Below are 57,671 nucleotides of genomic sequence, written 5' to 3' on the forward strand. Positions count from 1 at the left end.
TCGTAAACAGGAAAAAACGCCGTTGCTTTCCGGAAGCCGCCACGGATTTTGTTATGGATTTTTTCTTTCCGGAAAAGAATTTATTGTCTTTCCACAGCGCAAAGGCACAGTCTTGGTTATCACAAAAGAAGCCTTTTTTGCCCTCATATACGGTTCCGCCGCAGCGGGGGCAGGTGCCGACAGCCTCACGCCCGTTTCTTTTTGCATCAGGGAACAGGCCGGCAAAGCGTTCCTCCGGGGCGGTATGTTCTTTTACCAACGTCCGGCTCATATCCGCAATCTGCCCCATAAAGGATTCTGCAGCCAGCTCGCCGCGTTCCACCTGCTTTAGCATGGATTCCCATTCTGCGGTGAGCGTAGGCGATTTAATATTATCCGGCAGCACCAGGATCAGGTTCGTGCCTTTCTCCGTAGGGATAAGCTGTTTCTTCTTCCGCTGCACAAAACCGGCAGCTACCAATTTTTCCAGTGTAGCGGCGCGGGTGGCCGGCGTACCTAATCCCTTGCGCTCGGCATCCTCCGGCATATCCCCGGTTCCGGCGGTCTCCATAGCTGCCAGAAGGGAATCCTCCGTATAATGCTTCGGCGGGGAGGTTCTGCCTTCCCGGACGCTGGCAGAGACCGTTTCAAATATCTGCCCCTCCTGCAGCACGGGGAGGGAGGCATCCGTGTTCCCGTCATCCTCCGGTTTGGATTCTTTCAATCCCATGCGGTAGAGGCGTTCCACTTCCTTCCACCCAGCCTGCAATACCGTCTTTCCCTTTGCTGTAAAGGAATTGCCCTGGCAGTCCAGAACCGCCGTCACCACCTCGAACCGGTGCGCTTGGGCCGTGGCAGAAAGCAGCCTTGCGGCGATCAGCGTCAGTACATCCCGTTCCCCGGAGGGAAGCTCCGATAAATCCGTCCGGGCAATCTCCACCGTAGGGATAATGGCATGGTGGTCGGTGACTTTGCTGCCATCCGTTACGCGGTCAATATCCGGTTCCCCGGTGTAGCCCTTTCCAAAAGGCATATGATCCCGCAGCCAGAGAACCAGGGAAGCGGCGGTTGCCTGCATATCCTCGGTCAGATACTGGCTGTCCGTCCGGGGATAGGTCGCCAGCTTTTTCTCATAGAGGGATTGCACATAGTCAAGGGTCTGCTGCGCCGTATAGCCATAGATACGGTTACATTCCCGCTGTAAAGTCGTCAGGTCATACAGGCGGGGCGGCTGTACGGTCTTGACCTGCTTTTCCACGGACAGCACAGAAACGTCCTGCCCGTCACAATCCATACGGATTTTTTCAGCTTCATGTTTCACGGACAGCTTTTCGCCAGAGGCAGTAAAGCCGCCGCAGGTGATCTCCGGCACATAAAAAGGCTTGCTCGTAAATGCCTGAATATCCGCCTCCCGCTGTACCAGAAGGGCCAGCGTGGGCGACATGACGCGCCCCACATTGAGCGTGACGCCATACAGGACAGAGAAAAGCCGGGTGGCGTTAATGCCGATCAGCCAGTCAGCCCCGGCCCGGCAGACCGCCGCGTCATAGAGATTATCGTAGTCGCTGCCAGGGCGCAGGTGTTCAAACCCGTCACGGATCGCCGCGTCCTCCATACTGGAAATCCAGAGGCGTTCCATCGGTTTCTTACATCCGGCGTGTTCATAGACCAGACGAAAGATCAGTTCGCCCTCACGCCCGGCGTCTGTTGGATAGTTGGAATAGGTGACTTAGAAAATATCCATTATTCAAGGGTTTCCAGTGCCCCTATGAACTTGTAATGGATAGTAAGTCGTTGAATTTTCTGCCCGTCAACTTCTACGGGTTCAGAAACAAGAATTTTTTCTATAAGTTGGTTGATTATCTTAAAATTGAGTTCCGTTATTCCTGCATAACCGCTTATCTGCTCTGCAAAATGCTCAATGGAAGATAACTGTTCTTTGTCCGCTATGGCACTTTTTTCAAGTTCCTTTATCTTGGCTGTCAGTTCTTCCTGCTCGCTGTCAAATCGTGCCGACAGCATTTGGAAACGCTTTTCTGTTATCAGTTCCCTTGTCAAGTCCTCATACAGTTTGGCATACAGGTTTTCTATTTCCGACACTCGCTGTTTACATTGCCTTAGTTCCTTTTTCTGCTGTTCCTTATCCGCTGACAGTTGGAGATTAAGACGCTCGGCAATCTCCGTTACCATAGCTTTCCTGTCCGCCAGTGCCTGTCCTGCGTGTTTCTGAATGTCTGCAAGCACAACTTCGTGAACCGTCCTCGCCTCAATGGTGTGTGATGAACAACCCTCTTTCCCAAACTTGCGGTACTTGGTACAGCAGTAGAAAGTCTTGTCCAGTACGTTGTTACGCTTTCTTTTCTGCTCGACTTTGGCAAGCATGGCACTCCCACAATCGGCGCATTTGATAACCCCTCGGAAAATGTTGTCATATCCGCTTGAACTTTCCCCGATAACGGGCGGTCTGCTCTCCAAAATCTTCTGTACGGTGTTCCAACGGCTCTGCTCGATAATCGGTTCATGTGTGCCATAGATAACTTCACGCTCCGCATACGGGATATACTGTCTTTTCTTGGAACGCATGGTCTTGGTCGGTCTTTCCGCTACGGTAAGGTTTCCTGCATAAACGGGGTCATGCAATATCTTGCTGACATAGGCGGTGTCCCAGTCATACATCTTTTCCTCATCAGTGTACCGCTCAAACATTTCTTTTTTGTAGAAACTCGGCTTTATGACCTTTGCCTTGCGCAAGCGGTTACAGATAGTGTGAAGCCCCACGCCCTCCTCGGCGATTGAGAAAATCAGTTCCACAATGGGGGCGGTCACTTCATCAATGACAAGGTGGTTATGGTCTTTCTCGTCTTTTTGATAACCGAATGGGGCGGTAGTAGCCATATACTTGCCCTGCATTTTCCTTGCGTGGAGTGCGCTCTTGATTTTCCTTGACGTGTCCTTTGCGTACATTTCATTGATGATGTTGCGGAACGGTGTAATGTCCATTTGTGCGTTGTCTATGGAGTCCACGCCGTCATTGATTGCAATATACCGCACGTTATGGTTGGGGAAAAACACCTCGATATAAGTACCTGTTTCAAGGTAATTCCTCCCCAAACGTGACAGGTCTTTTGTGATGAGCGTTGACACTTCCCCGTCCTGTATGTCCTCGATAAGCTGTCGGAATGCGGGGCGGTCGTAGTTTGTACCGCTGTAACCGTCATCAACATAGAACTGGCAGTTCAGAAAACCGTTGCGCTTTGCATAATCTTTCAGCATGGTTTTCTGTGTGCTGATGCTCATGCTCTCGTTGTTCGTGCCGTCGTCTTTGGAAAGCCTGCAATATAAAGCAGTGATTTTGTCGTTATTCAGTTTTGCCCTTTTCATTTTGTCCTCCTTGATGAAAAGGGACTTCCTCTCAACTCCTATTATACTATATTCCCTTTTCCGTTTCCAGTGCTAATTTACGCTGTTTTCCGCTATCTCCTTAACCCTTTTTGTTATCTGTTCCTCGGCTATCCGCTTGAATACCGTTTCCATTTTTTCAGTACCTACATAGTGCCTTTCCACGATAATTTTTGTGGGTGGGTGCTGTCGGGTGGCTCTATGCTGTGTATTGCTGTCTTTGCTCATAAATCTGCTCCTTTACAATAAAATAGAGCGCATAGATTTGTTTTCTATACGCTCTGACGCTGTGTTACTTATTCAGTTGTGATTGTGATAATGGTTGTTTAGAGAATATGAAATTTATCTCTCTGACATATATTTCTGTATTTCATCAGATGTTAGTTTTCTTACTTGCGTGTTTGCATATTCTTTGTATTTTTCAACAATGAAAATAGGTTTCATTTTATCACAAGTTTTTCCTTTGTTCTTTTTTAGATATAATAGCAAGTCCTCACTGTCCGCAAAGATTTTGTATGAAAGTCTGCCGTTTTCACTTTTTATCTCATAAATACCGCATGGTTTCTTCATACTGTAATCAGCAGTGCGCAAATATAATTTTGCAATCTCTAACGACTTAAAAGGGAAATTCCACCGTTGCAACCCACGCTTGGGGTCATGTTCAATACAAATGCACCGCCCACAAGTCCCACAAATGTATTGTGTATGATTTGCTAAGCAATCCAATGGATTTAATAGTGGTGTTATTCTATTTTCACTAATATAACATTCCATGCACATTTCAATTTCACTCCCTTTGCAACTTTTGATTTTTACCTCTAACAGAATACCATAATCACACTCATATTTCCATTAAATTTCTTCCTCCCTCCGTTTCGTTCTGCTCTGTTGCCTGTTATGCTGTCGGTTCTCGTTCTGAAGTTCCCTCTCAAGGTTCTTCCTGTTATAGCTGATTACCTCGGCATACGCTAATTCTGTGGCGGTCTTGGTCTGCTCTTTGCCGATACTGTCATATTCAGACTGCAAAGACTGTATCTCTGCTTTCCACTGTTTCGGCGTTATCTTCTCGCCGTTCTGTAAAAGGCTCTGCATACGCTCCTTTAATTCGGGGTACTTTGATAAGCTGTCCTTATGCTCCTTATCGTATTTCATTTTCGCAAATCCTTTGAGTGACTGGCTCTCCTTATAGGTGGCTTGGATTGGTGCATAGAGGGCATACATTTTTGACAGTTCCTTTAATCGGTTTAGTTTCTGCCCCTTTGACAAATGCACTGTTTCAAGCTGACTGTATTTCTGTTCCCTATCCGCTGTAAAGTTCACAAGGCTTTCAAAGCTGTCTATCTTCCTTGTCGTGATGAATTTCTCCGCATTGTCGGCTGACTGCAAGGCGGTTCTGTCGGCTATTTTTCTTAGATGTTTTCCGCTGACAATGGGCAAGTCTAATCTGCCTTTGCGCCCCCTCACTTTTGCAATCATCTCCATGACTTCATTCTTCACGCTGACCGCTGTATTTTTAATCTTTTCGTACTGTGCGCTGTGTACTTCCTGCTTGGCAAACATGAGCATTTCTTTCGCCTGTTCCAACAGCATATTGTTCCTGATGATTTCCCGATTGATGTTGCCCCTCTCGGTCTGTATGCCCTTGCGTTCTAAAGCGTTGGCAACCGCACCGATATGGATTGTCGGCTCTCTGTCAATCCCCTGTTCCTTAAAAGAGCGGTGTTCCCAATGTAGCGCAATCCCCAACTGCTCATTGGTGGCATTGATTGTGTCGGCTAAATCTTTTCGCCACATCTTGGCGTTTTCTTGGCTGTTCCAGTCTGTGCTGTCGGCGGTGTGGCATTTCCACTGTTTGCGGTTGCGCTTGTCAACTTTCTGCTGTCCTGTCTTTTTGTCAATGATGGGAATACGCTCCCCGTTTTCGTCAAGGTCATACACCTTTTTCTGTTTCGCTCCCCATTCCCCTTTTTCCGTAAGAGGGCGCAGGGTAAGCATTACATGGATATGGAGATTGCGCTGTCCTTTGTCGTTCTCGCTGTCATGGATTGCCCAGTCAGCACACATTCCTTTGTCAACAAAATTCCTCTGCACATAATCCCTCACGACTTCCTCCGCAAGTTCATAACTCCATTCGTTGGGGAGTGACGCTTTCAACATTCTCGCAAGCTGTGATTTCTGTCCTTTCTCTGCCAGTTCAACAGCGTTCCATAAGGTGGCTCGGTCTGCATATTCTTTGGGCGCATTGGGCGGGAGAGTGATTTCACTGTGGACTAAATCTTCATGGTATTTCGGGCGGTAGGTCTGCCCGTCAAACTCGCTGACAAGAATGCTCCTGCTGATGTATGATGCTTTCTCGACTGCCGACTGCCCCTTGCTCCGCCTGACAATGGAAAAACGTGTGCTTGCCTGTTTCGTAACATTAGCCATGCGCAACACCTACATTCTGCCGACAGGGTATAGGGGCGCACTCATAGACTTTGTGGGCAGATAAAGGCTGTTCTTTAGCCTTTATCTGAACGCAAAGTTCACTAAAGGGTAGCAAGCGCAGCTTGCGAAGGGGAATTGTCGTTTCCCCTTTTGGCTGCCGCAAGGCAGACAACACCCTCCGCAGGAGTCCATGCAAGTGAAACTTGCCCCTCGGAGAGCGCACATACCACTTCTGGTGGTATATCTGTGCGCACCCCGTAAACGGGGTGAATATGTTACCTCGGCTTTCCAGTGTCCTTGCCTTTGTCATTCCGTACCGCCCTCGCTTTCATTTTCGGCATTGGGGAGAGTGGATTGTGGGGGAGTGGTTTCTCGGCTTTCCGCTTTGATTTTAGAGATAATCTGCTGACACTCCCTTGTCTGCAATGCAACCGACAAGATACGGTTTAACTCGCCCTCGTCATAGCGGTAGCAGTCGGGGAAATACTTCACAATGATACCGCCCATGATGTACTTGTGGTGGTTCTCGGCTTTGCGTTTTTTCTCGTTCTGCTTTTTCTTCTCATTGGCTACACGCTGTTTCGCCTGTTCCAATGCCTGCAATGCTTTTTCTAAATTTCTGCTTGCGTCATTTTTGCTCTCAATCATCTTGATACCTCATTCTTTCTGTACTGTGTTGATTAGTTTTGGAAATAAAAAAGGTAGCTGATTGTCTGTTAAGATAATCGCTACCTAAAGGTAAACAATATTTAGTTTTCATATCATTTTTCTGTCTTGATTTTTCCCGACAAACTGGAATTTATTGAAATGTAATTCTCAAAAGACAAAAATCAAATCCTTGCCGTATGCTTTGCACAATTTCTACATAGACAGGTTTTTCAAAAACAATCTCAAATAATTTTTTGTTATATCCAGCAGTGCAGTGACACCATGTTAATGAATTTGAATTTTTTGCTTTTTCTAACATAGGACATTCACAAGTAAACATTTTTGTATACAGTTGATTATCTTTAATAAACCAACCGGCACCATTTTCGTTCAGAGCATTGACAAATCTATGCAAATCCTTATCCAAAGAGAGATAGAGTTGTTTCAAGTTATTTGCTGTATCTTCTAACCTACCATTTTCATTACAATAGCACTCTTGGCGAATGTTTTTTACCGTTTTTTTATCAAATCTATTTTCAAGAATAGCAGATAGCTTTTCTACCCACTCGGCTCGAATGTCTGGTGTTGAATTTATAGATAATGGAATTTCCTTTATTATGCTTTCTGCAACTTCCCTTGATACATTCTTTTCCAAACTATGTTTCAACCTCATTAACTCATCTATTTCTAATGTCGGAGAAACTTGCTCTGGCATAGAAAAATTTTTCATATTCTTTCTCCTTAAATTTCGATTTGTTAAATTGTTCAATGTCATTATCTTACCACAAACGCATACACAATTCCATTAAATTTTCTTTAATTTCCCTTTGCCTTGTTATTTGCAATCATCATCTGCCTTGCCCGTTCCCTCTGCTCTGTACTGAACGCCCTCGGCTTGCGGTAGCAGACGTATGACTTTGGAAAAGAATAGGTCTTAGATACCTCGTCCTGCCCTGTCAGCTTGTATGTGTCGGGGAAGTCGGCAACAAGCGTGTCAAGTTTCCGCATAACCGCTTTATCCCTTGTATAGAGGGTGGCGGTCTTTTCTCCTGCATTATAATTGACAATCGTTTCCTGTTCGTATCGGGAAAGTTTCATAGTGCCATATCCCCCTTTCCTTTGCTGTGGGTTCTGTGCTTTTTTCCCTCGGAAACTGTCGGCTGTTTTGCCTGTTCCTTTGCTCTGGCTAACCTTGTCCTTATGGAGTGGTCACGCTCGGTCAGTTTCCGTCTTTTGGTGGTGGCGGTCAGTTCCGCACACGTTTCTTCTGACAGGGAATTTAATTTCTTTAAGGTGCTACTTACTATCTGCTTTGTGTTATCGTCTTTTATCTGCGGAAGAATAGCAGACAGACTGGCGCACGTTTCCGCTTTTCCCTGTTCTCCAAACTGGTAAATCAGATTGATTTCATCAGCGTTAAAAGGTATCTGTATATTTGCGCCCTCACATAAACGCTCCACGCCCACGCACTTAGGGAGATTTTTTGTCAGTTCGTAATTATCCCTCGCTGTGATTGTTCCATGCCTGTCGGTCTGCCTTACCTCGACTTCACACTGGCTTTTCTGTTCCAACACAAGCCACTGGTATTTATCGTTTTCTTTCGTAAATACAGTCTGATGCGCATTGGAGTGTGTCTTGCTACGGATATATTTGTCGGCGGTACTGTAATAGTCCAAAATCTGTTGTTCCTGCTTTTTATTCATGGTCTTTGCCCTCCTGTGATATGGATTGATATGATTGATTGGTTTCGGTGTTGATATATGATTTTTTCTCGTTACTTGTTGGGAGATTTGATTGCGGAATACTGTTGTTGGGTATTTCTCCGCTTGGGGAATAGGAGTTCATTTCATACGGTAATTACCGCATGAAAAAAGACTATAACCGATACTGTCATAGCCTTTTAAGGATTGAGGAAGTCCCTTTTTTATTTGTATTTGTTTGTCGCCCCTCCGCACTATCCAACATCGGTAGCGCATACCACCGATTCCACCCGTTTGTCTTTCATCAGCCGGCACAGAAGGTCAAGCTGCTTTTTCTTGTCCTTCGGCACCTCGTATTTCCATTCTTCGGGCAGGATCGGCAGATCACCATAACGCCATTTGGCATATTGTTCCCCATAAGCCTCCGGCTGCGCCAGTTCCAGAAGGTGCCCCACGCACCAGCTCACCAGGTAGCCGCCGCCCTCCAGGTAGCCGTCTTTTTTTTCATTTGCGCCCAGGACCGCCGCCAGCGACATGGCGACAGAGGGCTTTTCCGCAATCACTAATTTCAATGTTCAGACCTCCTTTGCATATCTTCAAATTCTTTGTCCGCCTGCTTTCCTGTCTGTAAAAGACACATCAGCACAACGCCGGCAGACATCCCTCCGGTGAATGTAAGAAAGTGTGTAATCATGTTCCACATAAAAAATCCTCCTAAAAAAATAGGTAAAGAAAAACGCCCACCGGAAAGTGAGCGTATCATCAAGTATCAGTTATCCATTCTTTCATTTTCTTTTCGCTGCGGGTTGCCCTGGCAGAACAATCTCCCCGACAGGGATTTCCCGTAACTCTTTTTTCATTTGGTGCGCAAACCGGATAGTCCTAACTGTGCCGCCTTTCTCCCTCCTATCATACACAGCAATCACCCGGTCAGATTGTTCGACCATGTAGCTGTTAATGAATCACTTTATAATGCAATCTAATATATGAGTCCTCCAAAACCGTACATTCTTGTAATTTCAACACGCCTAATTGTGATAGTTCACTTTTTGATAGTAATGATTTTCCATCAATCAAGGTGGATGTATCCTTACCTCCAATTAAAACAGGGGCAACAACAATATCAATATAATCGAATAATTTTTCCCGAAGAAATAACCCGTTTAACGTACCACCGCTTTGTATAGTGATCCTTTGACAGCCATATTTTGACTTAAGTTCTGCAAGAGCATCTGTCAAAGATAGCTCACTTTGATAAATAATATGAAGATTGACTTCCTTTATCTGAAATGCTGGATGATCTATATTGGAAGTAATCAACACAAATTCTTTTGATAAGGCACATAAATAGCGAATACCATGTTCAGTCAAATGACTGTTGTCAATTATCACAAAGGAAACAGGCGACTTGTTCGGCAGTCCTTTCATGTTGATACCAATCTTTTCCTGTACTCTGCCAGAGTTGAGCGACCATAAATCTGTTGTCTGCTCTATCTCATAATATTGGTGTAGTCCTTCTTGAACGCCCATAATTTTAGGGAAATCTTTGTCCACATCTAAATCATCTGTTGCTCCTGTGCTGATTTTCCCGTCAACAGACATCAGCATAAATAATGTCGTAATAGGTCTGTCCATTTTATCCCTCCAAATCCCGATTTTTCTTTCGCATTTTGAAATTATAGCATGAATACAGAGATTTATCCAACAACCTCGATGCTAAAGTAAATGTATCTCCCCGACAGGGATTTCCCGCAGTACCTTTTTCATCTGGTGCGCAAACCGGATTGTCCTAACCGTGCCCCCTTTTTCCCTCCCGTCATACACAGCGATCACCCGGTCCGAGTGTTCGACCATGTAGCGGTTCCGGTGGGAATAGACGCTGGGGTGGTATTCCTCCTGCATGACAACAACATCCGCGCAAGCCTCCAGCATTTCATAAGTCCGGCCCTTTGCCATCAGGCTGTCCAGACGCTTTTGATAGGGAATGACAGCAATCAGCTCCAGCGCCGGATTTGTCTTTTTCTTCTCCAGCACAATCTTGGCAAAATACTGGTCCACGCCATCCGCGAAACCGCTCATAAAGCGGGTAAACCCGTCTGCAACGGCAGAATCAATTTCACGCTGCAGGGCTGCCTTTACATGGTTAATCTCTTTCTGGGGTAAATCCCTGTGCCCGGTGACACAGCAGGTCTTTCCTTCCATTTCTATTCCTCCATCCGATAGGTATTATTCTTCACTTTTCATATTGTAATAGATTTAATTTAGCAAGTCAACAAAAACACCCTTTTTCCCTTTGCGAATAATGCAAGGGTATGAGGTACAATCTATTACAGAATGGGAGGTGAAGGTGATGTATGAAGATTTTGTCCCGGAACGGCTGGCAAAGCTGCGGACACAGAAAGGCGTATCTGCGCGCGATATGTCTCTATCGTTAGGACAGGCAAACAACTACATCAACAACATTGAAAACAAAAAATCACTTCCCGCTATGCAGTCCTTCTTCTATATCTGCGAATATTTAGGCGTAACACCGCAGGAATTCTTTGATGAGGGTAACACCTGCCCCGAAGCCTTGCGGGAATTTATCGCAGAGGCGAAACAACTCGACTCCAAATCCATGCAGTATATCCTCGGCATTATGAAAGAACTCAATAGCAGAAAGTAAGCGGTCACGGTGCTGGCCGCTTTATTTGTAAATTTTTTTCGTACCCCCTTGCATAAATCCCTCAAAGTGGATATACTATAAGTAAGAAAGTGAGAATTTCCTACTTTCAAACTCAAAGCAAGGGAGATGATCGTATGCTGGCCGAATTGCGTCAAAAAGCCCAGGTCACAATTCCAAAGGAAATCATCGTTAAACTCGGTCTGTCCGAAGGTGATAAACTGGACATCTTCGAGAAGGACGGTTCCATCTGCATCATGCCGGTGGTCGTCTACCCCAAAAAATATTTAAGCGAGCTTAAAGAAGAAATCGGGGATGTAAAAGCAAAAATCGCATCCGGGGAGCAGCCTGTCTTTGACAGCGTGGACGCCCTGTTTGACAAATTGGAGGCGGAATGATGGCGTATGAGTTTACCTTTACGCCCCGTTTCCAAAAGCATTTTAAGGGCCTGACTGCACAGGAGAAGAAGCAGCTTAAAAACAAACTGGAACTTCTGGCCGAAAATCCTTCCCACCCGTCGCTGCGCACCAAACGCATCCAGGGAACCACGGACCTTTTTGAGTGCAGCGTCAACATGGACATCCGCATTATCTGGTATTACGAAAGCGACAAAATGATTATCCTGGTGGACGTAGGGCATCACGACATATTAAAGCAGTTTTAAGCAGCAGAGCGGTACGCCGTCATAGCGTACCGCTTTTGCTATGTTTCTTTTATTATTGTACCCTGTAATGCCCCGGATATGTCCTTTTCCACTACCGGCGATAATCCAAGAATTACTCCCCAAATACTCTTTTTTTATTTTCCTGTACTTCCAAATCCTCCTGTGCCGCGCTGCCCGCCAAGTTCGGTAACAAATTCCGCAATCACAACCGGGGTGATCACAAGCTGGCCCACGCGGGAACCTTTGGAAAGTTCCTGCGGTTTGTTACTTACATTACTGATGATCGCATGAATCTCCCCACGGTAGCCGGAATCCACAGGAGGCAGCTCACAGACCAGCCCTTTTACCGCCATGCTGGTGCGTGGAAACACATAGCCTGCATATCCGTCCGGCATTTCAATCCCAAACCCAAGAGGAACCTTTGCAATCTCGCCCGGCTGCAAAGTACAGTCATAGGGCATATAAACATCCGCGCCGGCATCGTTCCCATGCGGACGGAATGGACGGCGGCCCTCCGGCACGCCAAAGTCAATCAGTTTGATCTTCATGCGCCGCCTCCTTCAAAAAGTGCCGGATAGTCCGCTTTCAGAAGATCCTCCGGCGTCATATCCGCGCCTATTTTTCTGCCGCAGGTCATTTTCCCCTCCAGGCATTTGTCCCGCTGGCAGAACGGCCCTGTAAGGCCGGGGGCAAATAGCACCGGGCTTAAAGTATAAAGCTCCTGCCAGATTTTCAGGAGCACGATCCGGGTCTCGTCCGTATTGCGCCGGCATACCCGCTGGCCGATGATGTGTTTCCACTGATAGGGCGTGGCGCTGATAACCAGCACATTCCGAAACCCCTGGGGTGTGGCATAGCCCGCCGCGTCATGGCCGATCCCCTCGGCACACAGCTTTTCGTAACAGTCCATGCCTTCGTGACAGCTTTTTAAGTACAGTTCCCGGACCGCAGCCGGGGCGGTCAGAATCTCATAAGGTACCGCAAAATCTGCCTGCCCCGTATAATTGCTGTACTGTAAGGACGCACTCATAAATTTTACCTCGTTCTGGTGTCTGGTGATCTGTGCCAGAAAACGCCGGCTTGCTCCCACAACAGCAACGGTAATGACCGCAAATTTCTGGACCGTTGGGTGCGGAAGGCCGCTGATTGCCGCCACGGTATTCTCGCTGAACGATTTTTCATAAAGAGCCATCAGGTCGTCCATTGTGGCGATCCGGTGGCCCCTTTGGGTGAGCCGGGCGGCAAAGACCATGTTCTTCTCGGCCTCCGCAACCGCCTGGCAGTTCAAAATCTTCACTTCAATTTGGTTGATTGGTATGTCCCTCCTTTACAATAGCTTTCAGTAAGAACAGATAGTTGAGGCTGTCTGTAATCTTTTCATTCCATGTGCTTATATCGTAATCCGTATCACCATCAAAGCACATATCATACAGGGAGACGATATGCTTCGCCAGCATCCCGGCAAGGGCACGCTCCGGCGTGGTGTGCTGCAAAGCTGCCGCCGCCTTAAAAGCCCCCAACCGGTCCGTATCGTCCCCGGTATATTCTTTGGTTTTCCGTTGCAGGATTTCCCTGCATAAAGCCACCTGCTCGTCAAAGGCAGCATTGACTTCCTTTTGTGTGATATGGCATCCCTCCTTTGAAAAATGGATCGTCCCGAATTTTATCTATTATTCGGGACAAATTTACATAAAGTTCCCGGCATTATGCGCTGGGAAGATAAATCCAGTCATGCATCAGGCAAACGCTGGGTTCATCCTCCCTGGGAACCATGTGGTAGGTACATTCCCCATACACGGTCCGTTTGTCCTCAATCTCCATGCCATACGCCTTATAGAAGCGGTATTCCAGGTTGGAAATGATACACCGCAGGGTTTGAAGCGCCTCCCGCTGTGAGGTCACGATCAAATCCCGGTCAATGCTGCGCTTTAAGAACAGCAGGGATTTATAAAGCTGTACCTCTGTCCGGTAAGGGCGGCAGTCCATATGTTCCAGCCAGTCGCTAAAGGCTACCGGTCCGCTTTGGATCACATCACGCTCCGGGTGGTAATACTCGTAGCAGTCCAGGTTTGCCGTGTTCAGAAGGTAGAGCATTTCCCGGACCTCATTTTCCGGCATATCATAGAACCGCAAAAGGGAGCGGTACAGATGGACATAGCCGGGTATCGAAACAATGGCATTCACCATAGAAAAATCCTCCTTGTAAATAGCGGGTGCGGGAGTTTTTGCCCCCGCACCGGTTTCTTAAAAATATTCGGTTATTCCACTTCCAACAGTTTTCCCATGACGATGAAGCGGCTCGCACCTCCGGGCGTACAGGTGAAAAGGGACAGCACCTTATCACTGGAAGTCACCGTAACATCGGTTTCAATGACAGACCGGCCCGCCATTTCAGAAAGCCATGTGGTGTAGGCGCCGTCATCCTTAAAGCTAAGCCTCCAGGGGGAAGTGTCGCTGCCGGACTCTCCGGGCCTTGCCACAAACGCCGTGAAAATTTCCACGATATAGCCGCCGCCAGGTGTGACAAGGTACATCTGCGGGTGTCCGTCATAATAGCTCTGTTCGTCATACTCATTCAGAGTGGCGAACATGGAGCCGTCCCGCATATTGTGGCCGTAGATAATGGTATTGCGGTCCGAAAAATCCTCCTGATTCTCATAGTCTGCAAACAGGCAGCCCACCTTGTTATAAGTGCCGTCATACAGATGGTGTAGGTAATACTCATTATCTTCCTTCTGCGTCACAGGATAATTGATCGCCGTATCAGGGAGGGTGAGCCAGCCGATAATGTCCGGCCCGGTTTCCCGGAGCGCATCAAAATCCACTGTGGGGAGGACCACAGAGGTGTCCTCCCCGGCAGGTTCCGTTTCCGTGTTATCGTCCTCCGGCGCTTCGGTCTGCTCCGGCAGCTCCACATGGGAAGCAACGTCCTCATAGGCTCCGGCGCTCTCTGAATACTGGTTAGTCCCAGTCTTCCGGCAGCGACAGCATGAGGGAGATGAGCCCCTTTGCCTTTAAGGACAGTTCCGTATTGCGCAGATGGTGGTTGCACATGATCGTGAAGTCCTTCGTTTTTTCTACCCGGAATACAGCCATTTCACAGCCTCCTTTCTCCGGTTATTTCCGTTACAAGGCGCGGTCCCTGCGGTCATAGTGGAGATGGCCGCCTGAGACCTTCGCATGGTTTTTCAGTTTCACTTCGCCCCGTTCCTGGCTGTCCAAGAATTTCTGATAGCCGGCATCCGTAAGGAACAGCCGCATCTTATCGCCCTTATCGCCGACAGGAGCATCACCTGAAAGCACGTCAAAGACGATCATGTGCCTTACCTCCGGGTCAAAGCGTTCCAGCGCCATTATGTCATGACCTTTCAGTTTCTCTGCGCCGGATTTCTGCCTGGCCTCCGCGATCAGCTCCCCGATGGTCCGCCCTTCCTGCGGAAGCCGGTAATTTTTCTGAATATCCCTCACCAGATCCATGCACTCGGAATCTGACAAAGGGCGCAGCTTTTCCATAAGGTCCCTTGCCGCTTTCCTCCGTGCCGGGTCACCAGCATACTGTGAAGCCATAGAAAGCTCATTGATAACGGCATACCGTTCACAGCCTTCTGTCTGGTACAGCATCCGTTTTTCCATTTCGTTCAGTTCCATGTGAATCTCCTTTCTTCTGAAAATGGGTACAAAAAAAGGACATCCACCTAAATAAAAGATGAAATGTCCTTTGGCATATACGCTATTCAATTTTATGTACAAAGCAGTCTGCCGCTGTTACGCCGCTTTCTGCTGATGTCTCTGTGTTACATTACCATCATTGAACGGATGAATACATAAAAAATCATTAATAAATATCAGAATCAACACGAGCGGATCAATCACCCAGGAATCAATCACTTGGTTAAGGCTTTCGCAAATTTCTTCTATTGCTTCCGGGGTTTCATACGGAGCCATCGGCGTAAAGCGAACAATCTGAGTTCCATCCGCTCTGGTTTCCGCAATTACATTCTGTGTATTTTTATATCTTCCACCAATAGCCTTTTCTGAGTATTTATATAAGTCTCTGTGTAATTGCAAAATATAAGAGGAACGAATTGGTATATACTCATAGCTTTCATGAATGGTATTCAGCACATCACGGTATCCCATAATTTCTTCCTCATCCCTGTTTCTAGGAGTAGTTTTTTCCATACACAATTGCTGCACTCTCGTGCTTGTTGTCACAATCCCCTCAATTTTATTGGATGCCTCTGTACTTTGAATCTTGGCAATTTTAATTAATTTATCTAATGCAGCTGGCTTTTGCTTCAAATATAATTCCTGACGTCCCTTATATTCATGTATCTGTGCTACTAAACCAAGAATCTCTGAATCCCAGTGGTAATTCTTTAATGCACTATAATCAAATACTCTCATTCGCCTACCCCCTATCTATTTCGCCTAATTATATGCTCTTTTTAGGCGAAAGTCAATTTATTAGGTGTGTTTTTCTCCTAATTTAGTATTGTTTTAGGCGATTCTATAATATTTTAGGCGTATACTACATATTTATATTTTGATTTAAGCCTTCCCCTTTTCCCCCAATTATATTTAAATAAACAAAATACCTCTCTCATCATAAACCGAAGCACTAACATCATTTCCACATCGGATTGACCTGTCCAGCCACACGATGGTTGCAATAGCACCGTCAATCTTCTCTGTAGATTTTTCTTTATCTACCTTAATATTTCCCACCGGATCATTACGGATATAAATGTTATCTATCATCCAACGTAGAATCGTATTCATAAAGACTCTCTGTCTCTTTCCATCTTCGCAATATTAATCTATCTGTTTCCAAAACCATCTAATTAACCTCATTTCATACTACTAAGTCATAGCTTTCCGCAATCATTCTCTGAATCTCTTGTGTTGGTATCGTTCCATCAAGAATCACTGTATTCCAGTAATTCTTATTTTGATGATACCCAGGCAACACAGAAGCATATGCATTTCTCCAAAAATCACGCCACTCCGGATCAACTTTTATATTGATGCATAGTTGTCCATTTCTTTCATAAGTCCACAGAAAAGCTTTTTTATTTTTACGAAGTCTTACTAAAATCCAATTGGAATCATGAAATGGTGCATCTTGATATGTATTCGGAAATGAAAGACCGTAATCTAATACTTCTTTTCTTGTTTTCATACACTATGACCTCCAGATTCTAAATCTGAATCAATTATACTATCTTTTTCGTTTCCAAACAATTCCAAACACAAAAATAACGCCCAAGGATCCTTCCAATCCCTGAGCGTCTGCTGCTAGTTTCAAACTACTTTAAACCTATTCTGCTTGTTACCTTCCTCATTATTTGTAAGATTGGAATAGTCTTCTTCTGCTATACTATGTATCGAATATCCAAATTCAATCAGCTCTTTATATGGGAAAGGATAAAATTAACACTGTTCTATCGCTGTGAGATATTTTACTCCCCCACATCCCAGTATTAATACAAACTGAGGATATTTCGGCAGGATATTTTCCTCTAAAGCCTTCCTGCCTTGCTCAGGCGGAATCTGAAAGATCAACGGAGGTATGGAACTTTGATTGCAGACTGTTTCTGTTGCTGGTTCCAACAGAACGCATCTGTTTCATATCTCACTCTTCTTTTCTGTAATTACAGCAAGTAATTATTTTCCCGGTTTGCAATCTGTAAACCGATTAATTTATAGGTTGCATATCCTCCCATGACCAACGGCTCTGATTTGCAAATTTCTTCTGCTTCTTCACGGCTTTCTGTTTTTAGGATATACATACCTGCCATCCCTGGATAACCTTTAAAGACACCGCAGATTTCCAGCTTTCCTTCATCATCCAGCCTTCTTATGTTTTCAACGTGTTCCATAACTACTTGTTTTGTCATTTTATTATAGGTCTTGCTTTTCTCAATCATCATCATGTACATCAATTTTTCCATATGAGTTTCAATTCCCTCCTGTTACAATGTAGGGCTGAATTGCGGCAGCCACACCAGAGACAGGCATAGTCTGGAGCCAGATTTTTCCCGGTCCGGTCAAAACGGTATTGAAAAAACCTTCGCCGCCCAGAAATTTATTTTTCAGTCCCTTTACCTGTTGGATATCGAGAGAAACTCCACTCTCGAATCCCAGTACATTGCCGGTATCCACAATCATTTTCTCTCCTGCCTGCAAGGTATATTCCACCAGTTCCCCGTCTACCTCAATGAAAGCAACACCATGTCCAGACAGCCTCTGCATAATAAAGCCCTCTCCGCCAAAGAAACCAGCACCCGCTTTTTTATTGAAGTGGATGGATAACTGTACGCCAATCTCTGAGGCAAGAAATGCAGTTTTTTGCAGAATGTACTCTCTGCCCGGAGCAATCTCCAGAGGCATAATCTTTCCGACAAAACTAGATCCAAATGCAATCATGCCAGGACCATTGGCCGTGTAAATATTCTGGAACATACTTTCACCGGAAATGGCTTTTGAAAACATTTTGCCCAATCCACCGCCAGAGGTCTGCATCTCTATATTGGAACTCATCCAAACCATAGAGCCTTTTTCGGTAATCATTTTCTCCTTGTTCTCCAACTGGCAGACAACAACCGGGAAATTACCGCCTTTCAATTCATACTGCATGAAAAATCAATCCTTTCTGTTTTGAAATTGCAAGGGATTGTCCCTTGCCATTTTAGCACGATTATGTACCATCTAAAAAAAATTATATTCACTTTATTATTAAATTGCAATACAAACCGTAAATTTGAATGAACTATCATTAACAGTTCAGCCTTTCAGCTGCACTGTTAATGAATCCGCCCTATTTTAAGTTCACCTGCGGTGAAAGGGCGGATTCTATTTTCCCATCACGCATTTTTACGGAGTTTGCAGCAAGTGCAAACTCCTATACTGAACTGTTACAACTATCAGCACAACATTATTAAAAATCAAAAAGAGTCATCTGATATTCTTTGCAAGAAGTCACTTTTCGTTCCTTTATCACATCATTTGCTCCAATTTCCCCAAAAAGAAGCGGTGATGCCGGATTATGAATCTGTGTATTTTTTATGACAGTTCTCTGACTGTAATTTGCATAACAATACAAACACCCATTTTTACAAGTATTATAGGTTCCAATATCTATACTGGCAGCACAACCGCATTTTGTTCGTTGATTTGAATCTTTGTCTATAGCTAATTTGCATTTTCCAATCCGTTCAAATCTCCTTCTATCGATACATTGAGCATGAGAAATTCCTAATTTATCAAATTCTAACGCTTCGGCACAAGTATCTATATAAAACCCCCGCTCTTTCGCAATATCTGAAAATCTCTGCATAATTTCAAATTGTTGTGCTCTTGTCTCTTGCTGAATTTTCAGAGGTTGTGTATTTCGTACGGTATTTCGATATAAGTCAAGAAAACTAATGGTACATTTTTCAGTATAATCACCAAGTTTTTCTGCTAATACCTTAAAATATCTGCAGTGATATTCCATGGTATACCTATCATTGAAAAAAATAGGATCGTACCTCCATATTACCTTCTCACGTCCTATCATTTGCGATAGCTTTTGAAATGCAGGTATAATAATATGATTCTTTGATGGAATATGAGGTTCCACATCTTTGTCATATGCATTCAAAGTAAATTGAAAATAGCAATTATACCTATCCAGTTCAGAAAGACGTCCCAGCATTGGTACAGGATTTTTAGTCCAAAAAACAATTCCATCAACAACATCAGGAGATAAATTTATTCTGCTGATTTGATACATATTCATAGGATTTCTTACTAAAACATATTCTTCTTTAAGTCTGTTAAACAGCCATTCAGAATAGTATGTGGGAATATCTGTCCTTCGGCTTGCGCTTATTATCATTCTCCCACCCCTTTTTTATTTTCATCTGCTCACTTGTACAAATTTAGCAGTCATGACGGCAAAAAGAATTTTTTCAAAATAAAAACTGTACGAGCAGCATATAACAGACAGTTCCCCCCGCAATGGACAACAACATCTGTCTCTTCCATAAATGCAGTACAACTACAACTGTAATTGCGACTGCCTCTGGAATCCCATGCATTCCGGTAAAGATACTGACATTTTTCAGACAGTAAATCACCAGCATCCCAAAGATTGCTCCCGGCAGTACCTTCCCCAGGTACTGTACATATTTCGGAGTTGGTTTTCCCGCTGGAAATACAATGAATGGAAAGAAACGTGTAATCATTGTTCCCAATACCACTGCCCCAACCGTTATAATCTGTTGTGCCAATGTCATTGTATCTCACCATCCTTTCTACATTTCACACTGTTTTCTTCAAATGGCAGGCATACATTTTCCGTGATCCTTCCTGCCATGCCGTCAGATTCTGAATCTACTGACTTTCTTCTTATTAAGGATAAAACAATTAAAATACTTATCATCGCCGGAATGATAAAGCTATCTGCCCCAAATACAAACAGACATATCAATGACAAGCCCAGTCCAAGCAGTTCTGAAGTGTGGTTCTTATCCTTCATCCACTGCTCCATAAAAATCACCACAAACATTGCTGTCATCACAAAATCTAATCCTTCAGTGTTAAAATGAATCAGAGAGCCGAAAATCCCTCCAAAAGTAGCTCCAAATACCCAGTAAATCTGATTCAAGAGCGTCACGGAGAACATAAACCAGCCATGATCCACATCCTTTGGCACTTCTGCTGTATAGTTGATAGAAAAACTCTCATCACACATTCCAAATATCAAATAAAACTTCTTCCAGCCCAGTTCCCGGAATTTATCCAGCATAGAAATCCCATAAAACAAATGTCTGGCATTAATCATAAGAGTCATCATCAACGCCTGTAATGGATTGAATACTCCCAGCAAAAGATTTACTGTGATAAATTCCATTGAACCGGCAAAAATCGTCATACTCATCAGCATCGGATACCAGAATGAAAAACCGGATACATTCATATAAATTCCATATGTCATTCCCAGAAACCAAAAGCCCGCAAAAATCGGAATTGTATGTGGAAAAGCTGCCTTAAATGCTTTTCTGAATTGTTTTACTTTCTTTTGCTCCATGCTAATACCTTCTTCCGTATCTCATCTGATTTTCTCCATCACAAAATTTACTTCATCCGCACTTCCGGTCGCCCAGACATTCATTCAATATTCCTCATCTCTCTTATTCAAAATTCAATTCAAACAGATCAAACAAAGGTATATGATCGAATCCTCTCTCTAAATCCTTTGTTCCTGCATATGTAAAATTCTTTTTCTTATATAAGTTAATAGCCGGAGTATTTCCCGGAACAGCATCCAGCCGGATCGCCTTATACCCTTCCTGCCTGGCAAATGCGATACAGATATCCAGCATATCACTTCCAATTCCTCTATGCTGAACAGACGGTTCTACAGCAAACGTATGTATCACCATATACTCTCCGTCTTCCAATTCTTTCGTCCACTCTCCCGCAGCGTAATTTCCGCCCGGATCAGTATTTAACACGGCTGCGCCAATGATGTTTCCTTCTTCCAGAAATATATACTGTTCTCCTTTTAAAATAGATGCATTGACACTCCCCTTACAGGGATATTCTTTTGACCACATGGGATAATTGATATTTTCCAGGAGATAATTTACAACTCTTTCATAAAAACTGTACACCCGTTCAAGATATTCCTGTTTACACTTTACCAGTTCCATATTCTCTCTTCCTTCTATTTTTTATATTAATCCATGCTCCAGACAGTAATGATAAGTTCCGGCAATTTGCCATACACAATCTTAAATATTCCAACACCTTCCACGGCGCATAGGTGTGTAAATGAAAGAAATGCCCTGCGCAAAAACACAAGGCATCCTTTTACTTTTATTACTCTGCAATTGCAATACATTCAATCTCTACAAGTCCATCCATCGGAAGCTTAGCTACCTGAACACAGCTTCTTGCCGGGAATGTCTCGCCAAAGTAAGATGCGTAAATTGCATTCACTGCAGCGAAATCAGCCAGATCTTTTACAAATACTGTTGTCTTTACAACGTTGCTGAAATCCATACCTGCTTCTGCAAGGATATTCTTCAGGTTTGTCAGACTTGCATGAGCCTGCGCTTCAACGCCTTCTGCAAGCTTTCCAGTCTCAGGATTAATTCCAAGCTGCCCGCTTGTGAACAATGTGTTTCCGGTCTTTACAGCCTGTACATAAGGTCCGATTGCAGCCGGTGCTGCTGTTGTGTTGATAATCTCTTTCATAATCTTCTTATCCTTTCTTTTTCTTTGATATAAATGATTCATTATAGAATGATTCATTTTCTAACATAAATAGTTTCACAAGATAATCTTTACTGTTTATTCAGCCACGTCTCTCATACTAAAGCTGAATCTGCCCATCTTATCCTTGCCCATACATACTACTTTCACAGTATCGCCAAGATTCAGGACGTCCTCTACCTTGTTCACGCGCTCTTTGGAAATCTTAGAAATGTGTACCATTCCTTCTTTTCCCGGAGCAAACTCTACGAATGCGCCGAATTCTTTGATGCTGACAACCTTTCCTTCAAATACCTGTCCTGCCTCAAAATCGGTTACGATGATATGAATCAGCTTAGCAGCCTCTTCCATCTTCTCTTTGTCTGTTCCACAGATAGATACAGAGCCTTCATCATCGATATCAATCTTAACGCCTGTCTGCTCAATAATCGCATTGATGGTCTTGCCTCTCTGACCAACTACATCGCCGATCTTCTGAGGATCGATCTGCATCTGGATAATCTTCGGAGCAAACTCTCCTACTTCCGGTCTAGGCTCAGCGATAGCCTTATTCATAACCTCATCCAGGATATATGTTCTTGCCTTCTTTGTAGCGGCGATTGCCTCTTCAACGATCGGTCTTGTCAATCCGTGAATTTTAATATCCATCTGGATCGCTGTAATACCCTTGTGAGTACCTGCCACCTTAAAGTCCATATCTCCAAAGAAATCTTCCAGTCCTTGAATATCTGTCAGTACCAGATAATCATCATCTGTATCACCTGTCACCAGACCAGCAGAAATACCTGCTACAGCAGCCTTGATCGGAACACCTGCTGTCATCAGTGACATACTGGATGCACACACACTTGCCTGAGAAGTAGAACCATTGGATTCAAATGTCTCAGATACAGTACGGATCGCATATGGGAATTCAGCTTCGCTGGGAAGGACTGGAACCAATGCTCTCTCTGCCAGCGCTCCATGTCCGATCTCACGGCGTCCTGGTCCTCTGGACGGCTTTGTCTCACCTACAGAGTAAGACGGGAAATTGTAGTGATGCATATATCTCTTAGAAGTCTCTGCCTCATCAAGACCATCCAGCCGCTGCGCCTCAGAAAGCGGGGCTAATGTTGTAATTGTACAAATCTGTGTCTGTCCTCTTGTGAACATAGCAGAGCCGTGTACTCTCGGAATCAGATCCGTTTCGGCAGCCAGCGGACGGATCTGGTCGATCGCGCGTCCGTCCGGACGCTTATGGTCTTTTAAAATCATCTTTCTGACTGTCTTCTTCTGATACTGGTAAACAGCTTCGCCAAGAACAGAGAGCCATTCTTCATTTTCTGTAAATGCTTCTTCTAACTTTGCTGTGATCGCGCGGATGTTCTCTTCTCTTACCTGCTTTTCATCTGTGAAGACTGCCGCTTCCATCTCTGCCGGCGGTACGATTTCTTTAATCGCTGCAAAAAGCTCCTCCGGAACCGCACAGCTTGCATACTCATGCTTCGGCTTCCCACACTCTGCAACGATTGTCTCAATAAATGCAATTACCTTCTGGTTCAACTCATGTGCTGCATAAATAGCTTCGATCATCTGAGCCTCCGGAACTTCATTCGCTCCGGCTTCGATCATGATCACTTTCTCTTTTGTAGAAGCAACTGTCAATGCAAGATCAGAAACTGTCTTCTGGTCTGCTGTCGGGTTGAATACAAATTCTCCGTCAACCAGTCCCACCTGTGTAGTAGAAATCGGTCCGTCAAACGGAATGTCGGAAATACTTGTCGCAATTGCCGCGCCCAGCATAGCTGTCAGCTCCGGACTGCAATTCTGGTCTACAGACATTACAAGGTTCTCTAATGTTACATCATTTCTGTAATCCTTCGGGAACAGCGGACGCATCGGCCGGTCGATCACACGGCATGTCAAAACAGCATTCTCGGAAGCCTTACCTTCTCTTTTATTGAATCCTCCCGGAATCTTGCCTACTGCATACATTCTCTCGTTATACTCTACACTTAATGGGAAGAAATCAATTCCATCTCTCGGCTTATCAGAAGCAGTCGCTGTACACAATACAGTTGTATCGCCATAGTGCATCAATACTGCGCCGTTTGCCTGCTTTCCCACACGGTCAACGTCAACCCGCAGCGTTCTGCCTGCCAGTTCCATCTCATACATTTTAAACATTATTTGCTCTCCTTTTATTTTCATACTAGATTGACAGGAGAGTCCGAAACTACTGAAAAAGACAATAGGTACATATAGCTTAGAGCATTGCCGCGCTGCTGTTATTGTCCTTTTCAGTGGTCTCGGGAACATCCCCCTGTCCACAATCTTTTATATTATATCATAGCAAATAGGGGAACGCAAACAAATTTTTGCTGTTCCCCTACAGTAACTGTGGATTAATTGTTGCTGTTCACACGGCACCTGTTTCTATTACTCTCCCAGACCGCTCTCGATCAATGCAGCCATTTTCTCCAGATCTTCTGCCTCACCGTCTCCTTCACAACAAAGTTCGATTTCTGTGCCGCATTTGATGCCTGCTGCCATGATGTTCAGTACACTTTTTGCCTGAATCACTTTATTTTTCACACGAATTGTTACATCTGATGTGCATTTTCCTGCTTCTTTTACAAGTACTGATGCCGGTCTTGCGTGAAGCCCGGACGCATTTACAACCGTAATCTTCTTTGATACCATAATCTCATCTCCCTGATTTTATAATCAATCTTCTCTTATCAAATTTCTCAAACTTCCACACCAAAATGCCCGAATAATACTTTCTCCGCTTCAGCGCTCCACAATCCGCGGTTCTTCTTACAGATATCATCCAGCTTCTTGTAAAGCGGATCTGTTTCTCCCAGTCTGCCAAAATCTTCGATCGCTGTCAGCGGCATATTAAATTGGGTATATGTCAGTTTTTTTCCTCCCGGAATCTTCGGCAGATTCAGAGTTGCATCGGCAATACTGTCGATGCCGCCGATATGTGTTACCATAACTGCCGGCTCGATCTTTCCTTTTGCCGCCAATTCATTTGCCTCAATCAGATCATCATTATTTCCGCCCGTTGTTCCGAGAATATGTGCGCTTGTATAATGTACGTTGTACAAGTTGATCTCACCCTTAAACTGATTATCTGTCGGTCCTGCAAAGAAATTCATACATCCGTCAAATGCCAGTAACTGATCTCCCATTTCTGCCACGGCGCGGTTCGGAATATAAACAAAGACATCATCATATCCTTTTCCGCCGGTAATTGCTTTGAGTTCTTCTACCGGATCTGCCATTTTTGCAGTGTTCACATAGAGCAGTTCCACGTCATTTTCCGCAGCTTTTGACTCTGGGATCACTTCTTTTGCACGCTCGATTTTTGCATCGTCTATATCTGTGACAACAATCCGTTTCGGTTTCTTCTCAATCTGGATACCATAGCTGACCGCGCCCAGTCCCATCGGACCGCATCCTCCCAGAATGATGATATCGCCGCCTTCCTTTGTTCCGACCGACAGATCATGATTTCTCTTATTTGTATGATAATTTCCGTGGTATCCTCCGATAATGCAGCTCATCGGTTCACCGAGAGACGCCTCAAAGAAGCTGTCTCCTTCATATGGCATCAGACAGCCCAGTTCCATCACCTCATGAGGAATGATGCAGTACGTACAAGCTCCTCCGAAAAATTCATAAGAATATCCCGGTGATGCAAGGCTTCCTTTGTAGTTCAGCGCCGGCTGCTGTGCAAATTTCATGCCTGGTTTGAACTGATCTTTCCATCTTTCTCCTACTTCTACAATAACTCCTGCAAACTCATGTCCGATAATGACCGGATTCGTATCGATATTCTGCGGCGCTCTTTTGTGCTTCTTTCCCTGTTCTGCCAGTTTATATGTAGACATGCAGATACTGTCGCTCATCACTTTTACAAGTATCTCATCATCTTTGATCGCAGGAAGTTCAAATTCCTCAAGTCTTAAATCTCTTTCCCCATACATTCTTACTGCTCTTGTTTTCATAATCCTACACTCCTGTTCTTTTAAGGTTCTATGACTTCATAACATTTCGGTCTTACAGCTGCACTGTTACATAACATTACACTACTTTCTTACTGTTCCTTTATTTCCACCTGTTCCATCAGCTCATCTAAAAGCGCTCTCGACGGTGGTTTTGTACCGACTGTTGTAACGGCTCCTGCGGATGCCGCCATACATAATTTCACAGTTTCCTGCTCATCCAGTTTATGATCCCATGCGTAGCTAAGCGCGGCGACCATCGCATCTCCTGCGCCTACTGTGGAATGTGCCTTTACCGGAAGAGCCGGACAGTTCACTCTTTTCTCTCCCATTGCAAAGAGCGCTCCGCTTTTTCCCATTGAAACCACGACAGTCTCAATTCCTTTTTCCAGTAGTCCTTCTGCTAGTTGAAACAGCTCTTCCCGCGACGCCCGATAGTCCAGATTTGCATATTCTTCCAATTCTACACGGTTTGGCTTGATAATGTCCGGTCCTGTCTCCAAAGCCTTTGTAAATAATTCCCCATCGGCATCCATCAGGACCTTGCCGCCTTTTTCATGCACCAGCCGGATGATTCTCGCATAGATATCTTTATCTACTCCTTTGGGAACACTTCCGGAAAGTACAAACAGTGTATCCTCTTTTGTCAGTGTCTCCAGTTTATTTAAAAGTTCCTTGATCTGCGCTTCTGAAATCTCCGGTCCGGGTTCGTTCAGCTCTGTCACCTCGCCGTTTTGCTCAAAAACCTTTGTATTGGTTCTTGTTTCTCCTTCCACCCAGATAAAATCATGCCGGATGTTCTTATCATTCAATACATTTTCAATCGTCTTTCCCGCATTTCCTCCAAGGAATCCTGTGGCAATGCTTTCTCCTCCCATCTCCTGAATGGTTTTGGAAACATTGATCCCCTTGCCGCCCGCATCATATTCCACCTTACTGATCCGGTTCAATCCTCCCGGTATCAGAGCTTCAATCTCCACAGTTTTATCAATTGCAGGATTCATTGTTACTGTTACAACCATAATTCACTACTCCTTTCCCATCAGTACCTCATATACTTCCTCCACACTATAAGACGGAATTGCCATGCACACACTCTCATCAAGCATTTTATCGGCGATCACGGAAAGAATCTGGAGATGTTCTTCTCCCACGCCGGCAATTCCGATTACCACCTTCACCTGACTTCCGCCCCAGTCAATCCCCTCCGGGAATGTCATGACTGCGATCCCAGAAGCTTTGATATCCTTTTTTGCTGCCTCTACGCCATGCGGAAGTGCAAGTCCGTTTCCCATAAATGTGGAAAATGATGTTTCCCGTTCAAGCATAGCCTCCACATACGGCTGGTCTACATAGCCGGTATCAACCAGCATCTGCCCCACCTGACGGATGACATTTTCCTTTGTTGCCGGACTACAATTGACACGAATATTCTCACGGTATAAAAGTTCTTTCTTTTCTTCTTTTTTGGGTTTGGTTTTAAAAAACATATTGAACCTCCTTATCCTTTATTTTCCCGGGTTTTGTTCTTTTTCTGATTTCATTATAACCATGAAAACAAAGGATTTTCAATTGAAAGAAGATGGGATTTGGCATCATCCGATAGCGCCATTTCCCATCTCCTGTCACCTATCCGACAGCGGTCTCAAGACAGTCCTGCCAGATATTTATTAAAATACTTTTTCAGATATTGAGATAAAACCGTGCGGATTTCCTCCTTTTTTCCCTGCCGTACCGTGTCTATAAAATCATATTCTTCGATCAGCATTGTACTGATGTATCCCATAATATCATTGTTGACTCTCAAATGATCATCGACAGGCACAAGCATGATAAATACCATATCGATTCCCTTCATATAAGGGTTTTCAAAGCATTTCAGATCTTTCGTCATACAGACTGCAAAGGACGGACGGATCACACCTTTTGTCCGTGTATGTAAAAGCGCAAAGCCAAATTCTGCAAACACCTGAGAAGCTATCTTCTCTCTGTGCAGAAGATCTTCCCTGATGATTTCACTGCGGTCTGAATAAGGGGACATCTTTTCTCCTACTGCGATCAGCAATTCTTCAAATGAAATCTGGTTATCTACTTTGAAAAACTCCAGATATTTGATGACCTGATTTATCTGCGCCGCGATCAGATTGATCTGTTCAAGCTGTCCTGTAAATTCATTCTTTTCTTTTTGTTTCTCAGGCATTCTCTCATATTGATAAGTAGCCTTCCTGATGTTTTCCATATCTTCATCATTGAGCAGAGGATTTACAAACACCACCGGGATTTCCTGTTGTTCCATCAAAATACTGGTAATAAAAAAATCTGTTTTACTGATCACATATGGCGTAATATCATTCTTTCCATATGCAGTCAACTCCATCCGGTCCTTAAATGTCTTTTCCAGCTTTGAGGTCATCAGTCTGGAGATTCCGATCCCGCTGGAACAGACAACGCCCACATGCACCCTTCTGATCTGTTCCCTGCGCCCCTCCAGACGAACATCAGCCGCCCCGAAATGCACGGTCAGAAAGCCGGTTTCTTCTTCTGGCACACGGCATCCCAGCTTCTCTTCCAGTACCTTTGCGACCAACAGACATTTCTCATATATCTCTGTATAATTTTCTTTGATTTCATCCAATACCGGATTCTGTATCTGCATGCCATGTGTCAGACGTATCATAGTAGGCTGCAAATGTGCCAGCAGTCCCTGAATAAATTCATCATCCTGTTTCAGTAAATATGCCTGCTCCATATCAAAAGCGTCTATCATCTCATTGATCAGCTGCTGCAGTTCGCGGTTTCCTGCCGTGAGTACCTGTTCCCCGTTCCATGTGATCTTCTCATGCTTTGCTCCCTTGATGTGAAGACAGATATAAGAAATTTCCACTTCTGGAATCGCGATCTCAAACTCTTCTTCCAGCTCTTCCACGATTTCCGCTGCAAGTCTATAATCTTCATCTCTGGGTACTTTCTTCTCCCATGGCTCTTTCGCGTCAATCATTTCATTCTTCAGAATTCGGTTGACTGCAATGGCAATGTGTATGACAAGTCCCACATAAGAGCTTTCCGTCAAGGTCATGACACATGTATGATTCATTCCAGAAATACAGCCGATGACACGTTTTAAAATATCATCATTCAAAATCTGTCCGATCTCACTCTTCTGAAGGGGCGCACATTGCTCCTGCACAGAATCCGTTGCTTCATATGCTTCCCTCAGAACTTTGGTATCAATATTCTCATTGATAAACGCACGAATTGCCCTGCGGTAATCTTCTTCACTTCCCTGCACCGAAATTCCGCTGCCGGGTTTGCGTACCACACGCAGGCCGTACTGCAAAAGCCAGCCTTCCACTGACTCCAGATCTGCACTGACAGTTGTTTCACTGACTCCGAAACGGTCGCTGTAATAGAACAGCTTCCGTAACTCTTTTTCTCTCAAGATTTCCAAAACCAGACGTTTTCTTCTCTCTTCACGATTCCCTGTATCGTAAGAATCTCTTTGTCCGATTGCTTCCCTAAGACGCTGCTTCTCCTCTTTACTGCCGTCCAGCCGGATACCAACGCCTGTTTTTGACCAGAAACAGATGTCATATCCCTTCAAACTCCCAGAAATATATTCCAGCTCTCTTTGAACAGTCCTTTTACTTACTCCAATCTGTTCTGCAAGGTGTTTCACAGATATTGCGTCCTGTTCCTTCAATAACACATTCAAAATCTGCCGCATACGCGGTGTCATATCCATTTTTAATCTCCACCTTTCAGTTTCTCTGCCAGTTGTTCATATCCCTCTTTATTCACAAAGTTCTCTACCACATAAATCCGCTGATCGTCCTGCCAGCCGGCACGAATCTGACAGAAGTCTTTCTGACAGACAAGAAGATCGATTTCTTTCGGGATCAGATCCGATGCATATGCCTTCACTTCGATTCCCTCTATCTGCTGTTCCTGTAAAACACGGCGAAACAGCGCCGCACCCATTGCACTGGATCCCATTCCACCGTCACAGACAAATCCAATCGTCTGAATATACATTAATTCATCCTTCCTTTCCCTGTTTTCATGATGTTCCATTCGTACAGCATTTCCCCCGCGCTCTGCTTCTTTCTCCACATTTTCTGAATCAGCTTTTTTCCCGCTCGTCAGTATCATACTGCCGGCAAAAGAAACCGCAGCAGAAAGCAGGATTCCTGCAAACACTGTCCACCCACGCTTTCCTGCCATCATCACAATGATCAATACACTTCCCGGAGACACTGCCCCCTGCAGTCCGCACTGCATATAGGCAAACCAGAACCCGCCCGCCATTCCGCCTAATATAAGCGGGACCAAAAGCCGCAGATTGGAAAGGATATAAGGAAAATACACCTCATGGATCCCTCCTACTCCCTGGACAAACATTGCCGCGGCATAATCATTTCTCTCCTGTTTTTTTCTCAGATATAAAGCCGTCAATATGCCCAGTCCCGGTCCCGGATTAGATTCCAGTAAAAACAAAACCGAACTTCCCATCTCCTGTACCTGACTCATTCCCAATGGAACAAGTATCCCATGATTCATTAGATTATTGAAAAAGAAAACCTTTGCCGGTTCAATTACGAGGCTTAACAATCCAGTCAGTTTATTCTCTACCAAAATGCTGACTCCACAGAACAATACCGCGTCAAAAGCGTCTATCAGAGGCGCCGCCGCATAGAATCCAAGTCCTGCCAGAACTGCTCCCCCGATTGCAAGACTCAAGTTCCGGATCAACATCTGTATGCCAGAAGGGATCTTCTTTTCAATATAGCCGTTTACCTGATTCCAGATCCATCCGCCTGCTGGTCCGCACACCATCGCGCCAAACATGCCCGTTTCCGTATTTGCCGTAAGAAATCCGCAGACCCCCAGCACGGCAAGTATCCCTCCATGTATATTTCCTATGGCCGTCCCGCACTCATATGCGATCAAAAGAGGAACTGCATACACATACGCTGTCTGTGAAATACGATACATTTCCTCATTCGGAAACCAGCCGTCCTGATGAAAAATCACATATAATATTCCAATAAAGAGAAACACACCTATGCTTTTCATAATATTTCTTGTATAAAACTGTCCGATCTTCCGGATATGATCCATGTTCCCTCTTCTCCTAAACTCCTGTTCTTCCCTATCATAAACAACCAAAGCAAGAGATAGGAACCTCCTTAAGAAAACAGGAGTGTTTCTTACCTCTTGCTTAGAATTATAACACAATTCTCTCTTTATGGTTATGATGTTTTTACCTATGCATTCCGCTGCTTCAAATCCTCCACCAGCCTATCATATTCCGGCGCTGCAAGGAAATTTGTAATCAATATACGCTCTGCATTCGGATTGCTGTGCGCCGCACGTTCTCCAAGCTCCTGATGCGTAACAACGATCTGAACATCAGCAGGTATACTGGATACTGGAGTATGAATGATTTCAATTCCTTCCAGTCCTGCAGCAGTAACTTTCTTTTTCAGCACCGTTGCTCCCATTGCACTGGAACCCATTCCCGCATCACAGGCAAATGCAATCTTCTTCACTCTTTTCTTTGCCGTTGTATCTTCTGTACTTTCTTCTGGTACATGCATTGTTGTTTCAACAATTCCCTTTGCCTCATTTTTCATTGCATTTTTCTTTTCCTGTGCCTCTTCCAGAGAAGCATCCTTGCCCATGAATTTCAGGAAAGGCACAGATACAAGGAAGGATACGGCTGCCGATACAGCAACGCCGAGCAGAAGTCCCACATAACAATGTCTCTCCGCCATCATGATAAGCGCCAGAATACTTCCAGGAGATGCCGGAGCTGTCAGTCCTGTCTCAAACATGTTGAACACAAATACCCCGCTTGCTCCTCCTGCTATTGCTGCAAGAAGCAATAACGGATTCATCAGTATGTACGGGAAGTAAATCTCATGGATCCCTCCAAAAAAATGAATAATTACAGCTCCCGGAGCCGAGCTTTTAGCGTTTCCTTTTCCAAGAATACAATATGCCAGAAGGATACCAAGTCCCGGTCCCGGATTTGCCTCCAGAAGGAAGAAAATGGATTTCCCTATTTCCTCTACCTGCTGGATTCCCATTGGGGAAAGAATCCCATGGTTCAGTGCATTATTCAAAAACAATACCTTTGCTGGCTCAATAAACACACTCGTCAGCGGAAGCAGTCCGTGCTCCACAAAGAATCCCACTCCGGCGCTCATTGCCTGATTCAATACATTTACAAGCGGAGTCACTCCAAACATTGCCGCAACTGCCAATATAGCTCCGATGATCCCAAGAGAAAAATTATTTACCAGCATCTCAAACCCGGCTTTCACCCGGTTTTCCATCCATTTATCAAACTGCTTAATCACCCACGCTGCCAACGGTCCCACGATCATCGCACCGATAAACATAGGCACATCAGAGCCTACGATCACACCCATTGTCGCAGCCGCTCCGATTACGCCTCCGCGTTGTCCCGCAATTACATTTCCGCCTGTATATGCAATCAAAAGCGGCAGCAGTACAGAGGACATCGGTCCTACTAATTCTGCAATCTTTGCATTTGGACACCAGCCTGTTTCAATAAACAATGCCGTAATCAGCCCCCACGCAATAAATGCTCCGATATTCGGCATTACCATGCCGCTTAAAAATCTCCCAAATACTTGTACTTTTTCTTTCATTGATTTCACACCTCTTCACATTTTCTTTTTTATGAGGTATGATTGGCCAATCAATCTCTTTTTGCTAAACTTATTATAAAAGAATATACCGCCAACATTCAACTAATAGAAAAAGAGATTTGGCGCCATCCTAATAGCGCCAAATCTCTTTGTTGCGTTGTGAGTCTGTATAAATTTCTTTGCCGACTGATTATTTTCTCAGTCCAAGTCTCTCGATCAGAGCACGATATCTTTCGATATCAACCTTCTTCAAGTATGCAAGAAGACCACGTCTCTGTCCTACCATCTTCAGAAGACCTCTTCTGGAGTGGTGATCCTTCGGGTTTGCTTTGAAATGGTCTGTCAGCTCATTGATTCTTGCTGTCAGAATTGCTACCTGAACCTCTGGTGAACCTGTATCGCCTTCGCTTCTGCCATACTCTGCAATGATTGCCTGTTTCTTTTCCTTAGAAATCATCGTTGTTTCCTCCTTCTATACTTTAATTAATCGCCTGATATTAAGTGACGGTTGGAGTTATCCGTTCACCGAACACCGGCTGTTTATACCTGTGACAGTATATCATACAAATCTGCGCCTGTAAAGAATTATTTTTATTTATCAATCACCGAACTGTGGAATTGTAGCAATCGTTTTTGGGATCATTTTCCCCGCATGCCCTCTTGTCGCTGTATCCTGCGGCATCAGTCCAAATCCGGCAGCAGATCCCCCTGTCAGAACACCATTGGCATAACACCATGCGATAGCATCCTTTGCCCAGTCGGCTACCAGATTCACATCGGACGCTGCCTGATAAAACGTCCGGTCAAAATCCGTCACATTTGCTCCTCTTCCTTTTGCAAACCGATATAATACCAATGCAAGCTCCTGACGGGAAATCCCGTCTCCCGGTCTGACCATCCCGGTCATACTTCCATCTGGATTCCGGTCTCCGGTAAAGATTCCTTCTTTATATGCCCAGTTCATAGCTTCTGTATAGAACTGTCCGGATATATTATCCATAAACGGTGTGGAATTTTCCGCTGTATTATTCCACTCCTTATCGGGATTGCAATAACGGAACAGAGTAACTGCAATCTGCGCCCTCGCCAGACCATCATCCTGTCCGAATACACAAGCCGGCTGTCCTTGATCATCCGAATAACCGTACATGATCCCCATATCCATGACCAGATCGAACCATCCTTCTTCCACAAACCAGCCGTATACATCTGTATAATACTTTTTGTTCGCCACCCAGACTTTGATTTCCTTCCCATTTTCGTATATATGATAATCATTCGACTGGGTACCATAATAATAAGCTCTTCTATTTATACTGCCAAGCGGATTGGGATCTGTCTCGTAAAGTGCTTCGCTGACACAGTCTCTATAAATCAGATTTCTGCACATCTCTCCGCCGAAATCATAGAGATTGCCGCGCGCCCTACAATTACGCACTTCAAATCCCAAAGAGTCCGTTGCCTGAAATTCATCAGTAAACCTGCCCTGATGTTCAAAAAAGATTCCAAACTTCCTGTTACTCAGAGACTCACAATTCTCAATCACAAGGCTCTCATCATTGCTATAGCCAAAACCGATTCCAAAACCTGATGCTCCCACACTGTCTGTATTAGCCTGCTTTCCGCAGGCGACCGCCTTACAATTTGTGACTTTGGAATTAACCGGACAGTCCATACCGAAGCCGGTTCCATCTGTATTCATCACAGTTACATTATCCCAGCTGCAATCCCTGAACAGGCAGAAATAGAATCCTTTTCCCTTTGCGTTGTAATAGCCGTAAGTCTTGGTATTGATACCGTCAATGCAAAAATTCCTGAAATGGTTATTTTCGAGATAATCTGGAGTGCCCTGATTCGGTTTTTCAAACAGCTCCGCGAAAAAAAACATATCAATCGGAACCCCCCTGCTTCCCACTGGTAACAATGTTGTTCCAAGAGAACCGTCCGGCAGCAAAGTACCCTCGATAGTCACATTATCTTTGCACTGTATAATGTGATACTCGATATAATTGATGTGCTTACTTGTCAGTACGGTATCCGGTTCGTCAAAATTTCTGCTATGTTTTTCCGGCATAAAGTAAAATTTCCCCTCCGGTATGGTGACCGTTCCGCCTCCATTCTCAGAAGCCGCATCCACTGCCGCCTGAAGATGCGCGCTGTTCGCAAGCATCTGTTCCCTATAATACGGCATATCCTGATAAAGTGTAAAATCCTCTTTAGATTCCGGTTCATATACACTGCCATCTGCAAGAGTAACTGTGATGACTTCATGATTTATTTCTGCATGTACACCCTTACACCCATACATGAAAAAAACAACTGTTAAAAATAACAATATAAGAATTCTTTTTATGTATTTTTCTGCCTTTTGGAATCCTCTTGCTCTAAATCTTACATGTTTTATCATATACTATTTTCCTTTTATTCCTACTCTCCTTCTTCGTCCGGATCGTCCAGATTTTCCGGTTCCAAAATCGCAAATGCAATATTCGTCGCATGGTCTGCAGCACGCTCCAGCCCAGATACTGTGTCAGAGTAAATCATGCCCGCTTCTGGCGTACATTTCCCTTTAGACAGACGTTTCACATGAGATTTCTGAATCTTCCGCTCTTTTTCATCCACGGAATCCTCCAGCTCCAGAACTTCCTTCATATGCTCCGTATTTCGTTTGGAAAACATATCCAGGGCATAGTCCAATGCTCTTATAACCATATCTGTCATATCTGTAATCTGAGTGACTGCCTTCTCGCTGAACTGGATATCTTTTTCCAGACGTTCCTTTGCAGAATCCGCAAAATTCTCAGCATGATCGCCGATTCGTTCAATATCATTTGCCACATGGAAGAGACCGCCCACCAGTCTGGCATCTGCCATAGGAATTTTCATAGTGCTGATCTTCACCAGATAATCCGTAATCTCACGGTTCAGATAATCAATATATTTTTCTCTTTCATACACTTTTTCTATCTGTTTTGGATTCGGATTACACAGTGTTTCCATACTCTCCTTTAAATTTGTCCGTGCCAGTTCTCCCATATGCTGCAATTCCAGAATCGCGTCTACGACTGCTGTTGTCACAGCCGGAGTTGCCGTATTGCTGATGTATTTAAGCTGGTAATCATTTTCCGGCTTTCGATCCTCACCCGGAATGATTTTGTAAGTTGCCTTAACTACCCATGTCATAAATGGGAACAGCAGGATTACTTCTGCAATCTTAATAGTCGTATGCGCATTGGCAACGGCACGTCCCGGATTTCCACCGGAAATACTCATAAACAATTCACTGATCGGATTTTTAGCCAGCATCAGAATGCCGAAAATAATCGTGGACCCGATCAGGTTAAAGAGAAAATGAATCCATGCCGCCCGCTTTGCCTCCTTTTTTCCGCCCAGACTTGCCAGAAGAGCAGACACGCAAGAACCAATATTACAACCCAAAATCAGGAACGGACAGATGACAAATTTCAGCATTCCCTGATTTGCCATCAAAATAACAATACCGACCGTCGCCGAAGAACTCTGCAATACAGCCGTCACCAAAAAACCGACAAGTATAGCGGCCAGCGGATTGGTCAAAGACTGCAAAAGTCCCAGAATCTGCGGAGATTCCTTCAAAGAAGACATTGCGTCGCTCATCGTACTCAGTCCCATAAACAGAATACCGAATCCTAGTACGACACCGCCCATTTTCTTCACATTCTGATTCTTGGAAAACATAAACATGACAACGCCCACGATCACAAATAACGGGGCAACATCAGAGAGATTGAATGCAATCAACTGTCCGGTCACTGTCGTACCGATATTGGCTCCAAGAATTACGCCTGCCGCCTGATACAGATTCATCAGTCCCGAATTTACAAAACTGACGACCATAACCGTTGTAGCGCTGGAGGACTGTACGATCGCAGTAAAAAGAATTCCCACCAGCATTCCGATAAACCGGTTCTTTGTAAAGAACTCCAGAATGGACCGCATCCGGGCACCTGCCACCTGTTCCAGTCCGTCGCTCATAAGCTTCATTCCGTATAAAAATAATCCCAATCCACCAAGTAACAAAAAGACTGTTGCTATACTCATTTGTACATACCTTTCATTTATTGAACTTTTCCAAAATATAATTTCCCCTTGGTAATATCGTTTTCCACCTGACGCTTCAACGCTTCCACAGTATCAAACTTCTTCTCCGGACGCAGAAAATCACAGAATTCTACTGTTACCTGTCTGCCGTAGGCATCTCCTTTATAGTCAAAGACAAATACTTCTGCCAGCGGATGTTCTGTGTCTGCTACTGTTGGCTTCACACCTACATTCCCGATTCCATGATACCAGATTCCCTCTACCAGAATCCGGCAGCTATAGACCCCGAACCGGGGCATAATTTTCTTTTTTTCTGGAAATACATTCATGGTCGGAAATCCAAGACGTCTGCCCAGTTGTTTTCCATGCTGTACTTCCCCTGAAAGCCGGTACCGATATCCGAGTAATGTATTTGCAAGCATCACATTTCCTTCTGCAAGCGACTCCCGCACATAGGTACTGCTGATAACTGCTCCCTCATGCCGCTCTTTTTCAATCACATCCAGACTATACCCATACTCATCTGCATATTTCTCCAGCATGGCTGTATCGCCGCGTTTCCCATGTCCAAAACGAAAATCTGTTCCAACTACGATATGCGCTGCTTGAAATCTCTTTGCCAGGATCTCCCGGATAAAGTTTTCCGCTTCCATCTCCCGCAGATCCTTTGTAAACGGACATGCAATCAAATAATCTGTCTGTTTACAAAGAAGGGTCCTTTTCTCGTCTGCCGTTAAAAGCGCCTGCCTCCCCATGTCGAAAGCACAGACAATACTGACTGTATCTTTATCGGCATATTCCCGGATTTTATTGATTAATTTCTGATGCCCTCTGTGTAGTGCATCAAATTTGCCAAGCGTCACTGCTGACGGCATCTCACTTTTATAAGAATTAATTTCAGTAATATATTGCATGTCATCCTCTTTTTTACAAGTCGTACCAGACTGTGACAAGTTTTTATCTTTCCTCTGCGTCATAAAACATTTTTTTTACGCAGAGTTCTCCTTTCACTCCACGATACTCAAAAATTCCGATAAAGTGTCCCTTCGTATCGTATATTCTGACATTCTCTCCATCTGCGAATGTATCCGGCATTTCCAATGCCTTGACGCCAAATGGATTACCATTAATGGCAAGCAGCTCACATTTCTTATTCACATGCACCGCTCTCAGTTCCCCAAACACCGAGTCCGTGGGAAGCAGTATATCGGTCAGCGCACCCCTTTGCACATACTCCTCAACCTGTTTCAGCGGCACACTGTCTGCCAGTGCAAAACAACTTACCTGCGTCCGCAAAAGACTCTCCATACAGCCGCCTACATTTAAATCTGCGCCGATATCGTGACACAGCGTCCGAATATACGTCCCCTTGGAACAATGCACACGCATCCGAACCCGGGGAAGCTTTATTTCCACAATCTGAATATCATGAATCGTGACCTTACGTCTTTCTCGTTCTACTTCAATCCCTGCCCGTGCCAATTCATACAGCTTCTTTCCATTCACCTTCAAAGCAGAATACATAGGCGGAAGTTGTTCGTATTCTCCGATGTATGTTTGTATACAATCTAGAATCTGTTCTTCCGCCAGACCATCTGCCGCTCTTTCTTCCAGTACTGTACCGGAAATATCCTGCGTGTCAGTCGTGGTTCCGAGCAGCAGCACAGCTTCATATATCTTGTCTTTATCTGTAAGAAGACCGCACACCTTCGTTGCTCTGCCAAGGCAGACCGGAAGCACTCCTTCCGCATCCGGATCCAGCGTTCCCGTATGCCCTATCTTCTTCTGCTTCACGATCCCCCTAAGTCTTGCGACTACATCATGTGAGGTGTATCCCTTTTCTTTATAAATATTTAAAATTCCATTTATCATATCACTTATCCAGCTGCAATACAATTTGCTGATTCACGTTGTTAATGACATCATGAACCGTTCCCTTCATAGTAAATCCCGCAGCTTTCGCATGTCCGCCGCCCCCGAAATATTTAGCAATCACACTGACATCCACACTGTCCTTCGACCGAAGACTGACCTTATAAGTCTGCGGTTCCACTTCGTATAAGAACATAGCAGCTTCTACGCCCTTTGTCTGCCTAAGCTGGCTGACGATGCCCTCCAGATCGCTCGGATCCGCCTCAAAAAAATCCAAAGAGCGCCGGGATACATATGATAAAATCACCCTCTTATCCAGAATCAGCATACTTTCCAAAAGCGCTTTTCCAAGAATCTGATTCTGTATGTAGGTTTTTTCGTAATATGTTTTCTCAATAATTTCACTGCCGTTGATCCCCTTACGCATAAGATCCGCAGCTGCTTCCATCGTCTCCGGAGCAGTACAGGAATATTGAAAAACTCCTGTATCATGTACCATTCCCATATACAGCGCTTCTGCACAGGACTTGCTGATCTTATCTGGATCCAGCAGACGGTACACCAATTCTGATGTGGAACTGGCGTCTGGTACAATATAATTTTCATCGGCAAATGCCTCGTTGCTCACATGATGATCAATACACAGCGTCTGCTTTGCATTTTCAAAAAGCGGTGCGGAAAATCCGAGTCTCTGTATATCTCCGCAGTCCAGACAGATAAACAGATCATACCGCTTTTTCTCATCAATTTCATGACATAAAACCTCTGTCTCATCTATCAGTTTGTAGCAGTCTGCTATCGGCTGCAGATAGACATCTGCCTGAATTGCTGGAAACTGTTCTTTCAGATAAAGATACAGCCCCATACACGAACCAACACAGTCCCCGTCCGGGCGGATATGTCCGCCCAGCGCAACGTTCTGTTTTCCACTCAATATTTCTGTCAGTGCAATACTCATTCTTCCTCACCATCTTTCAAATCTCTGGTCAGTTCATCAATTTTTTTGCTCATATTTACTCCGTACTCAATGGACTGATCCAGTACAAACTTGATTTCCGGAGTATTCCGCATATTTAGGGTTCTTGCGAGCTCATGGCGGATATAGCCTTCTGCATTTTGAAGACCTTTGACAGTATCTGCCTGCACTTTCTCGTCACCAAACACACTGATATATGCTTTGCATGTCTTTAAGTCCGGAGCAACTTCCACGGCAATAACCGAAGTCATCGGCGCCACGCGCGGGTCTTTGATCCCTCCGCGCAGAATATTGCTCAGTTCTCTTTGAACCTCTGCATTTACTCTTGTATTCTTAATGCTGTTTTTTCTCATTTTCTCTCCACTTCTACCATCTTATAGGCTTCCACAAGGTCGCCTTCTTTGATGTCGTTATAATTTTCAAATACAAAACCGCATTCATATCCTGCCCGGACTTCCTTCACATCATCCTTAAATCTCTTTAAAGATGCAAGCGGTCCGTCAAAGATTACGATTCCGTCACGTGTCAGTCTGACTGAACAATTTCTCTCAAATATACCGTCCTGTACATAAGATCCTGCAATAGTTCCCACACCGGAAGCCTTAAATGTCTGACGTACTTCTGCATGACCCAGTATTTTTTCTTCAAAGATCGGATCCAGCATTCCCTTCATAGCCGCTTCCACATCTTCAATCGCATTGTAGATAACGCGGTACAGTCTTAAGTCCACACCTTCACGCTCTGCAATATCCTTTGCAGTCACATCAGGACGTACATTAAATCCGATGATGATCGCATTAGACGCACTTGCCAGGATTACGTCAGATTCGTTGATGGCGCCAACACCGCCATGGATAATCTTAATCACAACTTCCTCATTGGACAGTTTTAAAAGACTCTGCTTCAACGCCTCTACAGAACCCTGTACGTCAGCCTTAACAACAATATTCAGCTCTTTCAGGCTGCCCTCTTGAATCTGTGTAAACAAATCATCCAAAGACATCTTAGACTTTGTATCATCCAGAAGTTTCACCTTATTCTGCGCAATAAATGTCTCGGCAAAGTTTCGTGCTTCCTTCTCAGAATCACAGCTTACAAATACTTCACCTGCATTCGGCACGTCATTTAATCCCAAAATCTCAACCGGCTGGGACGGACCTGCCTCTTTTACACGTCTTCCTCTGTCATCCATCATAGCTCTCACACGGCCGTGTGCACTTCCTGCCGCAATAGCATCTCCTACATGAAGCGTACCCTTTTGCACAAGAACCGTTGCTACAGAACCTTTTCCTTTATCCAGCTGAGCCTCAATGACAAGTCCTCTTGCAGCACGATTTGCGTTCGCTTTCAGTTCCATCACTTCTGCAGTCAGAAGTACCATTTCCAGAAGTTCCTGGATACCGTCCTTTGTGTGTGCAGATACCGGAACAAAAATCGTACTTCCGCCCCAGTCTTCTGGAATCAGTTCATACTCTGTCAGTTCCTGCTTTACACGTTCGATATTTGCACTCGGCTTATCAATCTTGTTGATTGCCACGATAATTTCAATTCCTGCTGCCTTTGCATGGTTGATCGCTTCTACAGTCTGCGGCATCACGCCGTCATCTGCGGCAACGACAAGGATCGCAATATCTGTAGAACTTGCTCCCCGCATACGCATTGCAGTAAATGCCTCATGTCCCGGAGTATCCAAAAATGTGATTGTCTCGCCGTTTACTTCAACAACGGATGCTCCGATATGCTGCGTAATTCCGCCTGCCTCACGGTCTGTAACCCGGGAATCACGGATTGCGTCCAGAAGAGAGGTCTTACCATGGTCAACGTGTCCCATAACACAGACAACCGGCGGACGTTTTACCATTGTGGATTCGTCCTCTTCCTCTTCTTTTAGAAGTTCCTCAATGACATCTACAACTTTTTCTTTTTCACAGAGAATTTCAAATTCCATTGCGATTTCTTCTGCTGTCTCAAAATCAATTTCCTGATTCACGGTTACTATTTTACCCTGCATAAACAATTTTTTAACGATAACAGACGGAACAATCTTCATCTTATCTGCAAGCTCTTTAATAGTCAGGACCTCTGGCAGAATAATCTGCTTAATCTCTTCCACCTTCTCCCGTTTCGGTTCCGGCTTCTTAATTTCAGCAACCGGTTTCTGCTTTTTACCCTTTTTACTCTTACTTTCAAACTCGCCTTCACGAAGTTCTTTCTTTTTATAGTCTTTCTCTTTATCCTTGCCTTTATTCCGCTGACTCTTTTGCTGTTCTACTATTGGTGCAGGAATAGAACTGCGGTCCTCTCTGCGTGCGCCCTGTCTTCCCTGTGGACGACCGGCACCACGGTCATTTCTATTATCTCTGCTGTCTCTATCTCTATTATCTCTATCTCTGTTATCTCTCTGCGGACGGCTGCCTCTCTCATTATCTGAGTATCTTCTGCCCTGATTTTCACGTCCGACACTGCGGTCGTTTCTGTTATCTCTATTGTCTCTGTTGTCCCTCTGTGGACGGCTGTTTCTCTCACCATCAGAGTATCTTCTGCCCTGACCATCTCCCTGCGGACGGTTTCCTCTCTCACCGTCAGAGTATCTTCTGCCCTGACCATCTCCCTGCGGACGGTTTCCCCTTTCTCCGTCAGAAAATCTTCTTGTCTGGCCTTCTCCCTGTTGACGTGCATTTCCCCTTGACTGCTGATCCTGTACTGCCTTCTGTGCATTCGATGGACGCTGCGGCTTCGTTTCAGCCTGACGTACAGCAATATCCTGTACTTTCTCTGCCTTGGGGGCAGCAGCCGGTTTCTCCTGCGCCTGTACCGGAGCTGCCGTCTGGTTCTTCTGCCCCTTTGTAGTTTGTGCCTGTACGTTTACAACCTGACGCGGAGGCATTGCGCTCTGTGAACGCTGTCCCTGTTTTGCTCCCTGTGCAGGAACCCTCTGACCTTGTTTTCCATTTCCTCTGCCGGAGTTCTTGGCATTCTGCGGACGAAATACCTGAACAATCGTCTTCTTTTTCGGCGCTGTCTCTTCTTTTTTCTCAGAATCTTCCGCTATTTCCGCCTTTACATCTGCTTTCTTAGCCTCTTCTTTCAAAACAGCCTCTTTCTTGCCCAGCCCCTTTTTCAAATCTGCCACTACACTTTCCTCCAATGAACTCATGTGGCTCTTTACTTCTATCTTTTTCTTTTCAAGCACCTCCAGAAGCGCCTGGTTATCCATTCCCAGCTCTTTTGCCAGTTCATATACTCTCATTTTTGCCATACTGTTTGTTACCTCCCTTATGCAATCGTCTCGTTATCAGTTCTCAATTGTTTTTGAATTCCTTTTGCGAATCCCTCATCCAATACTGCCAGAGATGCACGGAATTCTTTTCCCATTGCATGACCCAAGGTATCTTTATCTCCATAAAAATAGATTGGAACCTTATAATATTCACACATATCCCGAAACTTCTTTTTTGTATTCTCTGATGAATCCCTTGCCACAACTACCAGTGCCGCACATCCTGTCTTCACTTCACGTTCTGTCATAAATTCTCCGCTCACGGTACGTCCTGCCTTCGTAGCAAGCCCAATCAAAGCCAGTACTCTATCTTGCTTCAATCTCACTCATCTCCTTTTCCAGACGTTCATAGACCTTTGCCGGAATCGCCTGCTTAAAAGAACGTTCAAGCCCTTTGCTCTTTACCGCCTTTGCAAAGCAATCCTTTGAATTACAGATATATGCGCCGCGTCCGTTTTTCTTGCCCGTTGTATCCAGGACAATTTCATTTTCTTCTGTACGAAGAACCCTGATCAGTTCTTTCTTCGGTTTCATCTCACCGCAGCCCACACACTTGCGAAGCGGTATCCTGCGAGTTCCTGCCATCTAAATCACCTCTGTTCATATTCTCTTTGTGTTTGCGTTCATCTCAGCATTTCAAGCTGAGATTATTCTTCCTCAATGAATTCATATTGCGGAGTTTCTTCTCCCTCATATTCATCATATTCTGCTTCATACTCACCCACATATCCCTCTTCATCCATCATAGCCATCTGGTCCATGTAATCTGCTGGAAGTTCACCTGACTCAATTGCCTGAGACTCGCTCTTGATGTCAATCTTATATCCTGTCAGACGTGCGGCAAGTCTCGCATTCTGCCCTTCTTTTCCAATAGCAAGTGACAACTGATAATCTGGAACGATCACACTTGCTGTCTTCTCATCCGGATCAGCCATAACAGAGATAACCTTTGCAGGACTGAGTGCATTCTCAATCAGCAGCGCCGGATTCTCATCCCAGTTGATGATATCAATCTTCTCGCCGCGAAGCTCATCTACAACTGCATTAACACGGGCACCGTTCAGTCCCACACATGCACCTACCGGATCAACGTTCGGATCATTGGACCAAACTGCCATTTTCGTACGGGATCCTGCCTCCCGGGCAATGCTCTTAATCTCTACCGTTCCGTCCTTCACCTCCGCAACCTCTGCTTCAAACAGACGCTTCACGAGCTCAGGATGGGTACGGGACACAAGAATCTTCGGTCCCTTCGGTGTATTTTTCACTTCTACAATATATAGCTTGATACGGTCTGTCGGATTGAAGTGCTCGCCCTTTACCTGTTCGTTCTCCGTCAGCATTGCATCTGCCCTTCCCAGATTAATGCTGACGTTCTTTCCTACATAACGCTGCACAATACCTGTCACGATATCTTTCTCTTTTTCAAAATACTGGTCAAATACAACCTTACGCTCTTCTTCGCGGATTTTCTGTAAAATCAGATTTTTTGCGTTCTGGGTAGCAATACGTCCGAAAGATTTGGATTCTACCGGGATCTGTGCAATATCTCCAAGCTGGAGTGACGAGTCAATTTTTTCCGCATCCTCCACGCTGATTTCAATTGCCGGATCAAATACTTCCTCTACAACCTCTTTTTCTGCGTAAACAGCATAATCACAAGTTTCTCTATCCATGATAACCTTGATATTATCGGAAGTCCCAAAATGGTTCTTGCATGCACTGATCAGGGAATTCTCAATAGCATCCATCATTGTATCTTTACTGATGTTTTTCTCCTGTTCCAGAATAGTCAATGCTTCCAGTAACTCTGTATTCATTTTTTCTTTCCTCCTCTAAAATACTCGTTGTGTCTCTACAATAATCTCAAATCAATTGCTTCACTGTAATTAAAAATCTAATGCCAGACGTATAAGCGCAATATCACTCTTCGAGAAAGTCTGCGTCGTGTTATCCTCATAAGCAATTGTCACAGAATCCTTATCGTACTCTTTGAGCACCCCTGTAAATTCTTTCTGCTTTTCAATTGCACGGTAAGTACGAATCTCCACTTCTTCTCCAAGACTTCTCTGAAAATCCTTTTCCTTTTTCAACGGTCTTCCCAACCCCGGAGAACTCACCTCAAAAATATAGGTATCATCAATATAATCCTTTTCATCCAGAATGTCAGAAAACTTCCGGCTGACTGCCTCACAATCATCCACGGTAATCCCGCCCGGCTTATCAATATAAGCCCGCAAGTACCATACTCCTGCCTCTTTCACATATTCCACATCTACCAGTTCAAATCCGAATCCGGTGACAATCGGCTCCAGCAAACTTTCTGTCTGCTGTTCGTACTGTTCTTTTTTTGACACGTTATACTTCCTTTCTGTTACCTGTTATATTGTGCTCTGCCGGAAATATTTGATTCCCCGACGCATCTGTAAGGAATCCACCATCTCCATATCAACAAAGAAGAGTGAACTTTCGTTCACTCTTCTGCCGGATTCCTTATGTAACTATCGCCTAGTATAACACTTCTTTTTTCTAAATGCAAGGGATAATCAGAAACTTATCATTATCCCCGTGTTTTTGTTCCGGTTCCATCCCGCTTTGCAGCCTTCAGCCGGTTCAAAGTCACTTCTTTTTCTTTATAGATAACTTTATATTCAATGCCCTCTTCAAACAGGTATACTTGTTCCAGTTCATCATTTTTTTTCAGACGGATGCCACGCACACCAACGGCTCCCTTCTTCTTTTCCGGTATGTCTGCTGCCGGGAACCGTAAGAAGAATCCTTCCTTCGACTGAAGTACAACCTGATGATTATCGTTGATCACCTGTACACTGACAACTTCATCCTCATCCTGCAGCTTGGTTGCAGCAATGGTGCGCTTCGTCACATGAAACTCTTTCCCTTCTACCTGCTTGACCATCCCCTGCTTCGTTGCAAATAAAAGCTTCGCAAAGCGCATCTGCTCAGAATCACAAACCATCACGATCCGCTCTTGTGCACTGGAATAATTACTTACATTATCAATCGGCGTTCCTTTATCACGAAATTTGCCATAAGGGAGATCAAGCACCTTCACCTGATGCATCTTACCTGTGTCTGTAAAAATACAGATTCTTCCGGTATTCATACATTGTACAATATATTTGTTCTCATTATCAGCAGCTTCCTTATTTCTCTCATAGACAGAAGTATCTACTGTCTTGGTATAACCAAAACGATCCATCAGAAATACAACTTCCTGCTCTTCAATCTTCTTTTCTTCAAAGACTGCTTCCTCTGCATTCTCCACAGCAGTACGCCGTTTTCTGCCGTACTCTTTCTTAAATGCCTCTAACTCTTCCATAATTACATTTGACATGGAACCATAGTTGTTCAGAATATCCTCATATCTGGCAATGTTCTTCAATGTCTCTTCGTGTTCTTTCTGTAAAGCCTCAATTTCCAGACCGATCAACTTGTACAGACGCATTTCCAGAATGGCGGTCGCCTGCCGTTCAGTAAACCGGAGCATAGCAGCCATCTTTTTAGAAATGTTGCTCTTGAACTTAATATTATCAGTCACACCGTTTACCAGACAATTGCGGGCATCCTTTACAGACTTGCTTCCACGCAGAATCTCGATGATCAAATCAATAACGTCGCATGCCTTAATAAGACCTTCCTGCACCTCCTTGCGCTCTAGCTCCTTAGCAAGCAAGGTTTTATATTTACGCGTTGTCAGCTCAAATTGAAAATCTACATGATGTTCAATAATAGCTTTTAATCCCAGTGTCTCCGGTCTTCCATTTGCAACCGCCAGCATATTGACGCCGAAAGTATCCTCCAGACGTGTTTTTTTGTAGAGCATATTTTTCAGATTCTCCACATCCGCCCCACGTTTGAGTTCCAGTACGATCCGGATTCCTTCCTTTGAAGACTGGTTAGAAATATCCACGATGTCCGTCGTTTTTTTCGTTTCTACCAGATTCGCTACATCATTTAAGAACTTACTGATACCGGTTCCCACCATCGTATATGGAATCTCTGAGATAACAAGCTGGCTCTTGCCCCCTTTTAATTCCTCCACTTCTACTTTTCCGCGTATCTTAATTTTTCCCTGTCCTGTCTCATAAATATCCAACAGGTCATCTTTGTTGACAACGATGCCGCCTGTTGGAAAATCCGGTCCCTTAACATATTTCATCAGTTGTTTCGTGCTGATTTCATCATTTCTCATATAGGCCTTCACTGCATCCACAACCTCGCCCAGATTGTGTGTCGGTATACTGGTCGCCATACCGACTGCAATTCCTTCCGCACCGTTGACAAGGAGATTTGGCACACGCACCGGAAGTACGATTGGTTCTTTCTCTGTCTCGTCAAAGTTCGGTCCAAAATCTACGACATTTTTATCCATGTCTGATAAATATGCCTCCTGTGTAAATTTCGTCAGGCGCGCCTCTGTATAACGCATGGCAGCTGCTCCGTCTCCTTCTATAGAGCCAAAGTTTCCATGTCCGTCTACCAGTACCATTCCTTTTTTGAAATCCTGTGCCATCACAACCAACGCTTCGTAAATAGAGCTATCGCCATGCGGATGGTATTTACCCATTGTGTCACCAACGATACGGGCGCACTTTCTGTACGGCTTGTCATAGCGTATTCCCAGTTCGTGCATATCGTACAGCGTTCTTCTCTGTACCGGCTTCAGACCATCCCGGACATCAGGCAGCGCTCTGGCAATAATGACGCTCATAGCATAATCAATATATGACTTTTTCATTAAATCCGAGTATTCCGTTCGGATAATTTGTGATTCGTTATTGCTCATTCTTTTATCTCCCAAGCTATTGAAACTTTACTTTTAATTTCCTATCTGTTTACTCTGATATACGGTATTAAATATCCAGCTCCGCTTCCGTCGCGTTTTCATAGATAAATGCCCTTCGAGGCGGTACTTCTGTTCCCATCAGCATTTCTGTTACACTGGACGCCATCCGTGCATCCTCAATCTCCACCAGTTTCAAAAGACGGGTTTCCGGATCCAGCGTGGTCTCCCAAAGCTGCTGGGCATCCATTTCACCAAGACCTTTGTATCTCTGCAAGGTAAAGGCTCCGTCATGGCTCTTTCTGTAACGCTCCAGTGCCGCGTCATCATACAAATACTCTTCTTCGCCTTTCTTCGGCATGGCTTTATAAAGCGGCGGCATGGCAATGTACACATGTCCCTCATAAATCAATTCCGGCATAAACCGATAGAATAAAGTCAGTAAAAGCGTCGAAATATGCGCTCCGTCCACATCCGCGTCCGCCATAATGATAATCTTGTCATAGCGCAGCTTCGTGATATCAAAATCATTGCCGTATCCTTCGGAAAATCCGCAGCCGAAAGCATTGATCATTGTCTTAATCTCCGCATTTGCCAGCACCTTGTCGATACTTGCTTTTTCTACATTCAAAATCTTACCGCGGATCGGCAGAATTGCCTGATAATTTCTATTGCGCGCTGTCTTTGCAGAACCGCCCGCAGAATCTCCCTCGACAATGAATATTTCACATTTCTTCGGATCTCGGCTTTCACAGTTAGCCAGCTTTCCGTTACTGTCAAAAGAATACTTCTGTTTTGTCAGTAGGTTTGTCTTTGCCTTTTCCTCTGTTTTACGGATTTTAGCCGCCTTTTCTGCACTGGAAAGAACACTCTTCAATGTCTCCAGATTACGGTCAAAGAACAGTACAATCTCATCGCCTGTTACCTTCCCTGCTGCTTTTGCTGCATCCGGGTTGTCCAGCTTCGTCTTCGTCTGTCCCTCGAACCTTGGATCTGGATGCTTGATGGACACGATCGCCGTCATTCCATTCCGGATATCCGCACCGGTGAAATTGGCGTCTTTCTCCTTCAAGATTCCAAGTTCTCTTGCATACTGATTCATCACTGTGGTAAATGTGGTTTTAAATCCGGTCAGATGCGTGCCGCCCTCAGAGTTATAAATATTGTTGCAAAATCCCAGTACATTTTCATGGAATTCATTGACGTACTGCAAAGCAACCTCTACTTCAATTCCTTCTGCCTCACCCTTAAAATAGATCGGATCATGAAGAGTTTCTTTTTTCTGATTTAAATCCTTGATAAATCCGAGAATACCATCCGGTTCATGATACGTGATCACCTCCGGGTTGTCCACTCTTTTATCTTCAAATACAATAGTCAGTTCAGGATTCAGATATGCCGTTTCGTGCATACGGCTTTTAATTTCTTCAGCACGGAACTTTGTCTTTTCAAAAATAGTATCATCCGGCAGAAAATTAACCTTTGTTCCTGTCTTTCTTGTCTTTCCCACAACCGGAAGCAGACCATCTTCCAGTTCCACAGTCGGAATGCCGCGTTCATAGCGGTCATGGTGAACCGCGCCCTCTCTGCTGATCCACACTTCCATATAATTAGAAAGTGCATTAACTACGGAAGAACCAACACCATGCAGACCTCCGCTTGTCTTATATGCAGAATCATCAAATTTACCGCCCGCATGCAACGTCGTATAAACAAGACGTGCCGCCGACACTCCCTTCTGATGCATCCCTACCGGAACACCGCGCCCATTATCTTCTACAGTTGCAGAACCGTCTTTTTCCAGTGTCACATGAATCTCTGAACAGAATCCTGCCAGATGCTCATCCACCGAATTGTCTACAATCTCATAAATCAGATGATTCAAACCCTTTGTAGACACACTTCCGATATACATTCCCGGACGCTTCCGAACTGCCTCCAACCCCTCCAGTACGGAAATACTGTCCGCATCGTATGTATTCTTACTTCCCATAAATCTTTGCCTCTCTAAATTCTATAAATTCAAGGCTGAAAGAATCCCCTTCTCTCAACCTTGCCCTTTTCTTTGTCAGTTTATATTACCACACATATGTTTCCCTTTTCAATCCTAAATTTCCCAGTAATCATACAAGTACAGAATACAAAGTCTCTGCCAGCACTTCCATCGCATTTTTCATTTCTTCCACAGTATTTGTCTGCGCTCCCGCCTCTATCAGCAGCGATTTCGGCATAAGATGGAGATTATACCGGTATCCCCGTAAATAAATAGGACGGACAAATCCAGGATACATTGTTTCCGATGCGATCTGCATTTGCAGTGAAAAAGCAAGATTATCCTGAATATACGGATTGTATAGATAATCGATATCTCCATTAACACGGGTGCGGCTTAATCCATTAAAATACATAATCTTCGCTGTCGGCTTTCCTCCGATGTCTGTCACAAGATGTGTGTCCTCCCTCACGCCGTCCCTGTGCAGGTCGATCACCACTTCAATCGAAGGATTCGCCTCCAGTACGGGACGGATCGAAGCCTCCGCATTTTCATAGGCATTGCTTCTGTCCAATTGCCCATTGATGATATCGTAAACTCCCGTATCATGAATGGTCTCAATCCCTTTCGCATTCAAAAGCTGTGTCAGATATTCCCCTACACCAACAATACTGTCTGCCGGATCGCCCGGCACAGAATCAATAAATTCCTCTTGAGAATGTGTATGGAAAATCAAAACCTTCGGACCTTCATTTTCCTGATTGATCTTCATACTCCGATTCAGCAAGTCATCCGCATTTAGTTGTTCCGGTCCGATCATTGTACTGCTGTCTACAATATAGAAATTACTGAGCAGATAATCAAAATCCCGCAGTCTCTCTATAGACATATCCAGTGTAGGCGTACCTGTCTGCGGCACGATATTTTCCACAGCCGGAATCTCCCCCTTTGGATTGCCATGCTCATCCAGTGCGTGTCCGTCCTCCGCCTGACTGGCAAGGATTTTTGCGATTGTCTCTTCGTCCTCCGCATAACCTTCATACTTTTTCTGCTCATCAATATATCTCACGATCGGAATCAATGACATTGCCTGATCCGCCAGCCACTCCCCCACAGTCCTGTCCGGTGTATGCAGTATATAAGAAGCCCTCGGCAAATACATCCGTTCCGCACTTTGCATCAATGTACGCTGAAGCTGATGCCTCCAGTCCGCGCCATTTGCAAATCCGCTGATTAAAAAAATATATGTACCTATCATACAGAGAAAAACAGCAGTCAGATTCCCCGCTGCTTTTCTCTGTTTTGTTCTAAAACTATCCATACTTCCCCCGCTATTCCTTTTACTGCTATCCATTTCCGCATGAACAGCATTTATACTTCTCTCAAATTGAAGATATTGATAAACGCTGTCCCATCCATTATATGAAATCAGCTGACCGATTATACATAGCGGACAGACACACAATAAAAGTAAAATATGCTGTCATCTTACAAGTTATCCTGTTGATTTGTAAACAACAGATTAAGCGCCTCGGAAATCGTATAACTAATCTGCTTCACCATCTCATCCTCATCCTTCGGCGTGACAAACATTCCATTTAAATGTGGAGAAATCAATTCTTTCACCAGCTCATACTTCTCTGCGTTGTTGTATGTCCGAAGAACATCTCCGACTCCCTTTAACATTTTTGAAGATTCCAACGCACCGATCAGATTTTCCATCGTATCATTTACAATCGTTGCCGCATCTACAACTGTCGGCACACCGATTCCAATCACAGGAACCCCCAATGTTTCTTTTGTCAGCCCGCTTCTGTGATTGCCGACTCCCGACCCCGGATGAATTCCTGTATCCGCAATCTGGATCGTCCGGTTCAGTCTGCGGCTGTTTCGTGCTGCAAGAGCATCCACGGCAATAACCAAATTGGGTTTTGTCTCACCGACAATTCCCTTTACTATTTCCAGACTCTCCATTCCCGTCTGTCCCATAACTCCCGGCACGATAGCGCTCACAAGCTTTACATGTTCCATCCCCATCGCGTATTTTCCATACTCTTTCACAATATGGCGGGTCACACAGAGGTTGTCCGCTACATACGGTCCCAATGCGTCCGGTGTCACCTGACGGTTCCCCAAACCGACTACAAGTACGGATAAGTCCTCCTTCTCCGCTTCCTTCCCACATATCAGCTCTCTGATATACTCTGCCAGTTTCTTTGAAATCTCTCTGTGATAATCCTCGTCAGGAACTGCCAGATTGGGGGCTTCCAGTGTCAGGTAAACACCCACCGGTTTCCCCATTGTTTTTGCCCCGTTTTCTGTCTCCACTTTCACGCGCGTAACCCGCATTTCGCACTGTTCATCATACTCCTCTTCCAGCACAACTCCCTGAATTTCCACGTTATCGGATTCAAACCGCTCCTTTTCCTCTAACGCCAAGTCCGTCCTCACGCTATATTTCTCAATCATACCATTTCCTCCATCACACTTTCTTACATACTTTGCGGCAAGTGCAAAGTTCTGCGCTGAACTGTTGTTACTGTTCACAGTAACGAACTGTTAGTAACTATTCAGCCTTTCGGCTTCATATTTACTGAATCCGCCCTATTTTAAGTTCACCTACGGTGGAAGGGCGGATTCTATTCTCCATCACGTATTCTTACGGAGTTTGCAGCAAGTGCAAACTCCTGCGCTGAACTGTTACAACTGTTACTATTTTTTGCAATATTTTCCGAAATATGTATTGACAACTGTACATACTTGGCATAAAATGAATGAGTATGTTCGTTGGAACGTCCGTGTCCGAGTCCAACAGAACAGAATTACATTTTGAAAATTACAATGGTTGGAGGTGTACAGGTTGGCTAACATTAAATCCGCTAAAAAGAGAATTTTAGTAAACGAGACAAAGGCTGCAAGAAATAAAGCAATTAAGTCTAAGGTTAAAACTGCTGTAAAGAAGGTTGAAGCTGCTGTAGAAGCAAAAGATGCCGCAACAGCTAAGACAGCTCTGAGAGCAGCGATCGTTGAGATTACAAAAGCTGGAACAAAGGGTGTATATCACAAGAACACTGTTTCCAGAAAAGTTGCCCGTCTTTCTAAAGCTGTAGACAGCATTGCTTAATTCATTGCTTAACTATAAAATATTATAAACATAACAAAAGCATCTGCTTCCGTCATGGCAGATGTTTTTTATTGCACTTTAATAATATCTGCTGTTTATAAAAGGACCAGGATTCTGTAAAAACAGAACACCAGTCCTTTATATATTCCTGTTTCTCTGATTCAGATTAGTTATTGATCAGCTTATCCTCATCACTCCAGCTGTACAGCTTTCTGATTTCCTCGCCAACTTTCTCTGACGGATGCTCAGAAGCCAGCTTTCTCATTGCTTTAAAATGAGCCTGACCGCCTGCCTCAGACATATCCAGCAAAAAGTCTTTTGCAAATGTACCATCCTGAATGTCTTTCAGTATCTTCTTCATAGCTTTCTTTGTCTCGTCTGTGATAATCTTCGGTCCTGTAATGTAATCACCATACTCAGCAGTATTAGAAATAGAATATCTCATTCCTGCAAATCCTGACTGATAGATCAGATCAACAATCAGCTTCATCTCATGGATACACTCAAAGTATGCATTTCTCGGATCATATCCTGCCTCTGTAAGAGTCTCAAATCCGGCCTGCATCAATGCACACACGCCGCCGCAGAGAACTGCCTGCTCACCAAAGAGGTCTGTCTCTGTCTCTGTTCTGAATGTTGTTTCCAAAACTCCGGCTCTTGCTCCGCCGATACCTGCGGCATAGGCAAGTGCTTTGTCAAGTGCCTTTCCTGTCGCGTCCTGCTCAACGGCAACAAGGGTCGGTACTCCCTTACCCGCTTCATATTCGCTTCTTACTGTATGTCCCGGTCCTTTCGGAGCGATCATTGTAACGTCAACATATGCCGGCGGTACGATCTGTCCGAAATGAATGTTAAATCCATGAGCAAACATCAGCATATTGCCTTCCTCAAGATTCGGCTCAATATCTTTCTTATACAATGCTGCCTGTTTCTCATCGTTGATCAGAATCATAATGATATCAGCCTGCTTTGCTGCCTCTGCCGCTGTAAATACTTCAAATCCCTGTGCAACTGCTTTGTCCCAGGACTTGCTGCCTTCATACAGACCGATGATGACCTTACAACCTGAATCTTTTAAATTCAGTGCATGTGCATGTCCCTGACTTCCGTAACCGATAATTGCAATTGTCTTACCCTCTAACATGGAAAGGTTACAATCTTCCTGATAATAAATCTTTGCTGCCATTTTTACATTCCTCCTGATTTTCTAAAATACCGGACTGCTCCGGCTTTTTATTTTTCTATGTAGTTAAAGGCAAATACCTCTAGCTTCCTTCATTTACAGAAAAAGGGTTACATCCCTGCTTCCTCTGGAAAGGCCGGTAATTCCCGTTCTTGCCAATTCTAAAATCTCATATCCATCCAACAGATTCATAAATGCATCCAGCTTTGACTGGTCTCCGGTCAGCTCCACGATCAAAGACTCCTTTTCTACATCGACAATCTTGGCACGGAAAATATCTACAATGGAATTCAATTCTGTACGCTGCTGTGCATCAGCACGGATCTTCACCATAATCAGCTCTCGGAATACCGATTCACCATTTTTTAAAACCTTAATCTCATGCACATCTTCCAGCTTGCGCACCTGCTTCTCGATCTGGGACAATATCACTTCGTCTCCCGTTGCTACGACCGTAATCCTTGTAAACGCAGTATCCGTTGTAGTTCCGGATGTAATACTGTCAATACTATAACCACGGCGGCTGAACAGCCCCGCTATGCGGCTCAGCACTCCCGGATTATTATCCACCAATAAAGAAAATACCTGTTTTCTCATAACTTCTCTGCTCTCCTAATCTCATCTTTGAAACTTAATAGCTGCTCAGTACATTTTTAAAAACAGAGTGCGTTCTGTTTTTAAATAATACCAACAAAATCTGCACTTGTCAATACCTTATATTAAAATCCGCCCTATACTAAGTTCACCTGCGGTGAAAGGGCGGATTCTATTTCTATTTTCTACTATTTTATCATACAGCCGTCTTATTTATCCGCGATATCCATCCGGGTTTTCTGACTGCCACTTCCAGGAATCTGCACACATTTCCTCAATTCCGCGTTCTGCTGTCCATCCCAGCTCTTCCTTCGCTTTAGAAGCATCACAGTAACACGTTGCAATATCTCCTGCACGGCGCGGCTTCACTTCATACGGAATCTCCCGTCCGCATGCCTTTTCATACGCCTTTACAACATCTAGAACACTGTAACCGTTTCCTGTTCCGAGATTGTATACATGTACTCCTTTTGCGGTCTTCATTCTCTCAATTGCTTTCACATGTCCGACCGCAAGGTCTACCACATGAATGTAATCTCTGACTCCTGTACCATCATGAGTATCATAATCGTCCCCAAATACCCCCAGCTTATCCAGCTTACCTACTGCAACCTGTGCAATATACGGAACCAGATTGTTTGGAATTCCCTTCGGATCCTCTCCGATTCTTCCGGACTTGTGAGCTCCGATAGGGTTAAAGTAACGAAGCAGCATGACATTCCACTCTGGATCTCCTGTATGCAGGTCTGTCAGAATCTGCTCCAGCATTCCCTTTGTTTGTCCGTATGGATTGGTAATCTCGCCCTTCGGACAATTCTCTGTGATCGGTATTTCCGCCGGGTCTCCGTATACAGTTGCCGAAGAACTGAATATCATATTCTTACAATTATGCTTTCTCATTACATCACAGAGGATCAACGTTCCTGTAATGTTATTGTGGTAGTATTCCCACGGTTTCGCTACAGACTCTCCGACAGCCTTCAATCCGGCAAAGTTAATAACTGCATCAATTGCTTCATTTTCAAATATAGGCTCTAAATCTTCCCTGTTCAGAAGGTCTCCTTTATAGAATTTCAACGTCTTGCCTGTGATCTCCTGTACTCTGTCTAATGCGGTCTCACTGGAATTGTACAAATTATCTACAACTACAACCTCATATCCTCTTTCCAAAAGTTCTACACATGTGTGGCTTCCGATATATCCGGCGCCGCCTGCTACTAAAATTGCCATATTAACCTCTCCTTATCTTCCACTTCTATTAATCGACTCTATGATTTCCAAAGATGTTCCGGATACACCCCCTCGTTTTTAAGATTCCAAATAGCGTCAACTACCGCCGCTTTATCTTTCTTGTAAGTAATTCCATACCAGCGGTCTGTAGATTTCAGCACTTTCACAGTTGCCTTATCTGCCGCAATCAGTTCTCCCACAACTGACGGAAGGAAATACTCACATTTCATCGGATTTTCCTGCAATCCTTTTTCAAGAAACTTCAAAAAACCTGCTTCCAGTTCTTTCAGCATACTTTCTGTAAACCCGAACAGATTCATAGATGCAATGCTCTCTTCTGAAATCTCTGTCCATGTTCTGCCGTCATCCTCGGTAAATGCGACTCCGTCTCCGTGTCTCTCAATGTGAGTACGTTCTGTAATCCCTGTCAGGAATCCCTCACTATCTGTCTCGCAGATACCTCTGGAAACATATCCATTCTCTGTCAATGTATTAGACAAAATGTATCCTACCATAGCATAACAGTACTTGGCATCATCTTCATTCTCCGTCAGATAATTATAAATTTCACGGAATGCATGAACCCCGTAATAATCATCTGCATTAATCACTGCAAAAGGTCCTTTTATAACTTCTTTACAGCTCAAAATCGCATGACCTGTTCCAAACGGCTTTTCTCTTCCCTCCGGTACAGTGAAGCCTTCCGGTAATGTTCCAAGTTCCTGATAGACATACTCTACATCCATATACTGAGCAATTCTGTTGCCTATTGATTCCTTAAATTCCTTCTCAATTGCCTTTTTTATGATAAAAACAACCTTCTCAAATCCAGCCCGTTTCGCGTCATAGATAGAAAAATCCATAATGATATGTCCATCGGCGTCTACCGGATCGATTTGCTTCAAGCCTCCGTATCTGCTTCCCATTCCCGCAGCCATAATGACTAACACCGGTTTTTGCATTGCTGTCTCCTCCTTTATTTTCTCAACATCCCATTAACATTATTATAAAATACTCTTTCAAAAATGTATATACAAAATTCGTGCCACTAGATGTAATTATGTTGCCAAAGTTACTGTTCACACCCTACTGTTTTTGTGCTTCGATTTTTTCTGCCAGATCATTCAGATCGACCCAGCGTTCCATCTTACACTCCAGTTCCTGTTCCATCTGTTCTTTCTCCGCCAGCAGTTCCGAAAGTTTTGCGGAATTTGTTGCATTTTCTGCCATAGCAGACTCCAGTCCTTCTATCTTTTCCTCCAGGGACGCGATCTCCTCATCAATCGTGTCATATTCCCGCTGTTCTTTAAAAGAGAATTTCAGCTTTACCGCATGATTTTGTTTCCACTCTCTTTTCTCCGCCTTCTTTTCTTCATCCTTTAATATACTGTTCTTTTGTGTACTTCCATCTGCCTGATTCTTTCTCTGCACTGACTCAAGATAATCTGTATAGCCGCCTTCATATTGTACAAGACGTCCGGAACCTTCAAACGCAAATATCCGCTCCGCCATATTGTCTAAAAAATACCTGTCATGAGAAACTGCAATCACAATTCCTACAAAAGAATCCAGATAATCTTCAAGTACAGTCAGCGTAGGAATATCCAGATCATTAGTCGGCTCATCCAGGATCAGAACATTCGGTGCTTCCATCAATACCTTTAACAAATACAGTCTACGCTTTTCTCCGCCAGATAATTTACCGATGGGGGTATACTGTATTGCGGAATCAAACAAAAAGCGTTCCAGCATTTGAGATGCTGTGATCTTTCCTTCCCTTGTCATCACATATTCTGCCGTGTCCTTGATATAATCAATGACTCTTTGGCTTTCCTCCATCTCCGTTGCTTCCTGTGCGAAATATCCGATTTTTACCGTATCGCCGATTTCCACACTGCCGAAATCCGGCTGCAGATTTCCTGTAATAATATTCATCAGTGTAGATTTGCCGCAGCCGTTAGCTCCGATAATTCCAAGCCGTTGATTTTTCAACACAATATAATCAAAATCATCGATCAACACCTTTGCTCCGTACCGCTTGCTGATATGATGCAGCTCTATAGTTTTCTTTCCCATTCGTGTTTCTACAGAATCCAGCTCCACATGTTCCTCCTGCACCGG

At 44.3% G+C, this 57,671-nt stretch carries 59 protein-coding genes and 4 pseudogenes (1 of these 63 running past the window's edge); 4 read left to right on the top strand and 59 right to left on the bottom strand.

Annotated elements, in window-relative coordinates; all coding sequences use genetic code 11:
- The 13 genes and pseudogenes from NFS18_RS10350 to NFS18_RS10415 all read right to left on the bottom strand — a co-directional run.
- Window positions 1-1,687 (bottom strand): annotated as a pseudogene (locus NFS18_RS10350) (DNA topoisomerase); the annotation flags it as partial.
- A gap of 35 nt (window positions 1,688-1,722) precedes the next feature.
- Window positions 1,723-3,360, bottom strand: coding sequence for a recombinase family protein (locus NFS18_RS10355; RefSeq protein WP_004056024.1), 1,638 nt, complete (start codon window positions 3,358-3,360; stop codon window positions 1,723-1,725).
- Between the two features lie 72 nt (window positions 3,361-3,432).
- The gene (locus NFS18_RS10360; protein ID WP_004056025.1) at window positions 3,433-3,606 is read right to left on the bottom strand and encodes a hypothetical protein; all 174 of its coding nucleotides are present in this window, start codon (window positions 3,604-3,606) and stop codon (window positions 3,433-3,435) included.
- Between the two features lie 114 nt (window positions 3,607-3,720).
- A complete protein-coding gene (locus NFS18_RS10365; RefSeq protein ID WP_004056026.1) occupies window positions 3,721-4,158 on the bottom strand; it encodes a hypothetical protein in 438 nt (145 codons plus the stop codon).
- Between the two features lie 72 nt (window positions 4,159-4,230).
- A complete protein-coding gene (locus NFS18_RS10370) occupies window positions 4,231-5,805 on the bottom strand; it encodes a MobA/MobL family protein (protein ID WP_016284601.1) in 1,575 nt (524 codons plus the stop codon).
- 306 nt (window positions 5,806-6,111) lie between these two features.
- A complete protein-coding gene (locus NFS18_RS10375; protein WP_004056029.1) occupies window positions 6,112-6,453 on the bottom strand; it encodes a hypothetical protein in 342 nt (113 codons plus the stop codon).
- Between the two features lie 151 nt (window positions 6,454-6,604).
- Window positions 6,605-7,183, bottom strand: a complete 579-nt coding sequence (locus tag NFS18_RS10380; protein WP_016226243.1) for a DUF6144 family protein — start codon at window positions 7,181-7,183, stop codon at window positions 6,605-6,607.
- Between the two features lie 86 nt (window positions 7,184-7,269).
- Window positions 7,270-7,551, bottom strand: coding sequence for a hypothetical protein (locus NFS18_RS10385; protein WP_004056031.1), 282 nt, complete (start codon window positions 7,549-7,551; stop codon window positions 7,270-7,272).
- Entirely contained in the window at window positions 7,548-8,156 is a 609-nt protein-coding gene (locus NFS18_RS10390) for a transposon-transfer assisting family protein (protein ID WP_004056032.1), read from the bottom strand. The genes NFS18_RS10385 and NFS18_RS10390 overlap by 4 nt, the downstream gene beginning before the upstream one ends.
- 254 nt (window positions 8,157-8,410) lie before the next feature.
- A pseudogene (locus NFS18_RS10395) lies at window positions 8,411-8,725 on the bottom strand (toprim domain-containing protein); the annotation flags it as partial.
- Complete coding sequence (locus NFS18_RS10400) at window positions 8,722-8,856, bottom strand: DUF3789 domain-containing protein (protein WP_251389974.1); 135 nt, start codon at window positions 8,854-8,856, stop codon at window positions 8,722-8,724. The pseudogene NFS18_RS10395 and the gene NFS18_RS10400, both read right to left, overlap by 4 nt.
- Window positions 8,857-9,107: 251 nt before the next feature.
- A complete protein-coding gene (locus NFS18_RS10410; protein WP_251389975.1) occupies window positions 9,108-9,788 on the bottom strand; it encodes a dihydrofolate reductase family protein in 681 nt (226 codons plus the stop codon).
- Between the two features lie 81 nt (window positions 9,789-9,869).
- Window positions 9,870-10,355 (bottom strand): SLOG family protein, encoded by a 486-nt coding sequence (locus NFS18_RS10415; RefSeq protein WP_251389976.1) that lies wholly within the window; start codon window positions 10,353-10,355, stop codon window positions 9,870-9,872.
- 148 nt (window positions 10,356-10,503) lie between these two features.
- On the opposite strand from NFS18_RS10415, the gene NFS18_RS10420 reads away from it, so the two are divergent.
- The 3 genes from NFS18_RS10420 (at window position 10,504) to NFS18_RS10430 (ending at window position 11,479) form a co-directional block, all read left to right on the top strand.
- A complete protein-coding gene (locus tag NFS18_RS10420; RefSeq protein ID WP_033143530.1) occupies window positions 10,504-10,818 on the top strand; it encodes a helix-turn-helix domain-containing protein in 315 nt (104 codons plus the stop codon).
- Between the two features lie 134 nt (window positions 10,819-10,952).
- Window positions 10,953-11,213 carry an AbrB/MazE/SpoVT family DNA-binding domain-containing protein gene (locus NFS18_RS10425; protein WP_033143531.1) on the top strand — a complete coding sequence of 87 codons (261 nt, stop codon included), beginning with the start codon at window positions 10,953-10,955 and terminating at the stop codon, window positions 11,211-11,213.
- The gene (locus NFS18_RS10430) at window positions 11,210-11,479 is read left to right on the top strand and encodes a type II toxin-antitoxin system RelE/ParE family toxin (RefSeq protein WP_331477645.1); all 270 of its coding nucleotides are present in this window, start codon (window positions 11,210-11,212) and stop codon (window positions 11,477-11,479) included. Before NFS18_RS10425 ends, NFS18_RS10430 begins: the two co-directional genes overlap by 4 nt.
- Window positions 11,480-11,613: 134 nt before the next feature.
- Here the strand turns inward: NFS18_RS10430 and NFS18_RS10435 are convergent, their stop codons facing one another.
- From NFS18_RS10435 to gpr, 41 genes and pseudogenes are all read right to left on the bottom strand, one after another.
- A complete protein-coding gene (locus NFS18_RS10435; RefSeq protein ID WP_251389977.1) occupies window positions 11,614-12,027 on the bottom strand; it encodes a dUTP diphosphatase in 414 nt (137 codons plus the stop codon).
- The gene (locus NFS18_RS10440) at window positions 12,024-12,731 is read right to left on the bottom strand and encodes an FAD-dependent thymidylate synthase (protein ID WP_251390028.1); all 708 of its coding nucleotides are present in this window, start codon (window positions 12,729-12,731) and stop codon (window positions 12,024-12,026) included. Before NFS18_RS10440 ends, NFS18_RS10435 begins: the two co-directional genes overlap by 4 nt.
- Before the next feature lie 46 nt (window positions 12,732-12,777).
- A complete protein-coding gene (locus tag NFS18_RS10445; RefSeq protein ID WP_082349906.1) occupies window positions 12,778-13,065 on the bottom strand; it encodes a hypothetical protein in 288 nt (95 codons plus the stop codon).
- 118 nt (window positions 13,066-13,183) lie between these two features.
- On the bottom strand, window positions 13,184-13,666 hold the full coding sequence (locus tag NFS18_RS10450; RefSeq protein ID WP_251389978.1) for a hypothetical protein: 483 nt from the start codon (window positions 13,664-13,666) through the stop codon (window positions 13,184-13,186).
- A gap of 71 nt (window positions 13,667-13,737) precedes the next feature.
- The gene (srtB, locus tag NFS18_RS10455) at window positions 13,738-14,394 is read right to left on the bottom strand and encodes a class B sortase (protein ID WP_331477648.1); all 657 of its coding nucleotides are present in this window, start codon (window positions 14,392-14,394) and stop codon (window positions 13,738-13,740) included.
- A gap of 49 nt (window positions 14,395-14,443) precedes the next feature.
- Window positions 14,444-14,575 (bottom strand): annotated as a pseudogene (locus tag NFS18_RS10460) (helix-turn-helix domain-containing protein); the annotation flags it as partial.
- 30 nt (window positions 14,576-14,605) lie between these two features.
- Complete coding sequence (locus NFS18_RS10465; RefSeq protein ID WP_251389979.1) at window positions 14,606-15,127, bottom strand: DUF5720 family protein; 522 nt, start codon at window positions 15,125-15,127, stop codon at window positions 14,606-14,608.
- Between the two features lie 117 nt (window positions 15,128-15,244).
- Window positions 15,245-15,886 (bottom strand): Fic family protein, encoded by a 642-nt coding sequence (locus NFS18_RS10470; RefSeq protein ID WP_331477649.1) that lies wholly within the window; start codon window positions 15,884-15,886, stop codon window positions 15,245-15,247.
- 174 nt (window positions 15,887-16,060) lie between these two features.
- Window positions 16,061-16,252 (bottom strand): annotated as a pseudogene (locus NFS18_RS10475) (terminase large subunit); the annotation flags it as partial.
- 82 nt (window positions 16,253-16,334) lie between these two features.
- A complete protein-coding gene (locus tag NFS18_RS10480; protein ID WP_251389980.1) occupies window positions 16,335-16,661 on the bottom strand; it encodes an MmcQ/YjbR family DNA-binding protein in 327 nt (108 codons plus the stop codon).
- Between the two features lie 472 nt (window positions 16,662-17,133).
- The gene (locus NFS18_RS10485; RefSeq protein WP_251389981.1) at window positions 17,134-17,433 is read right to left on the bottom strand and encodes a YciI family protein; all 300 of its coding nucleotides are present in this window, start codon (window positions 17,431-17,433) and stop codon (window positions 17,134-17,136) included.
- Between the two features lie 7 nt (window positions 17,434-17,440).
- Window positions 17,441-18,118 (bottom strand): TIGR00266 family protein, encoded by a 678-nt coding sequence (locus tag NFS18_RS10490; protein ID WP_251389982.1) that lies wholly within the window; start codon window positions 18,116-18,118, stop codon window positions 17,441-17,443.
- Between the two features lie 301 nt (window positions 18,119-18,419).
- On the bottom strand, window positions 18,420-19,361 hold the full coding sequence (locus tag NFS18_RS10495; protein WP_251389983.1) for a DUF1848 domain-containing protein: 942 nt from the start codon (window positions 19,359-19,361) through the stop codon (window positions 18,420-18,422).
- Between the two features lie 73 nt (window positions 19,362-19,434).
- On the bottom strand, window positions 19,435-19,761 hold the full coding sequence (locus tag NFS18_RS10500) for a branched-chain amino acid transporter permease (RefSeq protein ID WP_251389984.1): 327 nt from the start codon (window positions 19,759-19,761) through the stop codon (window positions 19,435-19,437).
- The gene (azlC, locus tag NFS18_RS10505; RefSeq protein ID WP_251389985.1) at window positions 19,758-20,555 is read right to left on the bottom strand and encodes an azaleucine resistance protein AzlC; all 798 of its coding nucleotides are present in this window, start codon (window positions 20,553-20,555) and stop codon (window positions 19,758-19,760) included. Before azlC ends, NFS18_RS10500 begins: the two co-directional genes overlap by 4 nt.
- 103 nt (window positions 20,556-20,658) lie before the next feature.
- Window positions 20,659-21,180, bottom strand: coding sequence for a GNAT family N-acetyltransferase (locus NFS18_RS10510; RefSeq protein WP_251389986.1), 522 nt, complete (start codon window positions 21,178-21,180; stop codon window positions 20,659-20,661).
- A 169-nt stretch (window positions 21,181-21,349) separates the two neighbouring features.
- Window positions 21,350-21,727 carry a RidA family protein gene (locus tag NFS18_RS10515; protein WP_251389987.1) on the bottom strand — a complete coding sequence of 126 codons (378 nt, stop codon included), beginning with the start codon at window positions 21,725-21,727 and terminating at the stop codon, window positions 21,350-21,352.
- Between the two features lie 96 nt (window positions 21,728-21,823).
- Window positions 21,824-23,911 (bottom strand): polyribonucleotide nucleotidyltransferase, encoded by a 2,088-nt coding sequence (locus NFS18_RS10520; protein WP_251389988.1) that lies wholly within the window; start codon window positions 23,909-23,911, stop codon window positions 21,824-21,826.
- Between the two features lie 252 nt (window positions 23,912-24,163).
- The gene (locus NFS18_RS10525; protein WP_251389989.1) at window positions 24,164-24,427 is read right to left on the bottom strand and encodes an HPr family phosphocarrier protein; all 264 of its coding nucleotides are present in this window, start codon (window positions 24,425-24,427) and stop codon (window positions 24,164-24,166) included.
- 47 nt (window positions 24,428-24,474) lie between these two features.
- Window positions 24,475-25,740, bottom strand: a complete 1,266-nt coding sequence (locus tag NFS18_RS10530) for a zinc-binding dehydrogenase (protein WP_251389990.1) — start codon at window positions 25,738-25,740, stop codon at window positions 24,475-24,477.
- Between the two features lie 89 nt (window positions 25,741-25,829).
- Entirely contained in the window at window positions 25,830-26,759 is a 930-nt protein-coding gene (pfkB, locus tag NFS18_RS10535) for a 1-phosphofructokinase (RefSeq protein WP_251389991.1), read from the bottom strand.
- A gap of 6 nt (window positions 26,760-26,765) precedes the next feature.
- Complete coding sequence (locus NFS18_RS10540) at window positions 26,766-27,227, bottom strand: PTS sugar transporter subunit IIA (RefSeq protein ID WP_251389992.1); 462 nt, start codon at window positions 27,225-27,227, stop codon at window positions 26,766-26,768.
- Between the two features lie 155 nt (window positions 27,228-27,382).
- On the bottom strand, window positions 27,383-29,479 hold the full coding sequence (locus tag NFS18_RS10545; RefSeq protein ID WP_251389993.1) for a BglG family transcription antiterminator: 2,097 nt from the start codon (window positions 29,477-29,479) through the stop codon (window positions 27,383-27,385).
- 2 nt (window positions 29,480-29,481) lie between these two features.
- Window positions 29,482-30,855, bottom strand: coding sequence for a PTS transporter subunit EIIC (locus tag NFS18_RS10550; protein ID WP_251389994.1), 1,374 nt, complete (start codon window positions 30,853-30,855; stop codon window positions 29,482-29,484).
- 146 nt (window positions 30,856-31,001) lie between these two features.
- Complete coding sequence (locus NFS18_RS10555; RefSeq protein WP_251389995.1) at window positions 31,002-32,414, bottom strand: PTS mannitol transporter subunit IICB; 1,413 nt, start codon at window positions 32,412-32,414, stop codon at window positions 31,002-31,004.
- Window positions 32,415-32,604: 190 nt separating this feature from the next.
- The gene (gene rpsO, locus NFS18_RS10560; protein ID WP_251389996.1) at window positions 32,605-32,871 is read right to left on the bottom strand and encodes a 30S ribosomal protein S15; all 267 of its coding nucleotides are present in this window, start codon (window positions 32,869-32,871) and stop codon (window positions 32,605-32,607) included.
- Between the two features lie 141 nt (window positions 32,872-33,012).
- Window positions 33,013-34,821 carry a right-handed parallel beta-helix repeat-containing protein gene (locus tag NFS18_RS10565; RefSeq protein ID WP_251389997.1) on the bottom strand — a complete coding sequence of 603 codons (1,809 nt, stop codon included), beginning with the start codon at window positions 34,819-34,821 and terminating at the stop codon, window positions 33,013-33,015.
- A gap of 20 nt (window positions 34,822-34,841) precedes the next feature.
- Window positions 34,842-36,494, bottom strand: a complete 1,653-nt coding sequence (locus NFS18_RS10570) for a Na/Pi cotransporter family protein (RefSeq protein ID WP_251389998.1) — start codon at window positions 36,492-36,494, stop codon at window positions 34,842-34,844.
- A gap of 17 nt (window positions 36,495-36,511) precedes the next feature.
- Window positions 36,512-37,408, bottom strand: a complete 897-nt coding sequence (locus NFS18_RS10575) for a bifunctional riboflavin kinase/FAD synthetase (protein ID WP_251389999.1) — start codon at window positions 37,406-37,408, stop codon at window positions 36,512-36,514.
- Window positions 37,409-37,451: 43 nt separating this feature from the next.
- A complete protein-coding gene (gene truB / locus NFS18_RS10580; protein WP_251390000.1) occupies window positions 37,452-38,366 on the bottom strand; it encodes a tRNA pseudouridine(55) synthase TruB in 915 nt (304 codons plus the stop codon).
- Between the two features lies 1 nt (window position 38,367).
- Complete coding sequence (locus NFS18_RS10585) at window positions 38,368-39,324, bottom strand: DHH family phosphoesterase (protein WP_251390001.1); 957 nt, start codon at window positions 39,322-39,324, stop codon at window positions 38,368-38,370.
- Window positions 39,321-39,695, bottom strand: coding sequence for a 30S ribosome-binding factor RbfA (gene rbfA, locus NFS18_RS10590; RefSeq protein ID WP_251390002.1), 375 nt, complete (start codon window positions 39,693-39,695; stop codon window positions 39,321-39,323). The genes NFS18_RS10585 and rbfA overlap by 4 nt, the downstream gene beginning before the upstream one ends.
- Window positions 39,692-42,601 carry a translation initiation factor IF-2 gene (gene infB / locus NFS18_RS10595; RefSeq protein WP_251390003.1) on the bottom strand — a complete coding sequence of 970 codons (2,910 nt, stop codon included), beginning with the start codon at window positions 42,599-42,601 and terminating at the stop codon, window positions 39,692-39,694. Before infB ends, rbfA begins: the two co-directional genes overlap by 4 nt.
- Window positions 42,602-42,618: 17 nt before the next feature.
- On the bottom strand, window positions 42,619-42,942 hold the full coding sequence (locus NFS18_RS10600) for a L7Ae/L30e/S12e/Gadd45 family ribosomal protein (RefSeq protein WP_251390004.1): 324 nt from the start codon (window positions 42,940-42,942) through the stop codon (window positions 42,619-42,621).
- A complete protein-coding gene (gene rnpM, locus NFS18_RS10605; RefSeq protein ID WP_251390005.1) occupies window positions 42,929-43,207 on the bottom strand; it encodes an RNase P modulator RnpM in 279 nt (92 codons plus the stop codon). Before rnpM ends, NFS18_RS10600 begins: the two co-directional genes overlap by 14 nt.
- A gap of 62 nt (window positions 43,208-43,269) precedes the next feature.
- Window positions 43,270-44,442, bottom strand: a complete 1,173-nt coding sequence (gene nusA, locus NFS18_RS10610) for a transcription termination factor NusA (protein WP_251390006.1) — start codon at window positions 44,440-44,442, stop codon at window positions 43,270-43,272.
- A gap of 69 nt (window positions 44,443-44,511) precedes the next feature.
- Window positions 44,512-44,979 (bottom strand): ribosome maturation factor RimP, encoded by a 468-nt coding sequence (gene rimP, locus NFS18_RS10615; RefSeq protein WP_251390007.1) that lies wholly within the window; start codon window positions 44,977-44,979, stop codon window positions 44,512-44,514.
- A gap of 203 nt (window positions 44,980-45,182) precedes the next feature.
- Window positions 45,183-47,429 carry a DNA gyrase/topoisomerase IV subunit A gene (locus NFS18_RS10620; RefSeq protein ID WP_251390008.1) on the bottom strand — a complete coding sequence of 749 codons (2,247 nt, stop codon included), beginning with the start codon at window positions 47,427-47,429 and terminating at the stop codon, window positions 45,183-45,185.
- 67 nt (window positions 47,430-47,496) lie between these two features.
- Entirely contained in the window at window positions 47,497-49,419 is a 1,923-nt protein-coding gene (locus tag NFS18_RS10625; RefSeq protein ID WP_251390009.1) for a DNA gyrase/topoisomerase IV subunit B, read from the bottom strand.
- Between the two features lie 130 nt (window positions 49,420-49,549).
- Window positions 49,550-50,740: a stage II sporulation protein P gene (gene spoIIP / locus NFS18_RS10630; protein WP_251390010.1), complete on the bottom strand. Its 1,191-nt coding sequence runs from the start codon at window positions 50,738-50,740 to the stop codon at window positions 49,550-49,552.
- Between the two features lie 167 nt (window positions 50,741-50,907).
- The gene (gpr, locus tag NFS18_RS10635) at window positions 50,908-51,888 is read right to left on the bottom strand and encodes a GPR endopeptidase (protein WP_251390011.1); all 981 of its coding nucleotides are present in this window, start codon (window positions 51,886-51,888) and stop codon (window positions 50,908-50,910) included.
- 391 nt (window positions 51,889-52,279) lie between these two features.
- Here gpr and rpsT point away from each other — a divergent pair, with 391 nt between their 5' ends.
- Entirely contained in the window at window positions 52,280-52,543 is a 264-nt protein-coding gene (gene rpsT / locus NFS18_RS10640) for a 30S ribosomal protein S20 (protein WP_251390012.1), read from the top strand.
- A gap of 166 nt (window positions 52,544-52,709) precedes the next feature.
- On the opposite strand, the gene ilvC is transcribed toward rpsT, so the two are convergent.
- The 5 genes from ilvC to NFS18_RS10665 all read right to left on the bottom strand — a co-directional run.
- Window positions 52,710-53,729 (bottom strand): ketol-acid reductoisomerase, encoded by a 1,020-nt coding sequence (ilvC, locus tag NFS18_RS10645; protein WP_251390013.1) that lies wholly within the window; start codon window positions 53,727-53,729, stop codon window positions 52,710-52,712.
- Between the two features lie 93 nt (window positions 53,730-53,822).
- Window positions 53,823-54,323, bottom strand: a complete 501-nt coding sequence (ilvN, locus tag NFS18_RS10650; protein ID WP_251390014.1) for an acetolactate synthase small subunit — start codon at window positions 54,321-54,323, stop codon at window positions 53,823-53,825.
- 210 nt (window positions 54,324-54,533) lie between these two features.
- Entirely contained in the window at window positions 54,534-55,550 is a 1,017-nt protein-coding gene (galE, locus tag NFS18_RS10655; protein WP_251390015.1) for a UDP-glucose 4-epimerase GalE, read from the bottom strand.
- Between the two features lie 38 nt (window positions 55,551-55,588).
- Window positions 55,589-56,512 (bottom strand): sugar phosphate nucleotidyltransferase, encoded by a 924-nt coding sequence (locus NFS18_RS10660; protein WP_251390016.1) that lies wholly within the window; start codon window positions 56,510-56,512, stop codon window positions 55,589-55,591.
- 124 nt (window positions 56,513-56,636) lie between these two features.
- A protein-coding gene (locus NFS18_RS10665; protein ID WP_251390017.1) for an ABC-F family ATP-binding cassette domain-containing protein crosses the window boundary here: on the bottom strand, window positions 56,637-57,671 show its 3' portion. The gene runs 780 nt beyond the window's last position; 1,035 of the gene's 1,815 nt are visible here — the last part of the coding sequence; its start codon lies beyond the right edge, outside the window; it ends in the stop codon at window positions 56,637-56,639.

The sequence above is a fragment of the Mediterraneibacter agrestimuris genome (assembly GCF_943193195.1).
GTDB lineage: Bacteria > Bacillota > Clostridia > Lachnospirales > Lachnospiraceae > Schaedlerella > Schaedlerella agrestimuris.

Bases quoted from the DNA above. Each gene is read 5' to 3' on its own strand.
- NFS18_RS10355 (WP_004056024.1), bottom strand. From the start codon at position 3,360: ATGAAAAGGGCAAAACTGAATAACGACAAAATCACTGCTTTATATTGC.
- NFS18_RS10360 (WP_004056025.1), bottom strand. From the start codon at position 3,606: ATGAGCAAAGACAGCAATACACAGCATAGAGCCACCCGACAGCACCCA.
- NFS18_RS10365 (WP_004056026.1), bottom strand. From the start codon at position 4,158: ATGTGCATGGAATGTTATATTAGTGAAAATAGAATAACACCACTATTA.
- NFS18_RS10370 (WP_016284601.1), bottom strand. From the start codon at position 5,805: ATGGCTAATGTTACGAAACAGGCAAGCACACGTTTTTCCATTGTCAGG.
- NFS18_RS10375 (WP_004056029.1), bottom strand. From the start codon at position 6,453: ATGATTGAGAGCAAAAATGACGCAAGCAGAAATTTAGAAAAAGCATTG.
- NFS18_RS10380 (WP_016226243.1), bottom strand. From the start codon at position 7,183: ATGAAAAATTTTTCTATGCCAGAGCAAGTTTCTCCGACATTAGAAATA.
- NFS18_RS10385 (WP_004056031.1), bottom strand. From the start codon at position 7,551: ATGAAACTTTCCCGATACGAACAGGAAACGATTGTCAATTATAATGCA.
- NFS18_RS10390 (WP_004056032.1), bottom strand. From the start codon at position 8,156: ATGAATAAAAAGCAGGAACAACAGATTTTGGACTATTACAGTACCGCC.
- NFS18_RS10400 (WP_251389974.1), bottom strand. From the start codon at position 8,856: ATGTGGAACATGATTACACACTTTCTTACATTCACCGGAGGGATGTCT.
- NFS18_RS10410 (WP_251389975.1), bottom strand. From the start codon at position 9,788: ATGGACAGACCTATTACGACATTATTTATGCTGATGTCTGTTGACGGG.
- NFS18_RS10415 (WP_251389976.1), bottom strand. From the start codon at position 10,355: ATGGAAGGAAAGACCTGCTGTGTCACCGGGCACAGGGATTTACCCCAG.
- NFS18_RS10420 (WP_033143530.1), top strand. From the start codon at position 10,504: ATGTATGAAGATTTTGTCCCGGAACGGCTGGCAAAGCTGCGGACACAG.
- NFS18_RS10425 (WP_033143531.1), top strand. From the start codon at position 10,953: ATGCTGGCCGAATTGCGTCAAAAAGCCCAGGTCACAATTCCAAAGGAA.
- NFS18_RS10430 (WP_331477645.1), top strand. From the start codon at position 11,210: ATGATGGCGTATGAGTTTACCTTTACGCCCCGTTTCCAAAAGCATTTT.
- NFS18_RS10435 (WP_251389977.1), bottom strand. From the start codon at position 12,027: ATGAAGATCAAACTGATTGACTTTGGCGTGCCGGAGGGCCGCCGTCCA.
- NFS18_RS10440 (WP_251390028.1), bottom strand. From the start codon at position 12,731: ATGGTCTTTGCCGCCCGGCTCACCCAAAGGGGCCACCGGATCGCCACA.
- NFS18_RS10450 (WP_251389978.1), bottom strand. From the start codon at position 13,666: ATGGTGAATGCCATTGTTTCGATACCCGGCTATGTCCATCTGTACCGC.
- NFS18_RS10465 (WP_251389979.1), bottom strand. From the start codon at position 15,127: ATGGAACTGAACGAAATGGAAAAACGGATGCTGTACCAGACAGAAGGC.
- NFS18_RS10470 (WP_331477649.1), bottom strand. From the start codon at position 15,886: ATGAGAGTATTTGATTATAGTGCATTAAAGAATTACCACTGGGATTCA.
- NFS18_RS10480 (WP_251389980.1), bottom strand. From the start codon at position 16,661: ATGAAAACAAGAAAAGAAGTATTAGATTACGGTCTTTCATTTCCGAAT.
- NFS18_RS10485 (WP_251389981.1), bottom strand. From the start codon at position 17,433: ATGGAAAAATTGATGTACATGATGATGATTGAGAAAAGCAAGACCTAT.
- NFS18_RS10490 (WP_251389982.1), bottom strand. From the start codon at position 18,118: ATGCAGTATGAATTGAAAGGCGGTAATTTCCCGGTTGTTGTCTGCCAG.
- NFS18_RS10495 (WP_251389983.1), bottom strand. From the start codon at position 19,361: ATGATAATAAGCGCAAGCCGAAGGACAGATATTCCCACATACTATTCT.
- NFS18_RS10500 (WP_251389984.1), bottom strand. From the start codon at position 19,761: ATGACATTGGCACAACAGATTATAACGGTTGGGGCAGTGGTATTGGGA.
- azlC (WP_251389985.1), bottom strand. From the start codon at position 20,555: ATGGAGCAAAAGAAAGTAAAACAATTCAGAAAAGCATTTAAGGCAGCT.
- NFS18_RS10510 (WP_251389986.1), bottom strand. From the start codon at position 21,180: ATGGAACTGGTAAAGTGTAAACAGGAATATCTTGAACGGGTGTACAGT.
- NFS18_RS10515 (WP_251389987.1), bottom strand. From the start codon at position 21,727: ATGAAAGAGATTATCAACACAACAGCAGCACCGGCTGCAATCGGACCT.
- NFS18_RS10520 (WP_251389988.1), bottom strand. From the start codon at position 23,911: ATGTTTAAAATGTATGAGATGGAACTGGCAGGCAGAACGCTGCGGGTT.
- NFS18_RS10525 (WP_251389989.1), bottom strand. From the start codon at position 24,427: ATGGTATCAAAGAAGATTACGGTTGTAAATGCGTCCGGGCTTCACGCA.
- NFS18_RS10530 (WP_251389990.1), bottom strand. From the start codon at position 25,740: ATGAAAACAAGAGCAGTAAGAATGTATGGGGAAAGAGATTTAAGACTT.
- pfkB (WP_251389991.1), bottom strand. From the start codon at position 26,759: ATGGTTGTAACAGTAACAATGAATCCTGCAATTGATAAAACTGTGGAG.
- NFS18_RS10540 (WP_251389992.1), bottom strand. From the start codon at position 27,227: ATGTTTTTTAAAACCAAACCCAAAAAAGAAGAAAAGAAAGAACTTTTA.
- NFS18_RS10545 (WP_251389993.1), bottom strand. From the start codon at position 29,479: ATGGATATGACACCGCGTATGCGGCAGATTTTGAATGTGTTATTGAAG.
- NFS18_RS10550 (WP_251389994.1), bottom strand. From the start codon at position 30,855: ATGGATCATATCCGGAAGATCGGACAGTTTTATACAAGAAATATTATG.
- NFS18_RS10555 (WP_251389995.1), bottom strand. From the start codon at position 32,414: ATGAAAGAAAAAGTACAAGTATTTGGGAGATTTTTAAGCGGCATGGTA.
- rpsO (WP_251389996.1), bottom strand. From the start codon at position 32,871: ATGATTTCTAAGGAAAAGAAACAGGCAATCATTGCAGAGTATGGCAGA.
- NFS18_RS10565 (WP_251389997.1), bottom strand. From the start codon at position 34,821: ATGATAAAACATGTAAGATTTAGAGCAAGAGGATTCCAAAAGGCAGAA.
- NFS18_RS10570 (WP_251389998.1), bottom strand. From the start codon at position 36,494: ATGAGTATAGCAACAGTCTTTTTGTTACTTGGTGGATTGGGATTATTT.
- NFS18_RS10575 (WP_251389999.1), bottom strand. From the start codon at position 37,408: ATGCAATATATTACTGAAATTAATTCTTATAAAAGTGAGATGCCGTCA.
- truB (WP_251390000.1), bottom strand. From the start codon at position 38,366: ATGATAAATGGAATTTTAAATATTTATAAAGAAAAGGGATACACCTCA.
- NFS18_RS10585 (WP_251390001.1), bottom strand. From the start codon at position 39,324: ATGAGTATTGCACTGACAGAAATATTGAGTGGAAAACAGAACGTTGCG.
- rbfA (WP_251390002.1), bottom strand. From the start codon at position 39,695: ATGAGAAAAAACAGCATTAAGAATACAAGAGTAAATGCAGAGGTTCAA.
- infB (WP_251390003.1), bottom strand. From the start codon at position 42,601: ATGGCAAAAATGAGAGTATATGAACTGGCAAAAGAGCTGGGAATGGAT.
- rnpM (WP_251390005.1), bottom strand. From the start codon at position 43,207: ATGGCAGGAACTCGCAGGATACCGCTTCGCAAGTGTGTGGGCTGCGGT.
- nusA (WP_251390006.1), bottom strand. From the start codon at position 44,442: ATGAATACAGAGTTACTGGAAGCATTGACTATTCTGGAACAGGAGAAA.
- NFS18_RS10620 (WP_251390008.1), bottom strand. From the start codon at position 47,429: ATGAGCAATAACGAATCACAAATTATCCGAACGGAATACTCGGATTTA.
- NFS18_RS10625 (WP_251390009.1), bottom strand. From the start codon at position 49,419: ATGGGAAGTAAGAATACATACGATGCGGACAGTATTTCCGTACTGGAG.
- spoIIP (WP_251390010.1), bottom strand. From the start codon at position 50,740: ATGGATAGTTTTAGAACAAAACAGAGAAAAGCAGCGGGGAATCTGACT.
- gpr (WP_251390011.1), bottom strand. From the start codon at position 51,888: ATGATTGAGAAATATAGCGTGAGGACGGACTTGGCGTTAGAGGAAAAG.
- ilvC (WP_251390013.1), bottom strand. From the start codon at position 53,729: ATGGCAGCAAAGATTTATTATCAGGAAGATTGTAACCTTTCCATGTTA.
- ilvN (WP_251390014.1), bottom strand. From the start codon at position 54,323: ATGAGAAAACAGGTATTTTCTTTATTGGTGGATAATAATCCGGGAGTG.
- galE (WP_251390015.1), bottom strand. From the start codon at position 55,550: ATGGCAATTTTAGTAGCAGGCGGCGCCGGATATATCGGAAGCCACACA.
- NFS18_RS10660 (WP_251390016.1), bottom strand. From the start codon at position 56,512: ATGCAAAAACCGGTGTTAGTCATTATGGCTGCGGGAATGGGAAGCAGA.